At 44.0% G+C, this 57,671-nt stretch carries 47 protein-coding genes (1 of these 47 running past the window's edge); 26 read left to right on the top strand and 21 right to left on the bottom strand.

Going from position 1 to position 57,671, the window contains the following annotated elements; translation table 11 throughout:
• From R7O03_RS06785 to R7O03_RS06775, 3 genes are all read left to right on the top strand, one after another.
• Nucleotides 1-569: the 3' end of an NAD-dependent malic enzyme gene (locus R7O03_RS06785; RefSeq protein WP_005377977.1), read on the top strand. Its footprint begins 1,120 nt before the window's first position; 569 of the gene's 1,689 nt are visible here — the last part of the coding sequence; the start codon falls outside the window, past its left edge; it ends in the stop codon at nucleotides 567-569.
• A 154-nt stretch (nucleotides 570-723) separates the two neighbouring features.
• On the top strand, nucleotides 724-1,458 hold the full coding sequence (locus R7O03_RS06780) for a vancomycin high temperature exclusion protein (protein ID WP_005388862.1): 735 nt from the start codon (nucleotides 724-726) through the stop codon (nucleotides 1,456-1,458).
• Between the two features lie 219 nt (nucleotides 1,459-1,677).
• Nucleotides 1,678-3,048, top strand: a complete 1,371-nt coding sequence (locus R7O03_RS06775) for an SLC13 family permease (RefSeq protein ID WP_017634863.1) — start codon at nucleotides 1,678-1,680, stop codon at nucleotides 3,046-3,048.
• A 142-nt stretch (nucleotides 3,049-3,190) separates the two neighbouring features.
• Here the strand turns inward: R7O03_RS06775 and R7O03_RS06770 are convergent, their stop codons facing one another.
• On the bottom strand, nucleotides 3,191-4,528 hold the full coding sequence (locus R7O03_RS06770; protein ID WP_258497377.1) for a GGDEF domain-containing protein: 1,338 nt from the start codon (nucleotides 4,526-4,528) through the stop codon (nucleotides 3,191-3,193).
• A gap of 334 nt (nucleotides 4,529-4,862) precedes the next feature.
• Here R7O03_RS06770 and R7O03_RS06765 point away from each other — a divergent pair, with 334 nt between their 5' ends.
• Complete coding sequence (locus tag R7O03_RS06765; RefSeq protein WP_206949104.1) at nucleotides 4,863-5,687, top strand: DUF2797 domain-containing protein; 825 nt, start codon at nucleotides 4,863-4,865, stop codon at nucleotides 5,685-5,687.
• 90 nt (nucleotides 5,688-5,777) lie between these two features.
• Here R7O03_RS06765 and R7O03_RS06760 read toward each other — a convergent pair whose 3' ends face one another.
• Both R7O03_RS06760 and R7O03_RS06755 read right to left on the bottom strand, forming a co-directional pair.
• Complete coding sequence (locus R7O03_RS06760) at nucleotides 5,778-7,013, bottom strand: cysteine desulfurase-like protein (RefSeq protein WP_318131605.1); 1,236 nt, start codon at nucleotides 7,011-7,013, stop codon at nucleotides 5,778-5,780.
• The gene (locus R7O03_RS06755) at nucleotides 6,997-7,653 is read right to left on the bottom strand and encodes a 2OG-Fe dioxygenase family protein (protein WP_005377989.1); all 657 of its coding nucleotides are present in this window, start codon (nucleotides 7,651-7,653) and stop codon (nucleotides 6,997-6,999) included. The genes R7O03_RS06760 and R7O03_RS06755 overlap by 17 nt, the downstream gene beginning before the upstream one ends.
• A 358-nt stretch (nucleotides 7,654-8,011) precedes the next feature.
• On the opposite strand from R7O03_RS06755, the gene trxB reads away from it, so the two are divergent.
• The 3 genes from trxB (at nucleotide 8,012) to cydC (ending at nucleotide 12,576) form a co-directional block, all read left to right on the top strand.
• A complete protein-coding gene (gene trxB, locus R7O03_RS06750) occupies nucleotides 8,012-8,971 on the top strand; it encodes a thioredoxin-disulfide reductase (RefSeq protein WP_005377991.1) in 960 nt (319 codons plus the stop codon).
• A 103-nt stretch (nucleotides 8,972-9,074) separates the two neighbouring features.
• The gene (gene cydD / locus R7O03_RS06745; protein ID WP_238765147.1) at nucleotides 9,075-10,862 is read left to right on the top strand and encodes a heme ABC transporter permease/ATP-binding protein CydD; all 1,788 of its coding nucleotides are present in this window, start codon (nucleotides 9,075-9,077) and stop codon (nucleotides 10,860-10,862) included.
• A complete protein-coding gene (cydC, locus tag R7O03_RS06740; RefSeq protein WP_053303181.1) occupies nucleotides 10,855-12,576 on the top strand; it encodes a heme ABC transporter ATP-binding protein/permease CydC in 1,722 nt (573 codons plus the stop codon). Before cydD ends, cydC begins: the two co-directional genes overlap by 8 nt.
• A gap of 97 nt (nucleotides 12,577-12,673) precedes the next feature.
• Here the strand turns inward: cydC and R7O03_RS06735 are convergent, their stop codons facing one another.
• The 3 genes from R7O03_RS06735 to R7O03_RS06725 form a co-directional block, all read right to left on the bottom strand.
• Nucleotides 12,674-14,005 carry a D-serine ammonia-lyase gene (locus tag R7O03_RS06735; RefSeq protein ID WP_239931986.1) on the bottom strand — a complete coding sequence of 444 codons (1,332 nt, stop codon included), beginning with the start codon at nucleotides 14,003-14,005 and terminating at the stop codon, nucleotides 12,674-12,676.
• Nucleotides 14,006-14,088: 83 nt separating this feature from the next.
• On the bottom strand, nucleotides 14,089-15,183 hold the full coding sequence (gene serC, locus R7O03_RS06730; protein WP_005378000.1) for a 3-phosphoserine/phosphohydroxythreonine transaminase: 1,095 nt from the start codon (nucleotides 15,181-15,183) through the stop codon (nucleotides 14,089-14,091).
• A 137-nt stretch (nucleotides 15,184-15,320) separates the two neighbouring features.
• Nucleotides 15,321-16,589, bottom strand: coding sequence for a DUF945 family protein (locus tag R7O03_RS06725; RefSeq protein ID WP_239931985.1), 1,269 nt, complete (start codon nucleotides 16,587-16,589; stop codon nucleotides 15,321-15,323).
• A 186-nt stretch (nucleotides 16,590-16,775) separates the two neighbouring features.
• Here R7O03_RS06725 and R7O03_RS06720 point away from each other — a divergent pair, with 186 nt between their 5' ends.
• From R7O03_RS06720 to R7O03_RS06710, 3 genes are all read left to right on the top strand, one after another.
• Nucleotides 16,776-18,716 carry an ATP-binding protein gene (locus tag R7O03_RS06720; protein WP_239931984.1) on the top strand — a complete coding sequence of 647 codons (1,941 nt, stop codon included), beginning with the start codon at nucleotides 16,776-16,778 and terminating at the stop codon, nucleotides 18,714-18,716.
• On the top strand, nucleotides 18,713-19,210 hold the full coding sequence (locus R7O03_RS06715; protein WP_005378005.1) for a response regulator: 498 nt from the start codon (nucleotides 18,713-18,715) through the stop codon (nucleotides 19,208-19,210). Before R7O03_RS06720 ends, R7O03_RS06715 begins: the two co-directional genes overlap by 4 nt.
• Before the next feature lie 291 nt (nucleotides 19,211-19,501).
• The gene (locus R7O03_RS06710) at nucleotides 19,502-20,050 is read left to right on the top strand and encodes a hypothetical protein (protein WP_005378006.1); all 549 of its coding nucleotides are present in this window, start codon (nucleotides 19,502-19,504) and stop codon (nucleotides 20,048-20,050) included.
• A gap of 193 nt (nucleotides 20,051-20,243) precedes the next feature.
• Here R7O03_RS06710 and R7O03_RS06705 read toward each other — a convergent pair whose 3' ends face one another.
• Nucleotides 20,244-20,831 (bottom strand): TfoX/Sxy family DNA transformation protein, encoded by a 588-nt coding sequence (locus R7O03_RS06705; RefSeq protein WP_005378007.1) that lies wholly within the window; start codon nucleotides 20,829-20,831, stop codon nucleotides 20,244-20,246.
• A 369-nt stretch (nucleotides 20,832-21,200) separates the two neighbouring features.
• Here R7O03_RS06705 and R7O03_RS06700 point away from each other — a divergent pair, with 369 nt between their 5' ends.
• From R7O03_RS06700 to R7O03_RS06680, 5 genes are all read left to right on the top strand, one after another.
• Nucleotides 21,201-22,121, top strand: a complete 921-nt coding sequence (locus R7O03_RS06700; RefSeq protein ID WP_005378009.1) for an HDOD domain-containing protein — start codon at nucleotides 21,201-21,203, stop codon at nucleotides 22,119-22,121.
• Nucleotides 22,122-22,267: 146 nt separating this feature from the next.
• Nucleotides 22,268-23,173 carry a lysine exporter LysO family protein gene (locus R7O03_RS06695; protein WP_258657250.1) on the top strand — a complete coding sequence of 302 codons (906 nt, stop codon included), beginning with the start codon at nucleotides 22,268-22,270 and terminating at the stop codon, nucleotides 23,171-23,173.
• A gap of 208 nt (nucleotides 23,174-23,381) precedes the next feature.
• Nucleotides 23,382-23,894, top strand: a complete 513-nt coding sequence (locus R7O03_RS06690; protein WP_017634875.1) for a hypothetical protein — start codon at nucleotides 23,382-23,384, stop codon at nucleotides 23,892-23,894.
• A 211-nt stretch (nucleotides 23,895-24,105) separates the two neighbouring features.
• Nucleotides 24,106-25,752, top strand: coding sequence for a pyridoxal-dependent aspartate 1-decarboxylase PanP (gene panP / locus R7O03_RS06685; protein WP_318131604.1), 1,647 nt, complete (start codon nucleotides 24,106-24,108; stop codon nucleotides 25,750-25,752).
• Nucleotides 25,753-26,063: 311 nt separating this feature from the next.
• On the top strand, nucleotides 26,064-26,918 hold the full coding sequence (locus R7O03_RS06680) for a MurR/RpiR family transcriptional regulator (RefSeq protein ID WP_005378021.1): 855 nt from the start codon (nucleotides 26,064-26,066) through the stop codon (nucleotides 26,916-26,918).
• 76 nt (nucleotides 26,919-26,994) lie between these two features.
• Here R7O03_RS06680 and R7O03_RS06675 read toward each other — a convergent pair whose 3' ends face one another.
• On the bottom strand, nucleotides 26,995-28,239 hold the full coding sequence (locus tag R7O03_RS06675; protein ID WP_005388646.1) for an iron-containing alcohol dehydrogenase: 1,245 nt from the start codon (nucleotides 28,237-28,239) through the stop codon (nucleotides 26,995-26,997).
• Between the two features lie 377 nt (nucleotides 28,240-28,616).
• Between R7O03_RS06675 and R7O03_RS06670 the strand changes: the two genes are divergently transcribed.
• Both R7O03_RS06670 and R7O03_RS06665 read left to right on the top strand, forming a co-directional pair.
• Nucleotides 28,617-28,883 carry a GrxA family glutaredoxin gene (locus tag R7O03_RS06670; RefSeq protein ID WP_005378026.1) on the top strand — a complete coding sequence of 89 codons (267 nt, stop codon included), beginning with the start codon at nucleotides 28,617-28,619 and terminating at the stop codon, nucleotides 28,881-28,883.
• A gap of 175 nt (nucleotides 28,884-29,058) precedes the next feature.
• Nucleotides 29,059-30,741: an aspartate:alanine antiporter gene (locus R7O03_RS06665; RefSeq protein ID WP_005378028.1), complete on the top strand. Its 1,683-nt coding sequence runs from the start codon at nucleotides 29,059-29,061 to the stop codon at nucleotides 30,739-30,741.
• 78 nt (nucleotides 30,742-30,819) lie between these two features.
• Here R7O03_RS06665 and fabV read toward each other — a convergent pair whose 3' ends face one another.
• The 8 genes from fabV to R7O03_RS06625 form a co-directional block, all read right to left on the bottom strand.
• Nucleotides 30,820-32,022, bottom strand: a complete 1,203-nt coding sequence (gene fabV / locus R7O03_RS06660; protein ID WP_005388648.1) for an enoyl-ACP reductase FabV — start codon at nucleotides 32,020-32,022, stop codon at nucleotides 30,820-30,822.
• A gap of 174 nt (nucleotides 32,023-32,196) precedes the next feature.
• A complete protein-coding gene (locus R7O03_RS06655; protein ID WP_262606590.1) occupies nucleotides 32,197-34,479 on the bottom strand; it encodes an acyl-CoA dehydrogenase in 2,283 nt (760 codons plus the stop codon).
• 71 nt (nucleotides 34,480-34,550) lie between these two features.
• Nucleotides 34,551-35,186 (bottom strand): TetR/AcrR family transcriptional regulator, encoded by a 636-nt coding sequence (locus tag R7O03_RS06650; protein ID WP_005378033.1) that lies wholly within the window; start codon nucleotides 35,184-35,186, stop codon nucleotides 34,551-34,553.
• Nucleotides 35,187-35,903: 717 nt separating this feature from the next.
• Nucleotides 35,904-37,055 (bottom strand): Na+/H+ antiporter NhaA, encoded by a 1,152-nt coding sequence (nhaA, locus tag R7O03_RS06645; protein WP_005378034.1) that lies wholly within the window; start codon nucleotides 37,053-37,055, stop codon nucleotides 35,904-35,906.
• A 330-nt stretch (nucleotides 37,056-37,385) separates the two neighbouring features.
• Entirely contained in the window at nucleotides 37,386-38,510 is a 1,125-nt protein-coding gene (locus tag R7O03_RS06640) for a lipocalin-like domain-containing protein (protein ID WP_318118557.1), read from the bottom strand.
• Nucleotides 38,510-40,963: an ABC transporter permease gene (locus tag R7O03_RS06635; RefSeq protein ID WP_213970479.1), complete on the bottom strand. Its 2,454-nt coding sequence runs from the start codon at nucleotides 40,961-40,963 to the stop codon at nucleotides 38,510-38,512. The genes R7O03_RS06640 and R7O03_RS06635 overlap by 1 nt, the downstream gene beginning before the upstream one ends.
• The gene (locus R7O03_RS06630; protein ID WP_005378040.1) at nucleotides 40,944-41,615 is read right to left on the bottom strand and encodes an ABC transporter ATP-binding protein; all 672 of its coding nucleotides are present in this window, start codon (nucleotides 41,613-41,615) and stop codon (nucleotides 40,944-40,946) included. Before R7O03_RS06630 ends, R7O03_RS06635 begins: the two co-directional genes overlap by 20 nt.
• 187 nt (nucleotides 41,616-41,802) lie before the next feature.
• Complete coding sequence (locus tag R7O03_RS06625) at nucleotides 41,803-43,179, bottom strand: MATE family efflux transporter (protein ID WP_104979009.1); 1,377 nt, start codon at nucleotides 43,177-43,179, stop codon at nucleotides 41,803-41,805.
• 94 nt (nucleotides 43,180-43,273) lie between these two features.
• Between R7O03_RS06625 and R7O03_RS06620 the strand changes: the two genes are divergently transcribed.
• On the top strand, nucleotides 43,274-44,725 hold the full coding sequence (locus R7O03_RS06620; RefSeq protein ID WP_064353822.1) for a DUF2867 domain-containing protein: 1,452 nt from the start codon (nucleotides 43,274-43,276) through the stop codon (nucleotides 44,723-44,725).
• Nucleotides 44,726-44,755: 30 nt separating this feature from the next.
• Here R7O03_RS06620 and R7O03_RS06615 read toward each other — a convergent pair whose 3' ends face one another.
• From R7O03_RS06615 to rsuA, 3 genes are all read right to left on the bottom strand, one after another.
• The gene (locus R7O03_RS06615; RefSeq protein ID WP_005378053.1) at nucleotides 44,756-45,418 is read right to left on the bottom strand and encodes a DUF2913 family protein; all 663 of its coding nucleotides are present in this window, start codon (nucleotides 45,416-45,418) and stop codon (nucleotides 44,756-44,758) included.
• The gene (locus R7O03_RS06610; RefSeq protein WP_017820848.1) at nucleotides 45,418-46,620 is read right to left on the bottom strand and encodes a Bcr/CflA family multidrug efflux MFS transporter; all 1,203 of its coding nucleotides are present in this window, start codon (nucleotides 46,618-46,620) and stop codon (nucleotides 45,418-45,420) included. The genes R7O03_RS06615 and R7O03_RS06610 overlap by 1 nt, the downstream gene beginning before the upstream one ends.
• Nucleotides 46,621-47,056: 436 nt before the next feature.
• Nucleotides 47,057-47,758: a 16S rRNA pseudouridine(516) synthase RsuA gene (gene rsuA, locus R7O03_RS06605; protein WP_262668602.1), complete on the bottom strand. Its 702-nt coding sequence runs from the start codon at nucleotides 47,756-47,758 to the stop codon at nucleotides 47,057-47,059.
• 121 nt (nucleotides 47,759-47,879) lie between these two features.
• On the opposite strand from rsuA, the gene R7O03_RS06600 reads away from it, so the two are divergent.
• The 5 genes from R7O03_RS06600 to rplY all read left to right on the top strand — a co-directional run bounded on the left by R7O03_RS06600 (nucleotide 47,880) and on the right by rplY (nucleotide 52,790).
• Nucleotides 47,880-49,631, top strand: a complete 1,752-nt coding sequence (locus tag R7O03_RS06600) for a DEAD/DEAH box helicase (RefSeq protein ID WP_021707635.1) — start codon at nucleotides 47,880-47,882, stop codon at nucleotides 49,629-49,631.
• A 155-nt stretch (nucleotides 49,632-49,786) separates the two neighbouring features.
• Entirely contained in the window at nucleotides 49,787-50,152 is a 366-nt protein-coding gene (locus R7O03_RS06595; RefSeq protein WP_372036143.1) for a PepSY domain-containing protein, read from the top strand.
• A 76-nt stretch (nucleotides 50,153-50,228) separates the two neighbouring features.
• Nucleotides 50,229-50,888 (top strand): response regulator transcription factor, encoded by a 660-nt coding sequence (locus tag R7O03_RS06590; RefSeq protein ID WP_005378073.1) that lies wholly within the window; start codon nucleotides 50,229-50,231, stop codon nucleotides 50,886-50,888.
• Nucleotides 50,878-52,227, top strand: coding sequence for an ATP-binding protein (locus R7O03_RS06585; RefSeq protein WP_005378071.1), 1,350 nt, complete (start codon nucleotides 50,878-50,880; stop codon nucleotides 52,225-52,227). Before R7O03_RS06590 ends, R7O03_RS06585 begins: the two co-directional genes overlap by 11 nt.
• Before the next feature lie 284 nt (nucleotides 52,228-52,511).
• Entirely contained in the window at nucleotides 52,512-52,790 is a 279-nt protein-coding gene (rplY, locus tag R7O03_RS06580) for a 50S ribosomal protein L25 (RefSeq protein WP_005378066.1), read from the top strand.
• A gap of 147 nt (nucleotides 52,791-52,937) precedes the next feature.
• Here the strand turns inward: rplY and R7O03_RS06575 are convergent, their stop codons facing one another.
• Nucleotides 52,938-53,453: a GNAT family N-acetyltransferase gene (locus R7O03_RS06575; protein ID WP_318131603.1), complete on the bottom strand. Its 516-nt coding sequence runs from the start codon at nucleotides 53,451-53,453 to the stop codon at nucleotides 52,938-52,940.
• A 751-nt stretch (nucleotides 53,454-54,204) separates the two neighbouring features.
• On the opposite strand from R7O03_RS06575, the gene ushA reads away from it, so the two are divergent.
• Nucleotides 54,205-55,893 (top strand): bifunctional UDP-sugar hydrolase/5'-nucleotidase UshA, encoded by a 1,689-nt coding sequence (ushA, locus tag R7O03_RS06570; RefSeq protein WP_239931978.1) that lies wholly within the window; start codon nucleotides 54,205-54,207, stop codon nucleotides 55,891-55,893.
• Between the two features lie 415 nt (nucleotides 55,894-56,308).
• Nucleotides 56,309-56,530, top strand: coding sequence for a hypothetical protein (locus tag R7O03_RS06565; RefSeq protein ID WP_005386686.1), 222 nt, complete (start codon nucleotides 56,309-56,311; stop codon nucleotides 56,528-56,530).
• A gap of 134 nt (nucleotides 56,531-56,664) precedes the next feature.
• On the opposite strand, the gene R7O03_RS06560 is transcribed toward R7O03_RS06565, so the two are convergent.
• Complete coding sequence (locus R7O03_RS06560) at nucleotides 56,665-56,913, bottom strand: DUF1289 domain-containing protein (protein WP_005378062.1); 249 nt, start codon at nucleotides 56,911-56,913, stop codon at nucleotides 56,665-56,667.
• Between the two features lie 184 nt (nucleotides 56,914-57,097).
• On the opposite strand from R7O03_RS06560, the gene R7O03_RS06555 reads away from it, so the two are divergent.
• Complete coding sequence (locus R7O03_RS06555; RefSeq protein WP_042522007.1) at nucleotides 57,098-57,544, top strand: META domain-containing protein; 447 nt, start codon at nucleotides 57,098-57,100, stop codon at nucleotides 57,542-57,544.
• Nucleotides 57,545-57,671: the final 127 nt, after the last annotated feature.

Below are 57,671 nucleotides of genomic sequence, written 5' to 3'. Positions count from 1 at the left end.
TTATGCGTAACGCCAAGCCAACGGTACTAATTGGTGTTTCTGGTGCGCCTGGCCTATTTAGCCAAGAAGTCATCGAAGAAATGCATAAACACTGTAAGCGTCCGATTGTCTTCCCACTGTCGAACCCAACAAGCCGCGTGGAAGCGACACCGAACGACATCATTCGCTGGACAAATGGTGAAGCACTGGTTGCAACAGGTAGCCCATTTGAGCCAGTGGTTCATGAAGGTCGCACTTACCCTATTGCACAATGTAACAACAGCTACATCTTCCCAGGCATTGGCCTTGGTGTACTTGCTGTCAATGCAAAACGTGTCACTGACGAGATGCTAATGGAATCAAGCCGCGCGCTCGCAACATGTTCTCCTCTAGCAATCAACGGTCGTGGGGCTCTACTTCCACCACTAGAAGAGATCCACTTAGTATCGAAAAAAATCGCATTTGCCGTTGGTAAAAAGGCAATTGAACAAGGTGTCGCATTAGAAATTACTGATGAAGCATTGAACGTGGCAATTGAACAGTCGTTCTGGCAACCTGTTTACCGCCGTTACAAACGCACTGCGTTCTAAGCTTGAGACAATTCGTTTAATAATTAGCCCCTACCATGTAGGGGCTTTTATTTTTTTATCATCCTAACCAGATTTTGGCATAAATGGGCTTCTCTCTTTTTGTTTCTATCAGATATGATGAGAACTACATTTTTAGTTAAGGATATAAAACGTTTTGTTGTTTTCTCGCATAAGATCAAAGTGGAAGCTGAAATTTTCCTGGAAGCGATTTGCTTTGATTTTGTCGATCTCTGCACTTAGTCTGCTTGTTTCTGTTATTGCCATCGACCGGTGGGTGGTTTTACAAGCCAAAGAGAGCATTTTCACTGAATACGAGCAAATCCCTCAACATGAGGTTGCCGTAGTTCTTGGTACCAGTAAATACATCGGAAAGATCCTCAACACTTACTACACTCATCGCATTAATGCGGCGATTGAGCTTTACAACCAAGGCAAAGTAAAACAGTTTTTATTGAGTGGTGATAACGCCCACCGTTCATACAACGAACCGTGGACAATGAAACGCGACTTACTTAAAGCAGGCGTGCCTGAAGAAGTGATTCACCTTGATTATGCTGGCTTTCGTACCTTAGATTCGATTGTACGAGCAAAAAAAATTTTTGCTTCGGAGCGATTTCTGATTGTGACTCAACGCTTTCACTGCGAACGCGCACTGTTCATCGCTGATGCTTACAGCATTGATGCACAGTGTCTCGCGGTAGCAGGGCCGACGGCCAACAAGCAAAAAACATCGATGCGTGTTCGAGAACTGCTAGCCCGTGTGAAAGCGTTTTTAGACCTGTATATTATCAATACGCAGCCTAAGTTTCTTGGCCCTCAAGAACCTATCGTCGCAGTAAAAGAGCCAAATAAAGCAGCTAACGAGCCTCTTCAAGTCCCCGTCGAATAGAGGAATAACGTGGCTCACAAGCCTAGTAACATTTCTATAAAACAAATGGGTAGTTTTCTACCCATTTCCAATTCTCAACATCACACTTTCTAATTTGCTCTACGATTCAGGCAAAACTCTTTTTCGCATTCAAAGTAACATTTCATCAATAAATAACTACAAGTCAGTTACTTTGCCATAAAAAAACCGACAAAAGGCAATGCAAAAGGAGCACTACCCATGACCGCACTCGCTGTGACATTGAAGAATTGGTTCTTCACTCGCAACAGCATGATTTTGAACGCGAATATCCTATTGTTCATTATCTTGTTTAATACCTTACCCTTTGAACCACAAGTAGTAACCGGCCTGAGCATCTTAGTTTTTGTTGCTATTTTGTGGCTAACCGAAGCGATTCACGTCAGCATTACTGCGCTGCTCATACCACTACTTGCGGTATTTTTGGGTGTGTTCAACACTCAAGCCGCACTGAATAACTTTTCCAACTCCATCATTTTTCTATTTTTGGGTGGTTTTGCACTAGCTGCGGCTCTACATAAACAAAAGTTAGATCAAGCTATTGCAGATAAAGTACTATTGCTGGCAAGAGGAAAAATGTCTGTCGCTGTATTCATGCTATTTGGTGTGAGTGCTGGCCTGTCAATGTGGATTTCAAACACCGCCACCGCCGCGATGATGTTACCGCTTGTGCTGGGTGTGATGACAAAGCTAGACGCTAAGAAAAACCACAACACCTTTTTGTTTGTTCTACTCGGTATCGCTTACAGTGCTTCAATTGGTGGTATTGCAACACTGGTTGGTAGCCCACCAAACGCAATTGCAGCAGCTGAAGTTGGCCTTAGCTTCACTGAATGGATGAAGTTTGGTGTACCTATTTCCCTAGTATTAATGCCAATCGCTATCCTCGTATTGTACACGATGACTAAGCCTGACCTTAGCCACAAGTTTGACCTTGACCATCAACCAGTCGAATGGACAAACGGCAAAATGATTACGTTGGCGATTTTCTTACTGACCGTGACGTTGTGGATATTCAGTAAGCCTATTAACGCTATGCTGGGTGGCTTCGCGAAGTTCGATACTCTTGTAGCTATTGGCGCCATCCTTCTACTTGGTGCTTCTCGCGCCGTCGAGTGGAAAGATATTGAGAAAACAACCGACTGGGGTGTGTTAATCCTATTTGGTGGTGGTATCTGTCTGAGTAACGTCCTAAAAGCAACCGGAACAAGCGTATTTTTAGCTCATAGCTTGTCAGGCTTCCTTGAGCAAGCCGGTATTCTCTTAACGATTCTTGCAGTGGTTGCTTTTGTTGTCTTCTTAACTGAGTTTGCGAGTAACACCGCCAGTGCTGCGCTACTTGTCCCTGTATTTGCGACCATTGCAGAAGCCTTAGGCATGTCTCCGGTTATTCTCTCTGCACTGATTGCCGTCGCTGCATCTTGTGCATTTATGTTACCTGTTGCAACACCTCCAAACGCGATTGTGTTCGGTACGGGTCATATCAAGCAAAAAGAAATGATGCGAATTGGTTTCGTATTAAACATTGCCTGTATTGCTGCACTAACGCTTTTCGCTTGGTTGTTCTGGTAAAAATAGCAAGTTCGATTAGCACTACACTGCTGCTCACGGTAATCGTATCGATAACCCAAACTTCCCCCCTAAGTGGTGTTCAGCAGTTTCCCTCTTGGTGGCCAGTTGGCCACCTTTTTTCTTTCCTTTTAGTGAACGGCTATCAGGCTTGCTTCTTTTCGCAAGCAAGTAAACCATAATGAGCTTCCACTCGGTTGCGACCATTGCGCTTCGCCTGATACAGCACTTCGTCAGCTCTCGCCATGGTTTCTGAGACGCGTTCATTCTGCATTTGGGCAACGCCAATACTGCAAGTTAATGATTCACCGTGCACCCACAAATGATCCTCCACATTTTTGCGAATCATTTCTGCCTTCTCTAACGCTTGTTCAATATTGGTATCAGGGCAAAATACGACAAACTCTTCGCCGCCCCAACGAACGAGTCGATCGCCTGAGTAAATAGAAGTCGCTACCACCATGACAAATTCGCGCAATATGTCATCCCCCATTTGGTGCCCAAATTTGTCGTTCACCTTTTTAAACTTATCCAAGTCCAAATAGAGAATACTGAAGGTGTTATGCCCCCAGCGAACCTGACGAGATTGTTGTTCCAGCCAGTGTTGCACACCATATCGGTTCATCGCGCCCGTCAAAGCATCTCGATGCGCTAACTCTGCAAACTCGTAGTTTTGAGCTCGCAAAGTATCATTCACCTTTTCCAAATGACGGTGACGCTTTTGCGCTTTTTCATAAGCCACTCTATTTTTTCGTAACTCATGCAGTGAAAAAGCCAGTCCAAGCGCCATCCAAGAGAGTAATAATGCATACAGCAATGTTTCTTGCGCAAGGTAAGCGCCTTCAAACTCAATTTTATCAATCACAATTCTATGTTTACCAAGTGCCGCACCAGACCCAGTTGCAATATCAATACGTGTGATGTTTGAAAATTCAGGTGCAGAGTGTTCAATCGCGACTCCGTTATCTACTAACCACCAGGTCATCACCTGAAGATTTTTAATCGGAATTTCGACAATATCGCTCGAACCCGACGGAGAAAACTGCATGCCATTATATTTAATGGTGTACTCGTCGTCCGGCTTGGAATACTCAGAATTATAATTGCGAAGATACAAACGTAGGTCGTGGCTAGGGTTAGCCCCTATTCCTGCCTCTTCATATCGCACCTTCAATCGAATCGTATGGTAGTTGGAAAGGTCAATACCCTGTGTTGGCGTTGCTGAATCGGTATAAACCGAGATTCCGCAGTAAGGCCAAGCATACGAGCTCTGCTTTAGTTCACAGCTAAGAACTAGGCTTTGCCGATCGTATGTGATATCTGCCTCACTCACACCTCCTTCACTGGCATCTTTAGTTGCATAGATATTGAAATGCTCAGGTGTAATGGTCAGCTTTCGCGTATCGCCAAGCACACTATAAAGGGCAACCAAACTGATAGTGCAAATAGAAAGAGCAAAGATAAAGTTATGGATCCACTTCATGGGCAAGTGACCTGCTGAGATTATATGCAATACGTGAGGTTCAATAATTTCAAAATGAAATCAAGGTAATTTATCAAGAAATAAAATCACTTTCTCATTCAATTCTTAGTTTCGACACATAGTAACGGATTTTGAACCGTTATCACGTTTTAAAATTTCTAAAAAGTGCAGCTCAACTTCTATTTGCGAAGCATTTCACAGCCATAATTTTTAGAAAATAAAACACGATGCATAATAATTTAGTGCAAGACATTTACTTTAAAGCTCCTGTCAACCCTGCATCTCTTCTCCACTTCAGTATATACTGTGCAAAAACACAATAATGAGTAATGTCATGTCATTAATTGCAACTGGCACGCTAAACAAAATGCGTGCTTCTCTGGACGGTGCCGTCAACTACCGTCTTCCTGTCGGTGAGGAAGAAATCGACTTAACTCCGTTTCTGGGTAAAACGCTCACACTGACTCACACTGGCAATATTTTTTGTTGCTCATGTGGAAAGAAAACGAAAAAGAGTTATTCGCAAGGCCACTGTTTTGTATGCATGAAAAAGCTAGCAAGCTGCGACATGTGTATCATGAAGCCAGAGACCTGCCACTACGATCAAGGGACTTGTCGCGAACCACAATGGGGTGAAGAGAATTGCATGGTGGATCACTTTGTCTACCTGTCCAACACATCCAGCTTAAAAGTTGGTATTACTCGTCATACTCAAATCCCGACTCGTTGGATTGACCAAGGCGCGACTCAGGGCTTGCCAATTTTTAAAGTAAAAACTCGCCATATCTCCGGTTTAATTGAAGTTGAACTGGCGAAACATATCGCAGACAAGACCAATTGGCGCACACTGCTTAAAGGTGACGGTGAACCTATGGCATTGCAGGGCCGTTTTGCTGAGCTATTGCCTTTAGTCGAAGAGAAAATTGCCGAGATAAAACAGCAATTCGGCGAAGATGCCATTGAAGTATTAAACGAAAGCATTACCGACCTTAGCTACCCGGTACAACAGCACCCAACGAAGATCATTTCGCATAACTTCGATAAAAACCCGGTTGTTACTGGCACTTTGCAAGGCATTAAAGGTCAATACCTCATCTTTGATACTGGCGTTATTAATGTAAGAAAATTCACTTCCTATGAAGTTGAAGTTAGTGAGTAATCGCTTGTAAAACGCGTTGATTCAAATAAAAACGAAAAAAGCTCGAGTTTGACTCGAGCTTTTGTTTTTCTATCAGGAAGAAATCGTTAGTTATGCGTCAAGGATGCTTTCTAGCACATCGAATAACATATCGACTTCTTCTATTGTGTTGTAATGCATACAACCAATTCGCACTACACCACCCGATTCTTCTAAACCAAGTTGACGAACTAAGCCCAACGCATAAAAGTGACCATTCCATACACAAATGTTATGTTCACCCAGTGTTTTCGCGATGAACTCTGGAGAATATCGTTCAAACGTTAGCGCAAAAGTTGGCGTGCGGAGTTGGCTATCTTCCTTTGCGATACCGAATAGATTGACACCATCTAATGCATTCAAACGCTGTAAGAAACGCTCACTCAATCGCTGCTCATGTTGTTCATACAGTTGGTAGCTTTGCTCCAACCGTTGGCGAAGAGGTAAACCGACTTCACCAAATTGAGCCAGATACTCAACCGCAGAAACGACACCAGCAAGACCTTCAAAACTTTGCGTTCCTGTTTCAAATCGACCTGGACCTATATTAGTGGCAGGCTCGACTTTGTATGGGCGAATACTGTGGAGCCACTGATCGGCTATGTAAGCAATACCAACGTGCGGTCCGAAAAACTTGTAAGCTGAGCAAGCTAAAAAGTCACAACCTAACGCTTGAACATCAACCAAATGATGAGGCGCATAATGGACGGCATCCACATAAACTTGTGCCCCAACATTGTGCGCCATGCTGACTACATGCTGTACATCCACAATAGAGCCCGTCGTGTTCGATGCATAAGTCACAGCGACAAGGCGCGTTTTATCAGAAAGAAGGCGGCTTAAATGCTCCATATCCAGCGTACAATCTTCTTCGTTGATACGAACTTGATGAACCGTAACGCCTTTATCTTCTGCCGCTTGCTGCCAGCTGGATACATTTGAATAGTGATCCAAAGCGGAAACAATGATCTCATCTCCTGCTTGCCAATCTCGACTAATCGCGCGACTAAGCTGAAAGGTTAGTGAGGTCATATTGGCACCGAAGACAATATTGCCAGATGAAGGGGCATTAAGTAGAGCCTGAGCCGACTCACGCGCATTTTGCATTACGTCAACAGTCACTTGGCTAGAAAAATAATGCCCGCCTAAGTTAGCGTTGAAACGACCTAAATACCCTACCATGCTGTCTAGTACTGATTGAGGCACTTGTGAGCCGCCTGGACCATCAAAAAACGTCACGGGCTTGTCGTTGTGGTATTGAGCCAACGCCGGAAATTGCTCTCTGATCTGATTAAGATTGAAGTTCATTACGCTTATCCGTAGCCGTGAGTACAAATACATCCATATGGCCCGCTTCGTCATCAATAACAGAGCGGATTGGGCACGCGTTATGCCACAGCTTGCTATCAGCCAAGATTGCGACCTCTCCGGTTTCTAGCACTTTACGGAAAAATGGGGCTTGGTTATGGCTGCTGTACAGCATGATGTCGCCACCGATGATGTTATGGCGTCCCACACCAACCATTGCAATGTGATCAAAACCGTCTTGGTGCACACCTTCAGGTGCTACTTGGGTTTCTTCTTCCAGTGCCCTGATACGGATTTGGTGAATTTCTATTTCTTGACCGTTTGGCAGATGATTCGCATTGACAAACAATTCACACATTTCTCGAAAGCCATCGCTGGTAAGAATATCCTTCTCAATTGGCTCGAATTGTCTTACTACATCACCTTGAAATCGGTTGATATCAGAGGATTGAACAAAGCTATTTTTATTTAAGTCGATGACTTTGCCGTTATCAAAACCAACCACAGAATAACGTCGTAGTCGATACTGACCATCTGCATGTTCGGTACGAGGCAGTTCTTCAAACGATGGGGAAAGCTGCTCAATTGCTGCCATGCTGAGCTGTGTTAAATGTAGAGTATTCTCACGTGAATGTAACATCATTTGCTCCTTTAATGAGGCACATTAATTAACATTTAATTTACACGCTAGGTTACGCAAATATTCTGCAATTACCAGCTTTTAACGTTGATAGCTTCAACAAAACAACAAAAACAACATATCAAACCAAATGAAGCCAAAAAAATAGAGCCATGTTTCAGTTTTACGCTTTGACAATATTTGAAACTAGACTTCTCTACTACGAATAGAATTTTATGCTAGAAGTCAACGTTCTCTATCAATATTTAGTGGGTTCTAATCTATAACCAATTATTCGATCACAATCGTTGTTTATGCTTTTAAAGCACTAAGAATTTCCATACAATCGAGGGAAATGTTACGCCCTTTTGGAGCCATAATGAGCGACGTAAAACACTGTAAATTATTAATTCTTGGTTCTGGTCCTGCAGGATACACAGCTGCCGTCTACGCAGCGCGTGCAAACTTAAACCCTGTGCTTGTGACGGGAATGCAACAAGGTGGTCAGCTAACCACCACAACTGAAGTTGAAAACTGGCCAGGCGATGCTGAGGGACTGACAGGTCCAGCATTGATGGATCGCATGAAAGAACACGCCGAGCGTTTTGAAACTGAAATCGTATTTGATCACATCAATGAAGTAGAGCTATCACAACGCCCATTTCGTTTAAAAGGCGACTCAGGTGAGTACACTTGTGATGCCTTAATCATATCTACCGGCGCATCAGCAAAATACCTTGGCCTTGAGTCTGAAGAAGCATTTAAAGGTCGCGGCGTTTCTGCTTGTGCAACCTGTGACGGTTTCTTCTACCGTAATCAGAAAGTTGCAGTTGTGGGCGGTGGTAACACGGCTGTTGAAGAAGCGCTATACCTATCTAACATTGCGTCAGAAGTTCACCTGATCCACCGCCGCGATTCATTCCGCGCAGAGAAGATCCTTGTGAAACGTCTGATGGATAAAGTTGAAAGCGGTAATATCGTTCTTCATACCGATCGCACTCTCGATGAAGTACTGGGTGACGATATGGGCGTAACGGGCGTCCGCATTAAAGACGTGAACAGCGGTGCGACAGAAGATATCGATGTAATGGGTGCATTCATCGCAATTGGCCACCAGCCAAACACACAAATCTTTGAAGGCCAAGTAGACATGAAAGATGGCTACATCATCGTTCAATCAGGTCTTGAAGGCAACGCAACACAAACTAGTATCGAAGGTGTATTTGCAGCTGGCGACGTAATGGACCACAACTACCGTCAAGCGATCACCTCTGCAGGTACAGGTTGTATGGCTGCATTAGATGCTGAACGTTTCTTAGACTCACTTGGTGACAAATAACTTTTCACATTTGTGTCATATCCTTAAAGCCCAGCGGTATTCCCGCTGGGTTTTCTTTTGTATACTACCGCCTCATTAAAACAATTATCATTAAGCCTTCACGATGGATAAGAAAAAGCAAAGCAGCTTGAATAAGTGGCTGAAGCAACAAAGTAAGTTAGCCAAGCGCTGGCTTATGATTGCGATAGGCCTAGGCGTACTTTCAAGCGTGTTTTTATTGGCTCAAGCAGCCCTGCTCGCCTCCATTCTGCACCAGTTAATCATTGACCAAGTCGACAAAGCCGACCTCATTTGGCATTTTGTTGGGCTCGGTGGCACGGTTATCGGTCGAGCTGCTTGTACCTGGGGTCGAGAGCTTGCCGGTTACCGTTGCGGGGAGCAAATTCGAGTTTATATTCGCCAACTCATTTTAGATAAAGTTCATAAACTTGGGCCAGCTTACATCAAAGGCAAACCTGCTGGCAGTTGGGCAACGCTCATCTTAGAGCAAGTAGAAGATATGCAAGATTTCTTCTCACGCTACTTGCCTCAAATGTCATTATCGGTACTAGTGCCTTTCATCATTTTGGTTGTCGTATTCCCAGTAAACTGGGCAGCAGGCTTGATCTTCCTGGTCACTGCACCACTAGTGCCTATTTTCATGGCACTGGTTGGGATGAAAGCCGCAGAAGCAAACCGTAAAAACTTTAAAGCGATGCAGCGTTTGTCGGGTCACTTTTATGACCGCTTGCAAGCAATGACAACCATTCGCTTATTCGATAGAACAAAATCTGAAACTGAGACGCTAAAGGGTGCTTCAGAAGTCTTTCGTACTCGTACCATGGACGTTCTGAAAATCGCGTTTCTGTCTTCTGCGGTGTTAGAGTTTTTCACTTCCATTTCTATCGCAATTACCGCTGTCTACTTTGGCTTTAGTTATATCGGGGAGCTGGACTTCGGCTACTACGGCACAGGTGTTACGCTCTTTGCTGGTTTGTTCATTCTGATTCTTGCTCCAGAGTTTTATCAGCCATTACGTGATTTGGGCACGTTCTATCATGCGAAACAGCAAGCGGTTGGGGCAGCAGAAAGCATTGTCGAGTTTCTGGATTTGGAAGTCGATCAAATCAAAGATGGTACCCAAGCGTTAGATAAAAACAGCCCTATCCATATTGAAGCGGACCAGTTAACCATTTTTAGTCCGGAAGGTAAGCAGCTCGCAGGTCCCCTATCCTTCTCTCTTGAAGCCAACAAAAGTACGGCTTTAGTTGGACCAAGTGGCGCAGGTAAAACAAGCTTGGTAAACACCATCCTCGGTTTCATGCCTTATCAAGGTAGCTTGAAGATTAATGGTTGTGAATTGTCGCAACTGGATCTAGCCACATGGCGAGAGGCAGTAAGCTGGATTGGTCAAAACCCGATGCTATTACACGGTAGCATTCGAGATAACATCACACTAGGTAAGCACAATATTCAGGATGCAGACGTACATTCTGTGTTGAATGACTCTCACGCTGCTGAATTTGTTGAAATGCATGGGTTGGATTATCCGATATCTGATCGTTCTGGTGGTTTATCTGTCGGCCAAGCGCAGCGTTTAGCACTGGCTCGCGCCATGCTACAAAATGGTCGTTTTTGGTTGTTAGATGAACCAACCGCAAGCTTAGATGCTCGCAGTGAAAAACTCGTGATGGAAGGCATTAACAAGTATGCGCATGCCACAACGAATTTGATGATTACTCACCAACTTGCGCCTTTACAAAACGTATCGCAAATTCTTGTTATGCAGGACGGCCAGATTGTTCAACGTGGTGATTACGCCACACTGTCGACAGAATATGGCTTATTTAAAGACATGTTGGAAGCGAACCTCGCACAACGTGAAACAGACAAGGGGAACTTAGATGCGTGATTTACTCCCTTATCTAAAACTCTATAAGAAACACTGGTTTGGTCTTTCGCTAGGTATGCTACTGGCATTTCTGACCTTAGCGGCATCTATTGGCTTATTAACGCTATCAGGTTGGTTTATTTCAGCCGCAGCGGTGGCAGGCTTGACGGTTGCTCGTGAGACCTTCAACTACATGTTACCAGGTGCCGGGGTACGCGGCGCTGCAATGGCTCGAACCGCAGGTCGATGGGGAGAACGTGTCGTTAGCCACAATGCAACGTTCAAGCTGCTTACCGATCTACGTATCTTCTTCTTTAAGAAACTTGCACCACTGATTCCGGGTCGTGTTTCTACGATGCGTGATGCCGATCTGCTCAACCGCCTAGTAGCGGACGTAGATGCGATGGATCACGTTTACCTTCGACTTATCAGCCCTGTCGTGATTGGTGTTTTTGGCATATTGAGTTTAACGGCTGTCCTGGCGTTCTTTGATTGGCATCTCGCGCTGCTGCTTGGCTCGATTCTTACCGTCATGTTGTTTGTATGGCCAGTGTTGTTCTATAAACTTGGTAAAAGTAATGGCGAGAATCTCACTCATCATAAAGCGCAATTGCGAGTGGCGACACTGGACTGGCTTCAAGGCTACAGTGAACTGAGTATCTTTGGAGCAGAAGAACGTTATCGTAATCTCATTCTAGAGAAGCAGAAGCAGTTGCTGTCTAACCAATTTGTGAACGCGAATTTAACGGGCATGGCTTCAGGCCTGCTTATGCTGGTGAACGGCCTTACACTGGTTGTGATGCTTTGGTTTGCTGCAGACGGCGTAGGTGGTCGTGCTCCTGATCCTTGGATTGCGCTGTTTGCGTTTGCAACCATGGCGAGCTTTGAGATTCTGATGCCTATCGCGGGCGCATTCCAGTATCTCGGTCAAACGTTGACCTCTGCTCGTCGTTTAAATGAAGTAATTTTGGCTGAACCTGACGTTGTCTTCCCTGAGCAGTCGAAACATAAAGACACAACGTTAGACATTGAATTCGACAACATAGATTTTACTTACCCTGACGGTCAGCAAAAGGTGCTGAAAGACTTGTCACTCTCACTACCGTTGGGCACTAAAACTGCAATTGTAGGTCAAACAGGTTCAGGTAAATCAACACTGATTCAGCTTCTTTGTCGCTACTGGGATGTAAACCAAGGTGAAGTTCGAATCGGTGGTACAAAACTGCAAGATTGGAGCGAGTCGGACCTGCGAGCAGCAATGACAGTGGTCAGTCAACGCGTAGATGTACTAAACGGGACACTACGTGACAACTTACTCATGGCCGCTCCGGACGCAAGTGATGAGCAACTGTCTACTATTTTACAAAAAGTCGAGCTTGGCGGACTTCTTGAAGAGCCGGGTTTAGACGCTTGGTTAGGCGACGGCGGTCGTCAGTTATCTGGTGGTGAGAAACGCCGAATCGGTATTGCTCGAGCATTGCTACGTGATGCCCCAATCCTACTCTTAGATGAGCCGACTGAAGGCCTCGATAAGCGTACGGAACAAAAAGTGATGGCGCTTTTCAATGAACACTTTGCTAATAAGACAGTAGTATTCATTACACACCGACTGATAGAGTTAGAAAGTATGGATAGCATCTGTTTGATGGAACAAGGTGAGATCATCGAACAAGGCGACCATCCAACGCTACTCGCTCAAAAAGGTCGTTACTACCAGCTATTACAATCTCTATAATTCGATTTTCAGTGACGAGAAGGGCTCATCAAACGATGAGCCCTTTTGTTATTCCTGTATTATTAGTTACCTAATTAAGCACGTATACAGTGCTGATTTACCGACCAGATTTTTTGAGATAAGCCGCCATTTCATCTTCCGGAACCATGCCCCCACCTGTTGCCCAAACAAGATGTGTTGCGTTTTTGAGTTTTTCTTCGTCAAATTTCATTCGAGACTGATAAGCATGGTTATTCGAGACGTGCACTGCCCCAATCATACCGGCTAATGCAGAAGGCTCTAGATTAATACCTTCCAGTTCACTTAACTCACCCAAGTGGTGATACATACGAGCGTCATCAATGGTGTAAAAACCATCAAGTAGCCTTTCCATCGCTCTTCCGACAAATCCCGAGGCACGCCCGACTGCCAAACCATCAGCGGCGGTGATGTTATCGATACCCAGATCTTGCACCGAAATATCGTCATGCAAGCCTGTATGTACGCCCAACAGCATGCACGGTGAGTGCGTTGGCTCCGCGAAAATACAATGGACATGCTCGCCAAACGCTACCTTCAAGCCAAATGCCACGCCACCAGGCCCGCCGCCAACACCACAAGGAAGATAAACAAACAATGGATGATGCTCATCAATCACGATTCCCAAGTCATCAAACTGCTGCTTAAGACGCTCACCCGCAACAGAGTAACCTAGAAACAGCGTCCGTGAGTTTTCATCATCGATAAAGAAACAGTTGGGATCTTTTTCTGCCTCTTTACGACCTTGCGCGACAGCAATACCATAATCTTCTTGGTGCTCTACGACATTAACACCATGTGACCGGAGCTTATTTTTCTTCCATTCCCGCGCATCCGCAGACATGTGGACTGAAACTGAAAAACCCAGCTTCGCACTCATGATGCCGATGGACATACCAAGATTGCCGGTTGAGCCAACCGCAATACTGTACGGCTTAAAAAACTGCCGAAACTCATTGCTGAACAATTTGCTGTAATCATCGCTTTCACAGAGCAAGCCGGCTTCAAACGCCAACTTTTCTGCATGAGTGAGCACTTCATAAATACCACCTCTCGCTTTGATCGAACCAGAAATTGGCAAATGACTGTCTTTTTTGAGCATTAAACGGCCCAATATTGGCGTGTCGTATTGCTGCTCCAAACGCACTTTCATATTGGGAATATCCACCACTGCGGACTCAATAACGCCACGCGACGTTTCCGTTTCGGGAAACGCTTTCATCAAATAAGGCGCAAATCGTGTTAGCCGTTCACTCGCCGCTTGAATATCTTTTTCATCTAACCCGACATGAGGTAAGCCTTCCTCCAAGGAAGTGATATGGGGGTTGAACCAACAAACCTCTTCAAGATCAATAAGTGCAGCCAAGAGTGGGAACTGCTTAGTCAGCGCTTCAATATTTGCCTTGGTCATTTTACCTTCCTGGAATGATGTGAGTTGAGATAAACAAAAGCGCCGCAATAGCGACGCTTTGGAGAACAACTATCAGTTTGAGCTTACGCGTAGTTTTTCTCAAACTCTTGCATGAAGTCTACTAACGCTTGAACACCTTCTAGCGGCATTGCGTTATAAATGGATGCTCGCATACCACCAACTGCTCGGTGACCTTTTAGCGCTTTCAGCCCTTTAGAGTCTGCTAGCTCAAGGAAGGTTGCATCCAGTTCAGGCTTAGCAAGTTGAAATGGCACGTTCATCAAAGAACGGTTTGCTGAGTGCACGCCATTACGGTAGAAATCAGACTGATCGATGTAATCATACAGTAGCGCGGCTTTAGCGCGGTTCACTTGCTCAATTGCTTTTACTCCACCCTGTGCCTTCAGCCATTTGAAAACAAGACCAGACAAGTACCATGCAAATGTTGGTGGCGTGTTGAACATTGATTCTTTTTCTGCCAAAACAGTGTAATCCAAAATACTTGGTAGTACCTGCTTCGCCATACCTAATAAATCATCGCGCACGATAGCAATAGCAATGCCGGAAGGACCAATATTTTTCTGAGCGCCCGCGTAAATCACACCGTATTTAGACACATCGATTTCACGAGAAAGAATTGTCGAAGACATGTCAGCAACAATCGGTTTGTCGGTGATAGGAAGATCGTTAATCTCAATACCATCAATGGTCTCATTTGGACAGAAGTGAACGTAAGCCGCTTCTGGAGCAATTTTCCATTCACTTGCAGGTAGAACCGCGACTTTCCCGTTGATTTCTGTTTTTGCATCAAACACGTCTGGTTCGCAGTATTTTTTCGCTTCAGCTACCGCGCTTTCAGCCCAATAACCACCATCGATGTAAGTTGCCGTATCGGCATCACCAAGTAAGTTTAGAGGAACAGCAGCAAACTGAGCACGAGCACCACCTTGGCAGAACAGCACTTTATAGTTGTCCGGAATATTCAGAAGATCACGTAAATCCTGCTCGGCTTCTTCTGCAACTTTGATGAACTCTTTGCTTCGGTGGCTGATTTCCATGACCGAAGTACCAAGGCCTTGCCAATCGATTAGTTCCTGTTGTGCTTGCTGCATAACTGCTTTAGGCAGACCTGCTGGTCCTGCACTGAAGTTAAATACGTTGTCCGTATTTTGTTCCATGATGCTCATTGCTCCTGCTATGTAAATATTACGAAATTAATATCACGTTTTTGCAGTGATAAAAACAAGAAAAGAGGTCTTACGACCTCTTTTTAAAGACTAAGCGTTGAATTGGAACAAATTCGCAACAACACGAATTACTGTTGCTGCATCAAAGCAGGCATAAGTAGAGCCACCAATGGGAACTCATGCCCATTTTCGAACTTCAATTTGCCTTCACCAATTTCTGCTTTTAATTGATAACCGCCCTCTACTTTTTCGATCAACTCCATAATAAGGAGCTCATCAATCCCTTCTTGAATAAATGGGTAATGCGTTACTAATTCATCAGAGAAGTAAGTGCTAAGTTCACCAGTAGTGGCCGTCACCAACTTCATTGGATCTTGAGTAATATGCTTAGTACCTTCAGGGATGGATAGTTGCCACTCGTTGTGGAACTTGCCGTCACCGAACGCGAGTGAAAGCTCGTTCACGGATAAATCAAAACCTTTGCTAAACAGCGTATCCACATGCGGCAATAAATTCGCAATTTCCTGCTCATCTAACATAGGAGAGCCTTGATAGATAGACATAATTTGATCAAAAGACTGGCTATCCACATCTGCAATTGAGAAATCCAACTTAAAGTTATCGACATCCGTCCCATCAGTTAAACGTAGTTTCTTAGCATCTAGGTTTAATTGACTGTTCAGCTTATCACCAGACTCACTCATCGTAGTGTTACCACGGTAGCTCGCATTTTCAATCAAAAAGACAGGCGTCAAGTTCGCATCAACCACATCCAGCTTCTCTAGAGAGAAAGATTGCTCGCCTAACCAGTAGCCTTTTGCTTGCTTTCCTTTACCTTGCCCTGTCAATGCATTCAGATGAAGCTCTTCACCGTTTTCAAAATCCACTTGAACAGAAGGAACGGAAACTTGGTAATTGAGATCACCCAATACCGTCACATCACCTGTTACTTTTGCAGGGCTTGTAGAAACAGAAACACCTTGCGCTTCGTTACGATAATGCCAACTGTCTAGGTCGAGGATAAATGCTGTATTGCCATTTAATTGAGTCTGGCTATGCATCGTGAGAGGCAAAAAGTCATTGTCCACCAATTTTGAATCTGCTGTTAGGCTTGTTAGACCGTGGCTAACATCACTGGTTACGTCAAACGTCGTTGGCATACCATCACGCTCTAACTGCGTTTTAAGCTCAGGATCAACAACTGAATAACGAGTCAGCACGACTGAAGACAAATAGCCACGCTGATACTCGACCACTTCGCCTTTAATCATTTCATCATTCATATTGGTAATACCATCTTCAATGATGGACTGACCAATTTGTCCGACAGCCAATGGCCAACACAGTGCTAATGAGATAGCACCACCAATGGCGCCGATTTTTTTAAGATTTTGCATAACGTCACTTATTGGATATTTTCGGTCAGTCTACCCCAAACCACCTGCGGAGAAAACATTGAGACAAATCAGACTATTGATGCTTATTCTAGTCCATTAATCAGGAATCATACTTGGCTCCCACTCATCATGTCCTTTTATTGTTAAAGTTTGCGTGGCGAAGTTTTAACCGGAGCTAAAACATCTGTGAATCGTTATGCTGTGTTGTGTCTCGACAACAACCCAATCAGTGCTGAACAGTTTCGATTGGAGCTGTCTGCCTTCTCAAGTAAGTTTGATATTTTTTCTGTCGAATCGATAGAAGAGGCTCAAAGCGCTTTAGAGTATCTAGAAGAAAGAGAACAGACTGTTGCTTTAGTTATAGCGAGCCATCACGCTCATTTTAACGGCGTGGATTTTCTTATTGGTTTAGACCGGATGTCACATACCGAGCAAGCAAGAAAAATTCTTATTAGCTGCTCGTCTGATATAGAGGCAATTCTCACTGCCGTTAATGAGGGCAGGCTCGACCACTGCCTCACTAAACCTTTGCCAGATCACGTCTTATTTAACACAGTGCAAAAAGAGCTGACCCAATTTATCTTGCGAAATGGCAAAGAAGACCTGCTAAGTTACAGTCAGATATTGGATCATCACAGCTTGTTGCGAGCGCACATCAATAACCAGATGAGCCATTATCAAGCCGGATTCTTACACGACTACCACTCGATGTCTGATGCCGAGTTAGCCGAGCAAGTGATCTCCGCTCTCCAGCAATTTTTTAAAGATAATGACGAAACAAGAGCGTGCCGTACATACTCACCTGAACACTTGTTAACCGTGGAAGGCGAGCCAAATAGCTTTTTGTGGTTTATCACCGAAGGTGAAGTGGCTCTGTACAAGCGCGATGAGCAAGGCATGCAGCGAGAGGTTGTACGCCATAACAAAGGGAATATTGTCGGAGGCATGTCGTTTGTTACTGGGGAATGTTCTTTCTCGACAGCTCTGACACTAACCAAAACAGAAGTTATCAAACTCGATCGCAACGTATTCAATAAAGTGATGCAAAGCGACTCAAACTTACTGCCTCTTTTTACAAACTTGCTCTTACGCCACTTCAACCGCCGATTGCAAAGAAGCATCAACACCAAACTGCAACTTCAAAAAACGCTCGAATCTTTAGAATCAGCCCACCAGCAGCTCATTGAAAGAGAAAAAATGGCGATGCTTGGCCAATTGGTTGCGGGAGTGGCACACGAACTAAACAATCCAGTAGCCGCGATATTAAGGGGCGTAGAGAATTTAACGCATACGCTAGAACGATTACTTAACGATGCGCCCAGTTCCGATATACAAAGCAAAGGCATTGAATTACTGAGCAAAGCGCAAACCTCAAAACCCGCTTCAACCGCTGAGCTCAGATCACGCGTAAAAGCGCTTAGCCATACTCTTCCAGACCGAGCATTGGCCAAAAAAGTGGTGAGCCTTGGATTAGAGTCCGATCAAGAGCTACTTACCCAACTAACGAGAAAGCAGCAAGCGTCTTATCATGCTCTCAATACACTAGAGCAATACCACAAAGCAGGTTCTACACTTCGCTCAATTAATGTCTGTGCAGCACGAATTGCTGATATGGTAAAAAGCCTGAAAGGATATGCTCGGTCAGATGATGAAACCCTGCACTATGCTGATATTCATGAAGGTATTGAAGACACCTTGGTGATTTTCGAGAACAAATTAAAAATGCACCAAGTTTCAACCGACTATGCAAACTTGCCTTCCATCCTTTGTCAACCGATCGCACTCCAACAGGTGTGGACGAACTTGGTCTCTAACGCCATTGACGCATTTCCAGAAAAAGGGGTGTTAAACATACAAACACGCCTTGTAGAAAAAGAGCACACACATTATGCCGTTATCTCATTTGAAGATAATGGATGTGGCATTCCTGAGTCGCAAAGAGACGCCATTTTCGAGCTGAACTTCACCACAAAAAAAGAAGGTAACTTTGGCTTAGGCATCGGGCTGTCCATCTGCCAGCAAATCGTAACAGCACACAGAGGGTGGATTGACGTCGAATCAGAGATCGGCCAGTTCACACGAATGACCGTCTGGTTACCAGTCATCGAAAAAGGAGATGAAACATGACCAAGTATCTAATTTTATGTGTCGATGACGAACGAGAAGTCTTGGATAGCGTGCTCCAAGATCTTGCTCCCTTCGAGGAGAACTTTGTCGTCGAAGGAGCGGAATCGGTGACTGAAGCTCGGCAGGTGATTGAGGAGATGGCGGAAGAAGAAGTTCAGCTTGCGCTCATTTTATGTGACCACATTATGCCGGAACAAACTGGGATCAGCTTCTTAATCGAACTCAGTCAAAATGGTGACACAAAAGCAGCGCGCAAAGTTTTACTCACAGGACAAGCTGGTTTGGAAGACACCGTAGAAGCCGTAAATAACGCGAGTCTCGATTATTACATTGCCAAACCTTGGAAAGGCGAAGCATTGAGAAAAGCAATCGTGTCTCAGCTTACCGCGTTTGTGATTGAGAATGATGATAACCTGCTATCCTGGACTCAAATCCTTGATTCTGAGGCAATCCTCAACGCCATGGCAGAAAGAAGAGCAAGCTTTGGCGAGTAATAAAGTGTTTGGTTCTAACTTGAGCTCAACGATGCTCATTGCACCACCTAACCTCGCATAGTCGAATGAGGTTAGAAAAACATCGTTACTTGTCCGAGTGAAATTCTCGGACACTACGTATATGGCGTGGTTTTTGCTTAAACCAAGGAACTATTAAGTTAATTGACAAAACATCGACACATTTTTGTTGGTCGTCGACCTTCCTTTTTATTATGATGTCGGACAAATCAGATTACGGTTCAAGTGGTTGCTTGAATCCATGGAAATAATGAACAAGGTTTATCGTTAGTTATGCGTAAAACACTATTAGCCGCTGCCTTACTAGTGGCATCAAGCCATGCCCTAGCTGCAAACGATCGCAATGCGCCAGCAACTATGAGCAACTTTAGCTACGACTATTTCGAAGCACGTATTGGCGCAAGTCCTGTGACATTTGGTGCTGGATTCAGCAAATCAATTCACCCGAACGCGCATGTTATTGCTCGTATTGACTCTGAGTTTGAAAGTGATTTTGATTCAGCTGCAGGCTTTGGCTTCCATTCTCCGCTAAACAACTGGGCAGATCTTACTGGTGAAATGCTAATGCGCGTTGTGCAACCTTCGAATGAGAGCAGCACAGATGTTGGTATGGAGCTTAACTTAGGTGTTCGCCAATGGTTGGGCCCTCAATTAGAAGTAGGCGGCAAAGTCGGCTACGTTTCTATCGATAACGATGACGATTGGACTGGCTCTGCCTACGCTCGATTCCACTCAACAGAGCTTTTCTCTTTGGGTGCTGAAGCACGTATCAACGATTTTTACGGTGATCAGGTAATGTTCACTACGCGTTTTAAGTTTTAAGATTTGTGCTGTAGGAAAAGAGCAAATTAAAAAAATAAAAACCGAGGTCTCTGCCTCGGTTTTTTTGTCTAATTTAATGACTAACTCAATGAAGTGGTAAAAAACTTCAACGTCCTTTTTCCGCTTTTCACACTTGCCTTTACGACCCGCTAACTCCATCGAAACGAGTCAATCATTGTGCGATCAGCTTCGCTTAGTCACACAGTGCCAATAACTGTTTTTTACGCGGCTCTTGGATCAGTTTCCAATGTACGCCATCAGTTGCACCAGCAAATTTCCACAGTAGCTTTACATCAACATCATTACCGTAAGCCGTTTTAACTTTGTTGAAGACTTTTACAGGTCCAAGTTCTAAAAAGGTTTCTACGTCATCAACACCGGCTTTCTTGACCATACGTTCAAGGGTTAGTTGCATGTTGGGTAAGTCTCTTAAGCGTCTACTGGCAGAGGACTTTTGATATTTCCGTTCCTTAATTGAGTATTCAATTGATTTCTGTACCAGTTCATCAAGCCCTACATATCCGGATTCGAATAAATCGGTTACATCATAATAATTTACGGTTGCCGTCGTCTGTTTTTTGACGTGCTTATACTTCTCACAGCTCAGTTGAGTAAACACTTCATCTAGCCCATTACCACCACGTAAGTAGCAGCAATCATTGCTGACAAGCGCAAACATAGCATCATCGGTGAATAAACCAATACCACCGAACATAGAACGTTTTTGGTACTCACTGAAGGTGCGTACATATTTAAAAAAAGCTTGGTCTGTCATGTCCATTGACCTCTTTAATCTGAATAAATTACCCCGATTAGCGATGTCACCAGATAAACAGCAGCTTATAGCGAATTATAAATGTCGATTTGTTGGCGATATTTTTGTGAGTTGTGCTCACCAACTTGCTTAATCATACTTAACGTTGAAAAATAAGTTAGGACATAGGTCACATATAAAAAAGTATAAATTCTGCATACGTGATTAGTTTCACACTTATTATTCGTGTGGTGATATTTTTTTGACGCATAGCATGCCTAAAACGCGCCATCATTATGATCTCGCTGGCAATTACGGGCACATAATACGCATTTAATTGATAAAGAATACGCTGTAAGGGTACACTGTACGAAAGATCTCAAGTACAGCGTCACAATGGAACATTTATCATTTTTTTGGCTGCCAAATAATAAAGATAAGCTTATAAACGCACTGGAATCCGAGTTTGCTCAGCTGGTAGAACAGTCCATCGCCACGGGTAAGATTTCGTTACCTCCTATTCCTGATGTCGTGCTTAAAATTCAGCAGTTATGTGTCGAAGAACACACCACGATTGCCGATGTTGCTAACTGTTTATTGGAAGATCCCGGATTAGCAGCGGTCGTTTTACGAGTCGCTAACTCTGTGATTTTCAATCGCAGAAATATCACCTGCAACGACTTAACTACAGCGGTATCTCGTCTCGGAATACTTCGTGTACGTGATATTGTTACCGCACAAGCGATTGAGCAACTTAAACACTCAGTTAATCTCACTAAAGAATGCAATGCCATCTTGGTGAAGAGTGCCGCGATATCTCGTGAGCTCGGTGCAGTCATGGTGATGTTGGTTCAATCGTTTCGTAGCCACGAGCCAGGCACTTATGGCCATCTAGAGCAAGAAAAGGCGTTATTGGTCGGTCTATTAGCCGATATTGGGTTATTTTGCCTAATTAATGAGTACCACTTGTACTTAGATAGGGGCAATTACTTAGACCCAGATATTGCATTGCAAATCTTCCAAACACGTTGTTCTGCCACAAGTAAACTAGTGCTTGAGCGTTGGGGATTTGACAACGACTTCAGAGAAGTATCCTCAAACGAAAAATACGAGTTAACGCGACCAGAAGTGAGTTATCTTGACATCGCTAGAATTGCGCATCATTTATTGATGTTCCGCAATCACGATGAACGCATTGACGAACATGAAGTTGAATTCAACTTAACTGGTGCAGAAGTCTTGTATGAACTTAGTAACATGAGTGATACTGACTTCAATGATCAAATCCGTGCTGTACTCAATGCAAGCGGTTTGTAATTTATCGCTTTCTGATAATACCTTATCCGCGATAAAACGATTCGCTCAAGGCTGAGCTGTGTGTGGTGAAATGTCTCTAGTTTCAACCGATAGATAATTTAATTTATGCGTGTTGATGTTATCTCAAAAAGGAATCATTGAGCTTTATGTTCTCAGGGATGCTATTTATTTTCGCTCCGCTTGTGGTGGGGTATCTAATTCCTATATCTCGATCTTCGTTATTGGAGAAGATCAATCAGTCAACGTCCTACCTTATTTACGTCATTTTGTCGTTGATGGGTCTTAGTTTGGCGGCGCTCGATAATTTAAGCAGCAACTTACAAAGTATTCTCCTCTATGCGAGTACGTTTTTTTTGTGTCTAAGTGCCTGCAACCTGTTGGCTCTGCCTATTATTGATAAAATTATTCCACTCCAGGCCAATCAAAATCAAAAGAAGCTACCGTTATCTTCGATGGCTTTAGAGTCAGTTAAGCTTATCGTGGTCGTTGGCGGAGGGTTAGTGGTTGGCCTGCTGTTACCCATTGATTTGAGTTGGGTAGATACAGCAAGCGAATGGATACTCTTTCTACTTCTATTTTTTATTGGTATTCAGCTGCGCAATAGTGGACTTACTCTGCGTCAAATCCTATTAAATAAACAAGGAATGGCCATTGCGGCTGTTGTCATCGCAACATGTATGCTTGGTGGCGTTCTTGCAGCGGTGCTTTTGGATCTTCCTCTTTATCAAGCACTCGCAATGGCTTCAGGTTTTGGCTGGTATTCACTCGCAGGTATTTTAATGGGTGACGCTTTTGGTCCGGTATTTGGTGGCGCGTCGTTCTTGATTGAATTGATGAGAGAGCTAGTCGCACTGGTTGCCATTCCTCTCTTTATTCGTAGCTATCCGTGCACCGCAATTGGTTACGCCGGTGCAACAGCAATGGACTTCACCCTACCCGTTATTCAAACCACCGGTGGTGTGCGTTGTGTTCCTGTTGCTATCGTTAGCGGCTTTATTTTGAGTTTATTGGTACCAGTTATGATGCTTTTCTTTGTATCACTTGCTAGCTAGATCTCAGGTTTTCGCTTTAACATCCATTACAATACGGCAAAAATTTAAATACCCAGTTAACGTCAAAGTGGTCAATATTTTTTGGCAAGACCCCTCTTTCTTTTCGTCATTCAGCCCAACGATTTGTCACGACCAAATAGAAAGAAGGGAGAAACATCAACTGATGTGCATTGCGTTAATAAAGGGATAACAACCAGAAGGAAGAAGAATGAAACGCTTTGTCGTTGCAGCGCTCCTCGCTACAAGCTCAACTTTTACGCTTGCCGCAGATCAACAATGTCTTGCTAGCAAATACGATGGCTACGTCGATGCCTCACTACAGTGGTATCAAGATCTTGTTGATTTGACGGTTACCCAATATCCAGATCTGAAAGAAGTTAGTCAATGGTTCTTGGATGGACGTAAACATCACTTTGAATTAAACCGCGAAGCGGTTCACTACTTTCTAGAGAACGACCCTAGCCGCGTTGCGACGGAACAGCCAATCGAAGCATGGTTAAAACTAGAGCAACATGACGTTAAGCAGTTAGCGACCCGAAGCGATAAGTTAGGTGAAGTTGCAAAACAGACATTTAGCGACCGTCAATCAACTAACCACCCAAAAAACTACGAGCTTCGTTCAGCATTCGCTGATCTGCTTAGTCATCCCCAACAAATTGATACCGCACTTAATAAGTACAATCAGTCAATAGAAAAGATTGAAAAGCAGAAATGTGACTAAGATTGCTCGCATTAGTCGTTGATTAGCATTCGATAACATCAGAGTGTTTTAACGTACTCAATCTAGAATTTTTTAATGTGAATATCGTAACCTTCACCTAAAATTTTCATTTCTACAACTTGGGTTTCAACAATTAAAACGGGACTTTGCGCCCGTTTTAGTTTAGATTGTGCCGCTCGCATTACCAAAATAACTACAAAGATTCTTTGCTATGGTTAAGGAACAAAAAACCGCTGATGTTAGCTTTGAGAGCTTGCTAAAGATCTTCACTGTCCCAGAAGGTCCGGACTCAACGTTAACTAAAATTGACGAGAGCCTCTCGCGAAATCTAAATCAATTTCTTCGTGAACACATCGTGGCAGAAGAAAAGCCTTTACGCGAAATCGAAAAAGACTTTTCTTCTGCTCAGATTCCTGAGCAGCCAGAGTTCGTGTCAGATCATACAGAGCACTTACTCGACACTTTGGTGTCGCACTCAGTTCACACATCTTCACCAAGCTTCATTGGTCATATGACATCGGCACTGCCTTATTTCTTGATGCCACTGTCAAAGATCATGATCGCCTTAAACCAAAACCTGGTAAAAATAGAGACTTCCAAAGCCTTTACGCCACTTGAGCGTCAAGTTTTGGGTATGCTGCATCGCTTGATATATGGTCAGAATGATACGTTTTACAATCAGTGGATGCACAGTGCAAACCACTCATTAGGCGCATTTTGTTCCGGCGGCACCATTGCCAATATCACTGCGCTTTGGGTAGCACGTAACAAAGCGTTAAGAGCCAATGGCTCATTTAAAGGCGTTGAGAAGGAAGGCCTTTTTAAAGCCATGAAGCACTATGGCTATGATGGCTTAGCGGTGCTAGTGTCTGAGCGTGGTCACTACTCCCTTAAGAAAGCAGCCGATGTATTAGGGCTAGGCCAAGAGGGCTTGGTTGCGGTTAAAACCGATGCCAACAACCGTATTGTTGTCAACGACCTGAAAGCGAAAATTGTTGAGCTCGAAAAACAAAATATCAAGCCTATTGCTGTTATTGGTGTGGCTGGCACAACAGAGACAGGTAATGTTGATCCATTGCCTGAAATCGCTGAAGTCTGCCAAGCTCACAGCTGTCACTTCCATGTGGATGCCGCATGGGGTGGCGCAACACTTATGTCTAACCATCACCGTCACCTTCTTAAAGGTGTGGAAATGGCAGACTCAGTAACTATTGATGCGCACAAGCAGCTCTACATCCCGATGGGCGCTGGTATGGTTCTGTTCAAAGACCCTGACGCAATGAAATCCATAGAGCATCACGCTCAATATATATTGCGCAAAGGTTCAAAAGACCTAGGCAGCCATACACTAGAAGGCTCACGTTCGGGCATGGCGATGTTGGTCTACGCCGCAATGCACATCATAAGTCGCCCAGGTTACGAGCTTCTGATTGACCAAAGCATTGAAAAAGCTCGATACTTTGCGGATTTAATCAAACAGCAAGATGATTTCGAGTTAGTTTCTGAACCAGAGCTTTGTCTGCTCACATACCGTTATTTGCCGCCATTCATCCGTGAAGTATTAGCACAAGCAGAAGGCTCACAAAAAGAACAACTGAATGAGCTGATCAATGAGTTAACACAGTTTATTCAAAAGCGTCAGCGCGAAACGGGCAAATCGTTCGTTTCACGTACAAGACTGAACCCAGACCAATGGCAGCGCATGAATACGATAGTGTTTCGAGTGGTTTTGGCAAATCCACTGACCACAAAAGAAATTTTGAGCTCAGTGCTTGATGAACAACGCGAAATCGCCAAGCAAGCACCAAATTTGATGAAAAGAATTCAACAGCTGGTTGTTGATATTCAATCGTCTTAACGGCCAGATCGAGTTACATCAATTTGAAATTTTTTTTCGTTTTGATGTAACTCAAACATCATTATCGTACGACTAGCGCAACAAAACTTCGTTTACACATCCAATTCTGTAGTTTTTACAACATTTTGTTTGAGGCCTGTCAAATTCTCACTAAATAGTACCCGTTATTGGTTTAGACTGATTGAAGATCAGGTTTATACTGATTCTATGGCGCTGGTTGTTTTCGTTAACGCCCCACTCTACTCCGGAATCTTCGTGTTTCCTTTCGTTAGCAGAGCCAGCGAGTTGTTCTCTATACCCTCGTGAACACTATGAATACATTAGAAAAAATTCAAAAAAACCTGGAGAATTTCAGTAAGTCAGAGCGCAAAGTTGCGGAAGTAATTATGGCGTCTCCACAAACTGCAATTCATTCAAGCATTGCAACGCTGGCTAAAATGGCCGACGTTAGTGAGCCCACTGTAAACCGCTTCTGTCGTCGTCTGGACACCAAGGGCTTTCCAGATTTTAAGCTTCACTTGGCACAGAGCCTAGCCAACGGCACCCCTTACGTTAACCGTAATGTGGAAGAAGACGATGGCCCAGACGCGTACACCCATAAGATTTTCGAATCGACGATGGCGTGTTTAGATGTCGCTAAAAATAGCCTAGATCCAATGCAAGTGAACCGTGCGGTCGATTTGCTAACGCAAGCGAAGCGCATTTCATTCTTTGGCCTTGGTGCATCATCTTCTGTTGCCCGAGACGCACAAAACAAGTTTATTCGCTTTAATATTCCAATTACTTGTTTTGAAGATATTGTTATGCAGCGCATGAGTTGTATCAACTGCAGTGATAATGATGTTGTGGTTCTTATTTCTCATACCGGTCGAACAAAGAGTCAGGTAGAAATAGCGAACCTTGCTCGTGAAAATGGCGCAACGGTTATTGCGATTACAGCGAAGGATTCTCCTCTAGAAAAGGCAAGCTCGCTGGCCATCACGCTCGATATTCCAGAAGATACCGACGTTTACATGCCAATGGCAAGCCGAGTTGTACAAATGACAGTGATTGATGTGCTAGCAACTGGCTTCACTCTTCGCCGTGGTACAGGTTTCCGTGAGAACCTAAAACGCGTAAAAGATGCGTTGAAAGACAGTCGCTATGACAAACTAAGCCAGTACTAAGCACTAAAGCTTAGTCAATACTTTATCTAGGGGAACTCAAGGCTCCCCTTTTGTTTTAATGCTGCTAAGGGAGCAATCACCCTAAGTCGTTGACACTCGATAAGTCCGTTCTTGATTCCAGTACTTCAACAGAACTGACATGTTGTGCACTCTCAGCTGCGCACTCTCCGCTACAATCACAGACTTGCTGCAATATGTAAATCAAACGTTCCTGATTCAGGGGTAAAGGATTCCCTTTGATTGCCATTGATTTAAGCGCATCGTTCGCCACTTGCTCAAAAGAGGTTTGGCATACTCCAAATTGAGCCAGTAGCGGTAACGCTAGCTTATCTAGCACCATATTGACCCAAAGAATTCCATCGTGTTCGTTCGCGTTTACTCGCTCAGTGACTAATTGGGCCAGCTTGCGATAACGACTTATCACATCATTCCTACCCGCGAGTTTAGCGGCGTTAATGTTCTCCTGCATCACGTGCGGAGCTAAGCGAGCCGTAATAACGCTATGGGGGGCGTCTAACTTGCCTCCTAACGCCGATGCTAACCCATGAGCGGCACCTAATTTGGCATTAGTAATCGCCATACCACCAAGCAATGCAGCGAACGATAAATCAGAGCGCGCCTTATGATTATCTTGCTTACAAGCGGCAATCACTGAACGGCTTAAACGACGTAGCCCCTCTTCGCAGACCATATCAGTAAGAGGGTTTGGCTCACCACACACATACGCTTCCATTAAATGAGTGAACGCATCCATTGCGCCACGTCCAGATGTGTATTGGTCGGTCCCGTAAGTAAGTGTCGGGTCTACAATGGCAACGTCTGCGAGCATATCAGGACTTCGAAGACTCACTTTCACTTTATCTTGTCCAGATTTCAGCACAGCATTTCTGGTCACTTCTGAACCGGTGCTTGCTGTCGTAGGAATCGCAATAAAATGAAGAGGCTTTGCTTTTAAAGGGACGCTTCTTCCTACCACTTCTACGTAATCGTAAACATTGCCTTGATTGGGAATAATGGCAGCTAAGGCTTTGCCCATATCGATGACGCTGCCACCACCTATCGCAACCACCATATCAGGTTGGAATTTTCTACCGAGCACTGCGGTCTCTTCTACCATCGTGATGTATGGTTCACCAACGATAGCTACGTGCTGGTAACGCATATTTTGAGCTTTAAGATATTGGATAATGGGGGCGGCTCGTTGGGTATCCTGCCCAGTGACCAGCAAAACACTGTAGCCAAATTGGTTAATAACGGATAATGAAGATTGAAGTGCACCTTCACCAAATATAATCCTTGTTGCAGTCATAAACTGAAACATACACACCCTCCCAAAAGAATATACCCAAATAACCTCTCGCCCTCTGATTTAACACTTATGTTAGAGTTGAAGTTATTTGCGTATAGCCAAAATAGATTGCTATTTTTTTAAACAAAAAAAATTGACCAATTCCACCTTGCCATCATTAACCCTTTAGAATGTATGTTTTTTATGCGTCACTTCACATACTTCAGAGCCGTAAAATAAGAACACGCGTTTAGTTTTTATTCGATAGATTTCACCTATAGAACCAAGAGGTAATTGCCGCTTTATTTCCGTATCTGGATCGGGCATAGTTACTCCAACAAAAGAAAGCGCACTCAGCCGCTATGTTTTGTACGCTTTCAAAAAAGAATAGATTTAGGAGAAATAAGATTATGTTCGTTGTTATCTTTGGTCGCCCTGCATGTCCTTTCTGTGTTCGTGCAAAAGAGCACGCAGAAACGCTAAAAGCAAAACGTGATGACTTCAACTACCGTTACGTTGATATTCACGCTGAAGGTATTTCTAAAGCAGATCTTGAGAAAACAGTTGGTAAACCAGTTGAAACCGTTCCTCAGATCTTTATCGACCAAGAGCACATCGGTGGCTGCGACGAGTTCGAAGCATACGCGAAAGAGCACCTAGGTCTATTTGACGAGTAATAAAGACTGTTTTCAAAAAAGCCGCTTCATGCGGCTTTTTTATTATTTTTCAGCTGGTTATTACGTTAAGTCAACTAATGGTAAAACCTAAAAAAATTCACTTATCTTTTTGCTATATTTAGTTACAATTCACAGTTCTTAATCTTTTTTGGCACACACTCTACCGAGCCACACAGTGAACATAGACGTCGTATACCTTCTCGAGCAAAACCCTATCCTTCTAATCTTCGTCGTATTAGCCATTGGCCTTGCCATCGGAAAAATTCGATTTGGCAAATTACAATTAGGCAACTCTATTGGCGTTCTTATTACCTCTTTGGTAATGGGCCACCTTGGTTTCTCATTTAATGCAGAAGCTTTAACCATTGGCTTTATGCTGTTTATCTACTGCGTTGGCATTGAAGCTGGACCAAACTTTTTTGGTATATTCTTCAGAGATGGTAAGCATTATTTTATTTTAAGCATGACTGTTCTCGTGTCTGCGGTCAGCTTAACGTATGGCTTGAGTCACTATTTCGGCCTCGATTTTGGCTTATCCGCAGGTATGATGGCAGGCGCATTGACCGCAACGCCAGTACTGGTTGGTGCACAAGATGCTCTTAACTCTGGCCTTGCGACTATACCGCGGAATATGGAATTTTCTCTGGTATTAGAAAATCTATCCGTAGGCTACGCGATGGCTTATCTGGTCGGCTTAATTAGCATGATCATGTTTGCTAAATTGTTGCCAAAACTGCAAAAACAAAACCTTTCTGATTCCGCGCAGCAAATCGCACAAGAGCGTGGCCTTGGAAATTCAAGCCAGAGAAAAGTGTATTTACCCATTATTCGAGCTTACCGAGTGGGCCCAGAGCTAATTGACTGGACTGATGGTAAAAACTTGCGAGAACTGGGTATTTATCGTCAAACTGGCTGTTACATTGAACGAATCCGTCGCAATGGTATTCTCGCCCACCCAGATGGTGATGCTATCTTGCAAGAGGGAGATGAAATTGCACTGGTTGGCTTCCCTGACAGCCATGCTCGCTTAGACCCTAGCTTCCGTAATGGTAAAGAAGTATTCGACCGTAACTTGCTTGATTTGCGCATCGTTGAAGAAGAAATCGTCGTAAAAAGTGACGCTATCGCTGGTAAGCGTTTATCGGATTTGAATTTGTCTGAGTTTGGCTGTTTCTTAAACCGCGTAGTTCGCGCTCAGATTGAAATGCCTATGGACTTAGACATTGTGCTCGCTAAAGGGGACGTCCTTCAAGTGAGCGGCGAGAAAAGCCGAGTACATGGACTGGCGGAAAAAATCGGTTTCATCTCGATCCACAGTCAAATGGCCGATTTGCTCGCTTTTTGTAGCTTCTTTATTTTGGGTATTCTGTTTGGCCTCATCACAATGACATTCGGTCAGGTGTCTTTCAGTTTGGGTAATGCGGTGGGTCTTCTGTTATCCGGTATTACGCTTGGTTTTTTACGAGCAAATCACCCTACTTTCGGTTATGTCCCACAAGGGGCGCTGAATATGGTCAAAGATCTAGGGTTAATGTTCTTTATGGTCGGAATTGGTCTAAGTGCAGGTGGAAAGATGTTCGAGCACCTAACGCAAGTAGGACCAAAAGTCATTGGTTTGGCATTTATTGTCAGTGTTGTGCCTGTAGTTCTGGCTTACTTAGTTGGCGCACACGTACTCAAGATGAACCGTGCCCTGCTCTTCGGTGCCATTATTGGCGCCCGTACTTGCGCTCCGGCTATGGATGTCGTTAACGACTACGCTAAGTCCACCATCCCAGCCCTTGGTTATGCGGGTACCTATGCGATTGCGAATATTTTAATGACGCTAGCTGGTACGATTCTGATAATACTAAGTTAATACTCACTTTGACTATGAAATACAAAAAGGCGCTCAATGAGCGCCTTTTGTTTATTGGTTATCTAGTCTGTGATTCGATTAGATTTGAATGAAGTCTGCTTCAACTGCTGGATTCACATCCGCTTCGTAATCTACGCCTTCAACGCCGAAACCAAATAGTTTCAAGAACTCTTCTTTGTACTCAACGTAGTCAGTCAGCTCTTTTAGGTTCTCAGTCGTAATTTGAGGCCATAGCTCACGACAGTGCTGCTGAATGTCGTCACGAAGTTCCCAGTCATCCAGACGTAGGCGGTTCATCTCATCAACTTCTGCCGCGCTACCGTCTTCTTTGTATAGACGTTGGCTGAACATACGGTAGATTTGTTCCATACAACCTTCGTGTACACCTTCTTCGCGCATTTTCTTGAATACCATTGCGATGTACAGTGGCATAACAGGAATTGCAGAACTCGCCTGAGTTACAACAGATTTAAGTACCGCAACATTGGCACTACCACCTGTTGCTGCTAACTTGTCGTTTAGCGCTTTCGCTGCACGGTCTAGGTCCATTTTTGCTTTACCTAGTGCACCATCCCAATAAATTGGCCAAGTTAGCTCAGTACCAATGTAGCTATACGCGACGGTCTTACAACCTTCAGCAAGAACACCAGCATCAGACAACGCATTGATCCAAAGTTCCCAATCTTCACCGCCCATTACAGTGACAGTGTCTTTGATTTCTTCTTCTGTTGCAGGCTCAACGCTAGCTTCGATGATCACATCTTTGTTGGTATCAACAGCCGTTGATGTGTAAGTTTCACCGATAGGTTTAAGAGATGAACGAACTAATTCACCAGTTTCTGGCATTTTACGTACTGGAGATGCCAGTGAGTAAACCACCATATCGATTTGACCTAAGTCTTCTTTGATGAGCTCGATAGTTTTCTGTTTCGCTTCATTTGAGAAAGCGTCGCCGTTTAAGCTTTTTGCGTACAGACCTTCTTCACGCGCTAGCTTTTCAAAAGCAGCGGCATTGTAAAAACCTGCTGTACCTGGTTTCTTCTCAGTACCTTCTTTTTCGAAGAAAACACCGATAGTTGATGCACCGCCACCAAATGCCGCAGCGATACGAGAAGATAGACCGTAGCCACTTGATGCACCAACAACAAGAACACGCTTAGGTGCGTTTTTGATTGGACCTTGCGCTTTGGTGTACGCAATTTGTTCTTTTACGTTAGCTTCACAACCAACAGGGTGCGTTGTAGTACAGATAAATCCACGAATTCTAGGTTTGATGATCATATTCAACTTCCTTTAAAAAACCTTGTTAGGATAAAAGTTTCGTTGGGATTTCGCATCTAATTTCTGTAAAAATGCTCTTAAAAGGCAAGTGGTTGGAGCACTATCCCACCATCCACTCCCCAAGAATACAAAAAAGCACCTCATTGAGGTGCTTTTCTTAACATTAGTTGTCTATTATGCCGCCGGATTCAACTGCGACTTTTTTGGGCTATGAGTTCGCACTTCAGAAAAGTCATGACTAAAGTGGTCAACTTGAATCGCCTTGTAGCGCAATTTATCTGCAGCCATGATTTGATCAATTTCTTGCTCAGTTAACACGCCTGCTTCAAATGCTTGCTGCAAACGGTCATGCAGCAGACCTTTACGAGCCACTTTACCATCCTTCGCAGCCTTCATAAGTTTACGCTCCAAAGGTTTAATGTCGTACATTGCAAGGAATGCATTCTCCATTAAGCCTACGCTGTCATCCTCTGATTTTCCGATGTAGCACAGATGCGTGAGGCGATCACGTTGCGCGCCTGGTGTCATCATCGCTTCAGCCAAATTCACACACAGCTCATCACTTGGCTTATTGAAATGATTACCAAGCGGGAACAATAGCCCCTTAAGCACACCGCCAACGTATTTCACAGGGAAGTTGGTGTAAGCCTCATTTAATGACTTAGAAGCGTTATACAAACAGTGTTGAACAGCGTAATGAACGAAGTCTAGATCGCCTTGTTGACGGCCTTCATCTTCATACTTTTTCAAGGCAGCAGATGCCATGTATAGATAGCTTAATCCATCACCCAAACGTGCTGAGATCATTTCTTTACGCTTCAAGTCTCCACCTAAGGTTAACATCGCAAAGTCTGCACTTACTGCAAGTGCACGACTAAGACGAGTAATGTCTTTGTAGTATTGCTGCGTTGGGCCACTCATGTGCGCGTTAACAAATCGAGAACCAGTTAGTGCTGCACCAAATGCACCGAATGTATTACCGAGAGCGTGCTTGATGTGTTTAAAGAGTAGGTTGTCAAATTCTTTCGCACCTTGTTCAGAATCTGGATTCGCCGCGGCTTCCATTTCTTTTAGAACATATGGGTGGCATCGAGTCGCACCTTGACCAAAAATCATCAGGTTACGAGTCAGAATATTCGCGCCTTCAACAGTGATAGCAACTGGGATGCCAAGGTAATGTTTAGCAAGATAGTTCATTGGACCATCTTGAATCGCACGACCCGCATGGATATCAAACGAATCATTTAGAATGGTACGCGCGATTTCTGTCATGTGGTACTTGGCAATCGCGGTTACAATCCCAGGTTTTTCTTTCATATCGAGAGAAGTCGTCGTTAGCGTACGCGTCGCTTCTAGTAGGTAAGTAAGACCACCAATGCGCCCCATCGCTTCTGCGACACCTTCAAACTTACCGATCGACATACCAAACTGTTTACGCACGTAAGCATAAGCACCTGTTGTACGTGTAGTAAGGTGACCAATCGCTGTGCCAAGCGCTGGGAGAGAGATACCACGACCAGCAGAAAGACACTCAACCAGCATACGCCAACCTTTACCTGCGTAATCAGCGCCACCGATCAACCAGTCCATAGGGATGAAGACATCTTCACCACGAGTAGGGCCATTCATGAACGCAGACCCCAGAGGATCATGGCGCTCGCCTATCTCGACACCTACATGGTCAGCGGGAATCAACGCACATGTAATGCCAACCTCTTTCTTGTCACCAAGTAGCCCTTCAGGATCCTGCAGTTTAAATGCTAACCCGAGCACTGTCGCAACTGGCGCAAGCGTGATGTAGCGTTTATTCCAACTAACTCGCACGCCAAGCACTTCTTTGCCTTCATGGGTGCCGTAACAAACCACGCCTTGATCAGGTATGCCACCTGCATCAGAACCCGCTTCAGGGCCAGTTAGGGCGAAACAAGGGATGTCTGTACCATCAGCTAAACGAGGCAACCAGTAATCTTTTTGCTCTTGCGTACCATAGTGCGATAGCAGCTCACCAGGGCCAAGAGAGTTCGGTACCATTACCGATACCGCGGTACTGATACTTCGAGTCGCAATACGAGAAACAATGGTTGAGTTCGCCAAAGCGGAAAATTCACGACCACCATATGCTTTCGAGATGATCAAAGAGAAAAATCGCTCTTTACGTAGGTACTCCCATACTTCAGGCGGTAAATCCCTGTCTTCTTTGACAATCTTCTGGTCATCAAGCATTTCTAGCAGGGTCTCAAGCTCATTATCCATAAATGACTGCTCTTCTGCCGTCAGTGTAGGCGTTGGATAATGATGCAATGTTGTGAAGTTTGGCTTGCCTGAGAATAGTTCGGCATCCCACCATACACTACCCGCTTCCATCGCCTCTTTCTCGGTGCTAGACAGAGGTGGCAATACTTTTTTGAACACTTTAAAAGCCGGGTCACTAATCCATTTTCTTCGTAGAGAGCTCATAGTTCAGATCCTTTTGTTCACGTAACCGCTCGGGGTATAATCTTATTATTGGTTTAACTTTCTTATTTGTCTTATGCCAACTGCTTTGCTGACATTCCTGCTGACAAATATGGAATCAGTAAATCGACGACAGATTTCACATCGACTTCCTTTTCAAACTTACTTTCTGCCAGCTCCGAAAGAGCTTGGCTTGAAGCCATCGTAAATACACAGGTTCCTAACGTGAAGTGCAGTCGCCAAAACAACTGTTCTTCACATAGTTCCGGGTTCGCCTTCATTATCGAGAAAGTGAAAAGGTTCAGTACCTCTTCGTATCTGGTGGTAATGAACCAGCGTAGATGACCTTGAACGTCTGTATAACCGCGGCCAATTAACAACATAAATAGCGCAGTACCATTTGGGCGTACATCATTTAATGTACGTAAAGGTAATCGCAATGACTCAAAGACATCGTCCATGTTGTAGCTATCGCGCGTGTTTAACTCAATTAATGAAGTCTTAATGCTCGGCATTAGTGCTTCTAAATACCTATCTAAAACCGCTCTAACCAGCGTTTTTTTATCGCCAAAGTGATAGTTTACCGATGCTAAGTTAACGTTAGCTTTACCTGTTATCGTTCTTAGCGAAGTATCATTAAAGCCATGTTCAGCAAAGAGTCCTTCTGCGACATCGAGTATTTTTTCTTTTGTTGATGTTCTCGGGGCCATTTTAATCACTCGTATTAAACAACTGTTTGAAAATATACTCCCGAAACTTAAGATTAACAAATGATTAACATCACACTTTAACCAATTGGTCTGACCAGGCAGTAAAAGGTGTGATCTAATCTTTTGAAATTCAATCGAATACTCCAGTGAAGCTTGTCAGAAGAAAACGATCAAATTTCTCAGTCCATCGCAATTGAAACGCTAACAATAGCCATGGCGGCTCGGAGTGAGCGACGAGAGTATGAAATACATCTTCGGTTCTAGGGAAGATAAAATTAGAAACACAGAAGTTAGTAACTTCGCCAAGTTGGTAATCCATCTCGATTTTTCTATTACTTTCGGGTGTGTAAGAAGCTAGAAAGCATTAAGTAGAAATTTTTTGAAAAAAAATGGAACTGTTTGGAAAAGGCTCGGTCTGAATATACGTAACAGTTAGGGCATTTGAAGTTTCACTGGCCGTCAAACTTGTTTCCATCTAATTGTTACGTTGCTGCTTTTTTCTTATTAACTCCTATGTTTGTATCCGCCCAGTCAAATTTTCGGCTGGGCTTTTTTTCGCCTGTAGATTTACCAAGCGCCTCTTTCGATGATTTGCCCCAACTCCATAAGCTAGACCTTAGTTGGTCACAAAAGTAACCACCCTGAAGTGGTTGATGTGCCAATCTGCAGACATAAAAAAGCCTCCCGAATGGGAGGCTTTACTAAACAGTGTGTATCTTACGCTTGCGCTTTCTTAGGCAAAGAAAAGTGCAGTAACGCGTAGCCAAGTAACGCGGCTGTCGTCGAGCCCATTAAGATACCTAGTCGAGCATAGGTATCAAACTCAGGGCTTACATTTCCAAACGCTAAAGAGGAAATGAATATAGACATTGTAAAACCGATACCACACAACACAGAGACCGCAAAGATATGCTTGAAGTTAATGCCTTCCGGTAACTTAGCTACACCCATTTTCACAGCTGCCCAACTAAAGGTGAAGATACCTAGAGGCTTACCAACCAGTAGCCCCAAAGCAATACCTAATGGCAGCATTGAAGTTAGGCCTGACATCGATACGCCTTCTAGCGAAATCCCCGCATTTGCAAATGCGAATAGAGGTAAGATACCAAATGCCACGTATGGATGAAGTGCGTGCTCCATGTGCTTAAGTGGGGAATGTTCGCCCTGTTTACCCTTAAGAGGAATAGCAAAGCCGATCACTACGCCTGCAAGTGTTGCGTGAACACCAGATTTAAGTACCGCAAACCATAAGATCGCGCCGACTATCATGTATGGCGTCAGTTTCGTTACTTCCTTCGCATTCAACATGAACAGGACACCAGTCATGATGAAGCCAACAAGCAGCGCCATGCTAGAAAGATCACCTGTGTAAAACAGTGCAATAATAACAACCACGCCTAAATCGTCGATGATAGCGAGAGCTAACAAAAACACTTTAAGGCTTACTGGTACGCGCTTACCTAGTAGCGCCATGATACCTAGAGCAAATGCAATATCCGTCGCAGCTGGAATGGCCCAGCCAGAAACCGCCTCTGGGTCGTTAGCATTAAACGCAACGTAAATAAGAGCAGGGGCTAACATACCACCAACCGCTGCAATCGCAGGGAAAATTGCGGTTTCTTTTGATTTTAGCGCTCCTTCAAGTAGCTCTCGCTTCACTTCAAGGCCAATAAGTAAGAAGAAAACAGCCATTAGGCCGTCATTAATCCAGTGAGAAACTGACATACCGAATACATAAGTATGCAGTACAGATTGATAAGTTTCGCCCAGCGGTGAGTTAGCAATGGTCATCGCAATTGCCGCTGCAATTACGAGAAGAATACCACCTGCTGATTCCATTTTGAAAAAGTCACGAATGACATCGTTCATGGTTTCGTCCTTATATTTATTATCTTAATAAACGATTAACAAAGAGTGATAAGAGTGTATAGCTGTCGAAAACTTTAGAATAATCGCTTCTTCAGAGTATAAACTTCGGTTTTTTCGATGTTAAGTTTACTATACATCGTATTTTCCAACATGACACTCAATTTTGATCGGACATCGTATTTGTTTTTGTCGCACCAAATATTTATCAAGATGATGAGAAAATCAGCATAACACGGCTTGTACCATCATGATAACCCCGTACTTTTGAGAAAAAGCTAGGAAGCTTCGCGCACTAAAAAACCACCCGTAGGGGGGGGTTTTCTTCACAACTCAATAGCCTGTCAGCTGCATAAAGCCCCAAGCCTCATTGGAGCCGGAAGCTAAAGTAGGCCCTTCCCAGTAAGGTATTACAAAGGGTAGCCACATATCTGACTTGATAATGCGGGTAGTCAAATTAATTTGATGCTTCGGAATATTGATAATCCACTGCAAAGGTAACCTTCTTCCATTGGATAAACTGGTCACTTGCATTGGTTTAATACTGATATCATCGTCTGAGAGGTTGATGACTTTACCTGAGCGTGTCGACAACGTGCCAAACACGTGCGGTGTTTGCCCATGGTGACGATAACGGCTAACAGTTAATGCTCGACCATCATCTAAATTGAAAACAAACCAATCCCAGCCTTGTTGCCCCTCACCAATTAAGCCGCTGCCCCACTCTTTTTGCGCCCAAGCAGAACCCGTCACTGAGAATCGCTTACCATTTAAGCTTAAGCTGCCTTTTACTTTTAAAAATGGAGCACTGAAGCTGAAAGAAGCAACAGATTGCAACGCATGTTTAACTTGGAAGCCTTTGTCTCCATTCACCACAAAGGGGCCGCTTGTCATGGTATTGAGCTCAAGTCCAAACGTATCAGTATTCACATTCAAGTTGCCCGGGAAAGGCGTCGCACCGAGTGTTCGCCAAGTCCAATTATCAATCCATAACCTGAAAGGACGATTGATCATACCAGCTTGGCCTATCCCACCTCTAGCTACCCGTTGCTCTTTCCATACATGCGAGCCATGACTGACGACAACATGTGAAATGTACAATTGAGGGTTCTGCCAACCGCTGGTTTCTCGCTCGTCCGTCGCAACCCTGAAATAGCTCCATTGAACATTGTAGATCTTGCCTTGCTCATCTTTTAGTTTCGCAAAGTAGTGCCACCATTCATGCTGATACTCGGGATGAAAGCGAAAGTCTGAGGGTAAAGAGACATGCTCATTAGGTAGTACAGGCTCGAAAATCGTTTGATTTTCACGCGTTAAGATAGAATCAAGTTCGCTTTCTCGTGTTGCTGTCGCCTCTAACCAAAAAGTTGAGTAAAAAGCAGCCCCAGTCAGAAAAGCGAACGTAACAACAATGAGCGTTGAAACCAACAAGCGTTTTTTAGAGCCCATTTTTTTCATTACAACGCGTCCCTTAATGACTTCATCGGTGTACTTTTGATCATTCTAATAACTGGCAATGCGCCAGCAACCATGATGGCAAGCATCGCCCAAGCAATGGTTTGAGCATACTCCCATGGAATCGTTTGAAGCTCTAGAGACCAGCCAAATGATTGCTTAATGATAATATCAACGATCAAATGTGCGAGCGCCAAGCCGAGCGGCACTGCAATAATCGCAGAAATGGCTCCGAAGACGAATAGCTGCAAACCACCTAATACGACAAGTTCTTTTCCGGACACACCCATGCACCTTAATAAGGAAAAATGCCGCTGCCGTGAAAGCTCTCCTGCCAACGTCGCAAAGAATAAACCAAACACGGCAATAATCAGCGTGATATTGCCCAAGGTTCCTGCTATCGCAAAGGTATGATCAAACACTCTCATTGCTTGGCTATAAATATTACCGTTATCAAACACACGATCTTGCGGGAGACGGAATACATTCTCTAAGCGATTTTTCAGCCCTTCTCCATTGACGTTATCTTTTAATACTACGCCAAGACCAACATTACCCGTACCTGCAAATGCATACAGCCAATTCCGGTGCGACATCATCACCTGGTTATATGGGTTTCCATAATCGTAGTAAACGCCTACGACTTGCCAATCACCACCAAGCGGTTCTTGCAAGTTAATGAAATCGCCAGGGCGGATATCCAGCTTCAAGGCCATCGACTCACTGACCATTAAGCTCTTGGTAGCGTGCAGTTGATACCAGTAATTTGGGACACCTAACTTGACGGTAAGTGAGTCTAACTCACCTTCAGAAGAGCCAGTACTCACAACTTGCAGAGCACCATGCTCGGTCGGCATATCTTTTTCCCAGCGCCACCAAACCGAGTTCACCTCTGGCTGATTCTGGAGCCATGCGCTCATCCTAGCGGCTGAATTGTTAGTCGGATAGATGTACACATCAGCGGCTAATCGCTGATTTAGCCACTTATCGGTTGTATCTCGAAAGCTTCCGACCATTGTTTCTACACCAATGTTTGCCGCCAGCGCTAACATAAACGCCATCGTAGCCACACCTCGATAGCTCATGCTGGCTGCTGCATCAGCAAAAAACCAACGGACACGAACCCATCGCATGGTATAAGAAAAACTTTGGAACATATGCCACATAATAAATGGCATAAACAACGCCACACTAATCAACATCAGCGCAATAATTGCAAAGCCGGTTTCTTGTGTTTTCGGCGCCTGATATACCGCTATTGCAGCGACACAAAACGCACATGCCGCAAGCGCCTGCCAAGAGAACTCTCTTCCAGCAAATCGCATTAGCGACAGTCGAGAAGAAAGGCGGATTGGTTGTGACTTCAGCAAACGGATTAATGGCCACAGACACGATATCAACGCACCCATCGCTGCCATGATTAGGCTATATAAGCTAGATTGCCATGACCATCCTATGGTTAAACCTACGTTGGCATCATACAAATCACTCAGGCTCGAAGACACTGCTGGGATAAGTTCATTCGCTAAGATCAAGCCAAAAAAGTTACCACACGCCCACGCAATAAAGACGAGCAAAGACAACTCTAGCAATAAGGCTTGCGCTAACTGTGTTCCGTTAACACCAGTCTGTCTCAAAATACCGACCAAACGTTGTCGCTGGATGAAAGACAGAGACATCGCTTGATAAAAAATAAACAACCCGACCAAAAACGACAGCATTCCCATCGCGGTGAGATTCATATGGAATGCGTTAGTTAGCGACTCAAGCTCAGTACGCGTATTCCTAACAAGCGTCATTCCGTTTGGCAGCATGTTTTTCAGTGCTATTAGCTTTTCCTCTGGCATTTCGCCACAAGAAATCGCAGACAAACCTGAGCTCCGCTTGAGCATACGCAACAACGATATATCAGTAACCAGCCGAGTACCTGAAAGCATCTTGTCCTTATCTACTTGAATAGGCCCAAGACGGCTTCCATCATTCATCTCAATGAAATCCCCATCCTGCCAACTCATGTAAGCGGCCAAATCTTGACTAACAAGAATAGGATAAGGAGGCTTCATTAGTGATAAAACAGGCATCTCACCTAGCGATTTTCCTTGTTGTAGTGGGATCATCGCGACAGGATCTATCCCCACCAACATCAGGCTCATATCGGTCTTGGCATCTAGATGAAGCACGTCAAACGGTGCACATTGGTTGAACCCAGCTCGACGTAACTGAATATAGAAACCTTGAGGAATTTTATTGGCAGAGTGCTTCGTTCGGATTCGGTATGGCAAAGGATTGGAGAAAAGCTTTTCCCCAGTAGCATAACTTTGTTTTGCATGCTGGTTGATAGAAGTAACACCAACAAGGAGGGACACGCCTAAAGTTAATCCCAGCCAGACAAGAATAATTTGTAGAGGGTAACGACGGTAATGACCGAGTAGTGCCTTAACTACGGGCCATAACATGTAGCTGCCCTCCTTGAAGTCGAATCTTTCCTTCCATATGGGCGGCCACTTTTTCACTGTGCGTCACTAACAGCAAAGTACACTCCAATTGGCGAGCGAGACTCGTTAATAAGCGCATTACTGCTTCTGCGTTTCGCTCGTCTAGGCTACCAGTTGGCTCATCAGCAAGCAGGATTTTGGGTTCCATATAAAGGGCGCGAGCAATCGCCGCACGTTGTTGCTGACCACCAGACGCCTCTTCCGGATAACGTCCTAGCAATGGCATTAAGTCCAAAGCAGAAAGAATTTGACGCCACAACTCTTTATCTTCCGGCAGACCTTTTAACTGACGACAAAAACGAATATTGTCGGCAATATTAAGTGTAGGAAGCAGGTTGAATTGTTGGAAGATATTACCAATATTGTTGCGGCGATAAAGGGTTCTTAAATGCTCCGGTGCTTCATGCATAGCAAAATTTGGAAACTGCACTTCACCAGAGTCAGCAGTATCTAATCCGGCGATTAAATTCAGCAGAGTACTTTTACCCGAACCACTTTCTCCCATCAGAGCAACTTGGTCGCCTTGCTGCAATGTTAATTCTGCCCCTTGTAATACAGGGTGAAACTCTCCCCCGTCTACATAGCCTTTACATAGGTCTGACAGTTTTAACATTGATTATGCCGCTCGGATGGTGTTTAAAAATTGGGATCAGAATCTACACTAAAATCCTGTTAGTAGAAAGTATTTTGAATGCTTGATCACACTATGGAAGTACAAATGCAACTCGATTCACTTTCTGTTGCTAATTTTGTTGACGTTTTGAGCAGATTTTTGCAGCCAAAATAAACTCTGTTCCTCCTTACTGGCCAATCAGGTTTTTCATCCATTTTCGGCTAACCATTCTTGGCAAGCAAATCGCCCACTTCACAACTTCTTCCGTCAAAAAGAGTAAGTAAACCCATTGTGGGTCCCAATTGAGATAAATCGCTGCAAATGCTGCGAGTGGAATCCCGATCACCCACTGCGCCAAGATGTCTTGATACAAACAAAACTTAACATCACCGCCCGCGCGTAATACACCAACAATCGCCATCATCGGCACCGAGCGTAACACGACACCCAACGCTAGAATCACCATAAACTGTTCAGCTAGCTCGCGAGTGTCTGTTGTCAGTGCACTAAACGCATTAAGGATCCATTGATTTGACACTATCAACAAGATGGCGACCACAAATGCGATAAGCACATTCAAAATGACCGTAGCCCATGCTTGATAATAAACGGGTTCAAAATTACGAGCGCCGAGCTGGTTCCCGACTAGAACTGCAGCCGCATTCGATAAGCCAATCATCATCGCCAATGCGATCGACTCAACAGGTGTCATTACGGAAAGTGCCGCCAAACCTTGTACGCCTGCTTGCCCCATGATGGCGTGATAAGCAAACAGCCCACCAGCCCACGCCAAGAAGTTAAATGTGGTTGGCAAAGAGAGGCTCAAGAAACGCGTAATTTTATCTAAGACCAATCCTGCGCGTATATCATCCCAACCAAATGCGATTATGTGTTTTTTCAACCATAGATAACCAAACAGGCAACCTACTTCGATCGCGCCACTGATTACCGTTGCGATCGCTGCTCCCGTAATACCCAGAGCAGGAAAGCCTAATTGACCAAAAATTAAAACCCAGTTAAGAAACACATTAGATAAAATGCCTATACCACTAAAAAAAGTGCTTAAGCCTGGTTGGTGCATCGCCCTTAGGCCCACCGACATACTGGCCACACATGCAACAGCAAACATGCTAACCGACGAAATAATGAGATAGCTGGCCCCTAGCTCAATCACTTCTTGTGAATCGGTAGTCAAACTCATGATGGGCTGTGGAAAAACAACAAACAAAGCAACAGCAATCGCAGCAAACATCATTGCGATCATCCATGTTAAAGCGGTACTGCGACGCACCCCAACTTTATCGCCAGCCCCCCAATATTGAGCGGTTAACAATGCACCACCCGTTGTCACCCCAACTAACATAATGGTGGTGACGAAAGTCGCGCGCGCAGCAACTCCAACTGCGGCAATTTCTGCTTCACCAAGTTGACCAAGCATAAGAACATCGACGAGGCTTCGGCTTGAAAACATCATGCTTTGCAGTGTAATTGGTAACGCGATTGCAAATAAACGACGTAAGAATGCTTTATCTGCGTGTATTGAGAGTTGAGAAAGAAAAGTCACAAGCGCTCCAACGACAACTTATTGATAGAATGGGGAAAGTGTCTCATGATTATACTCTGTGGTGTTTATTCCACCAACGATAAAAGGACAGATAATGAAAAAGGTGTTGGTGCTAGGCGCCTCGGGTTACATTGGCTCTCAACTTCTTCCGTTACTTTTAGATAAAGGTTACGCCGTCACAGCAGCGGCGCGACATATTGATTATTTAGAGTCAAGAACTCAGCCTCACCCTAATTTAACGTTAAGGTATCTCGACTTGGCTGACGCAGAGACCACGAAGGCTGTAGTGAACGATTTTGATTTAGTATTTTTTCTCGTGCACGGGATGGCTCAAGGTGATGACTTTGTTGAGTACGAACTAAACCTTGCTTTGAACTTCAAATATGCGTTGGAACAAAGCTCCGTCGAGCATGTTATCTATTTGAGTGCCATTCAACCTCAAACCGGAAACTCTCGCCATTTAGCCGCTCGTAAAGCCACGGGAAAAATAATTCGACAGTCTGGTATTCCAGTAACTGAATTGCGTGCAGGCGTTATCATCGGCCCCGGCTCTGCCGCTTTCGAAATCATGCGTGACTTTGTCTACAACTTACCTATTTTGATCGCGCCTAAATGGGTCGACTCAAAAGCGAACCCTATCGCCTTGCCCAATCTCAACCACTATTTGTTGAAGTTAGCAGAAGCCCCCTATCCAGAAGAAAGTGAAATTTATGAAGTTGGAGGGCCAGATACACTTAGCTACCGCGAGCAGTTCAAGGTCATTTGCCGAATCACGAACAAGCCGTATCGGTTGTGGTCGACCCCGCTACTTACTCCGAAAATGGCATCGTACTGGCTAGGTTTAGTTACCTCAGTGCCAACTAGTATCGGTAAAGCATTACTTGCAGGCTTAGAGCACGACTACATTGCAGACTCCAAAGCGATTGAAGAACGATTTCCTCAAACGCTGATCAGCTACGAGCAAGCGGTAACTGATACCATTCAAGATGAAGGCACATTTGTACGCAGTAATGTCTGGGGGTTTGAACCCGCAGCGCTTCGTCGATGGCAACCAGGATATGGCTATTACCCAAAACAAGCTGGAGCGAGCATTAAAACTCAAGCCTCCGCTGCGGCATTATGGAAAGTGGCGCAAAAGATCGGGAGTCGCGAAAAAGGCTATTACTTTGCCAACATCTTGTGGCGTACACGTGAATGGCTCGATATCTTTTTTGGCGGTGGAAAACCGATTCGCGTTTCTCCTCCTGGACCAGAGCTCAAAGTCGGTGATTTTATTGACTCTTGGAAAGTGATTCGCTGCGATAACAATCAGTTTCTTTCACTGTTTTTTGGTATGAAAGGCCCAGGCCTTGGGCGTTTAGAAATTACCATCAAAGATCTCGGTGACGAACGAGAATTGGATATTACCGCCTGGTGGCATCCGCAAGGGTTTCTTGGGCTGCTTTATTGGTTTGCAATGATGCCAGCCCATCTTTTCATATTTAAAGGCATGGTCAAAGCCATCGCGAAAGAAGCAAACCGTTTAGAAAACAAAAAGCCCCAATAACAGGGGCTTCTAAACACTCAAAATGTCACTTTAGTCAGCTTTGAACGAGAGTGGAATTTCGGCTAACTGGTTGCCTTCGTTTGCTGGAAAAATAAGGTACTCGCCATGGTATTTCACCATCGATTTGTAGTCTGTTACCTTATGTACCATAAAGCCCGCTTGCGCTGCTTTCTCAACAAACTCAGCATGATTGCCACGTACAAACCAACTCATTGGCTTTACGAGCAACTCGCCATCAAAACAGCTTTCGCATTGGTCTGCACATAACGCTAAAGAGTTTTGACCTTCAGTGAAGATTTGTACTTTGCCGCACCCAATCAGTTGCTCAGACGTTGAGACTTCCCAGCCTGCTTGCTCCATCAAATCAAGAAAAGACTCAATATCTGAATCTTTGAACACTTTGGAGTCTTCACCTTCAGGGAAGAATTGCGCATAAAAAGCAGAAATACGTTTAAAGATAAACAACAAACCAGCATCGTTCCCCTTTGAGCGACCTGCTTTTTGCCAACGCGTTAAGTCATCGCCTACCGTACGTCCGAAACGTTGTGATTTTAGCGCCTTTGTTACCCAACGTACTAAATAATGGTTATTCGCAACAGGGGCATTGGCTAACTTACCTGAGCGATGCTCTTGATCTAACTCTTCAAGTGCTGAGTTAACCAAGTTTTGAATTTCTTTGGTGTAATTCGACATTACGCCTTTCTTCCTAAAGTCCAATAAAACAGTGCTGAAAGCACAGAACAAGCAAACATCACGATGATCATCGGCCAAGCAACATTCCCGGGCAGTGATGCCACCAGCGCACCAACCAATGAACCGATACCGAATCTTAATGTCCCCGCTAGAGACGACGCCGTACCCGCCATTGATGGGTAACCACTTAAAAGCAGCGCCATCGCGTTACTACCTATCGTCGACAATGTACCGATAAACAGCACAACAAAAGGCACAATGCCCCATAATCCGAAGTCCATTAACCAACTTACGAATAAACCAATCCCCGCCAAAAGTTGCACGAACAACCCAAAACGAAGCATGGCATGGGAACCCACTTTCTTCACCAAGCGACCATTAATACTGGTCATGATGATCATCGCCACAATGTTCAAACCAAATAGGTAACCAAAGTGGTCTGGTCGAACACCATATAAATCAATATAAACAAACGAACCCGCCGTCAAAAATGCAAACATTCCGGAAAATGAAAACGCACCTGAGAGCATCAAACCGATCGCTTCAGGATTGGAGCATAATCTGGCGTAGTTTCTCAGCGTCGTGCGGAAACGAAGAGGCTGACGATTTTCAGGCTGTAACGTTTCAGGGATTTTCCAAAGTACGAGAAAAATCACAACTACAGCGAAAATAGCTAATACCCAAAAAATGGAACGCCAACCAAACCAAATCGCGAGATGACCACCGATCATCGGTGCCACCAACGGCGCAATAGTAATGACCAGAGTAACGAAGGACATTGCGCGTGCAAAGTCTTCACGGTCAAACATGTCACGCACGACAGCTTGGATAATGACCGCCGCTGCCGCGCCAGCAAAACCTTGTGCCGTACGTACATAGGTCAGCGCATCAATGCCATTTGTTGTCGCACTCACAACAGCAGCCAAGCCGAAGAAAAGTACGCCTAAAATCAACACAGGTCTGCGACCAAAGCTATCAGCAAGCGGCCCGTGAATTAACTGGCCGATCGCAAAACCCGCGGTATAAGCCGTCAACGTAATCTGAACCGCGCCAGGCGCGACCCCCAAATCTTTCGCAATTGTCGGCATCGCAGGCAAATACATATCGATCGCCAAAGGCGTCAAAGCACCAATCGCTCCTAGTACCAGAAACAATAGAAAACTGATTTGGGATTGCGGAGCACTTTGAGCTTTTTCTGTCATTCTTTTACCTCTTGTTGGAGCCCTACCGTCAATACTTGCAGAACAAAGTGAAAATAACGGAAGTTCTCATATCGCTGAATGTAGAAGCCAAAAACCTGTTCTATCCAACGTTCGAGAATCATAAGGGCAAATATGTACCAAGGTGTGACCTTGACGAACTCGACATAGAAAAGCATGTGAAAGCGAAATGTGTTTATGGGAAACAAACACAATGCAGTAAAAATGATGGCGTTGACACCATCATTCCATTCACCGTAGCCGAAGGCTTTGCAATAAGAGTATGCATGCATCAGCTAAATGCAAAGGCATATCACTGAGATGAGTAAGCACACCGGAATTGTCTAGGCACTAATTTTGGTAGGAAAATTTATTTTGAGCCAATTCCTACCAAAAGACTAGTTCCTATTAGGAACTAAAGAATTTCCCATGCTGACAATTAATTCCAAATAGAATCAATTTCTTCTTGCGTGAGGTAGCGATAATCACCTGGTTCTAGTGCCTCATCAAGTTCGATAGAACCAATACGCTCACGATGTAAGTACTCAACTTTATTTCCTAACGCCGCGAACATACGTTTCACTTGGTGATACTTACCTTCCACGATAGTTAACAATACTTCATTCTCGGCCTCGTTCACGATTTCCAAACGAGCGGGCAATGTTGCTTCTGATTCATTGCGCAAAATGATGCCTTGTTCGAGCTTTTCCGCGTAATCTGGCTGAATAGCATCGACGAGCCAAACACGGTACGTTTTCTCACACTTATGCTTAGGTGAGGTAATACGGTGAGACCACTTACCATCATCCGTAATCAACACTAAACCAGTTGTGTCGACATCTAATCGGCCCGCAAAGTGAAGGTTTTCAATTTTAGGCTCATCAAGCAATGCGAATGCAGTTTGGTTGTAGCCATCTTCATGTGAACAAACAAAGTCAGCAGGCTTATACAACATAATGTAACGAGGACCAGGAGCACCAACAACACGGTCTTCCCACATCACTTCCGCACCTTCAGGTACTTTAAATGCACCACTTTTTTGAACCTCACCGTCAACGGTGATGTCTCCACTTTTGATGATCTTTGTTGCCTGTTTGCGTGTTGCACCCAGAGCGTCACACAAATATTTATCTAAACGCATGAATACCTCATTGAATTATACCCAAGTGATCTCTAAATCTTGGTTTAAAGGTCACTTGGGTATAAAAGTCAGGTATTATAGCGTTCCTCGTTCGAATAGTTGAGCAATTTCACATATTTTCATGTACACACTTCGTCCTTATCAAGCCGACTCGGTTAAAGCCGTTATTCATTACTTTCGTAAACACTCGACACCAGCAGTGATCGTGCTGCCAACCGGTGCAGGAAAAAGCTTGGTGATCGCAGAACTTGCTCGCCTTGCGAAAGGACGAGTGTTAGTCCTCGCCCACGTAAAAGAACTGGTCGAGCAAAACCACGCGAAGTATGAAGGTTATGGTTTAAAAGGTTCTATCTTCTCAGCAGGATTGGGACGAAAAGAAACTGACCAGCAAGTCGTGTTTGCTTCGGTTCAATCGGTCGTACGTAACTTAGATTCGTTCAAAAACCAGTTTTCTCTGCTCGTTATTGATGAGTGCCATCGTGTGCCAGATGACAAAAACAGCAGCTACCAAAAAGTTATTACTCACTTACGAGAACTGAACCCTGGCATTAAGGTGCTGGGACTAACTGCAACGCCCTATCGTTTAGGAATGGGCTGGATTTATCAGTATCACACCCGAGGTCAAGTGCGAACAGAAGAGCCTCGATTCTTCCGCGATTGTATTTTCGAACTGCCGATCCGTTACTTGCTCGACGAAAACTTCCTCACTCCAGCCCGCATGATGGATGCCCCCGTTTTGTCTTACGACTTCTCTCAGCTGAAGCCCGCTAACACCGGACGCTACAAAGAAGCAGAAATGGACATGGTGATCGATAAAGCCAAACGTGCGACTCCGCAAATTGTTGAGCAAATCATGCAATATGCGAAAGAGCGTCAAGGTGTCATGATCTTCGCTGCAACTGTTCGACACGCACAGGAGATACACAGTTTATTGCCAGAAGGCGAAACTGAAATCGTCATTGGTGATACACCTACGCCGGAGCGCGATGCGATCATCCAAGCGTTCAAGAATCGTCAAATAAAATACTTGGTCAATGTTTCGGTACTGACAACCGGTTTTGATGCGCCGCATGTCGATTTAATCGCGATTTTGCGACCAACAGAGTCAGTCAGTCTGTACCAACAGATAGTAGGACGAGGATTACGCTTATCAGACGGAAAATCAGAATGTTTAGTGCTTGATTACGCAGGCAACAGCTACGATTTATACCAACCTGAAGTCGGTGATCCCAAACCAGACTCTGACAGTGAAATTATCACGATTCCTTGCCCGGCTTGCGGATTCAATAACAACTTCTGGGGTAAGTTGGATAGTAACGGTTTCTTGGTTGAACACTTTGGCAGACGTTGCCAAGGTTACTTTGAAGATGAAGACACTGGCGAACGTGAACACTGTGGATACCGTTTCCGTGCCAAATACTGTGGTGAATGTGGTGCGGACAACGATATCGCTGCACGAATTTGTCATGAGTGTGACGCGACGCTCGTTGACCCAGATAAAAAGCTAAAAGAAGCCCTTAATCTCAAAGATGCATTGATCTTTGAATGCACAGAAATGGACCTATCTGTATTTAAGTCCAGTGATGGTAAATCTCAGCTAAAGGTGACGTATTCTGGTGAACCATACCAAGGCGAAGGCAATGCGTTAGTTCATGAGTTTTGGTCATTGAGTACCAAAAAACAAAAACAAACGTTTAAAGATCAGTTCGTACGCCCCCACTTAGCAGACAAGCATCGTCCTTTTGAAGAGGCTTCACCGACACGCGTTGTCGCTAATCAACATCGTTTCCGTTTGCCTCAGTTTGTTATTGCTAGAAAATCTGGTCGCTTTTGGAAGCTGCGAGATAAAATTTTTGAAGATGAGTTGAAATAACATCCACAACACATGGCAAAACTTAATTAGCTGATTCACTCTCTGTTCATCTATATCCGATATACTGCGGCTAACGCTCCAGAAAAGGTTTGACTATGTATAAAGCAACGACTTCTCTACATTCTGCGTTACTTTTCGGCCTTATTGCGACATTCATGTGTGCACCAAGTTTTGCCAAGCATGACAACGAGTACACATCACAAAATGGCCACGCCATCGTGCAAGATGTCGAAAAGCCAGGAACACGCATCGAATTCGATGAAGATCAAGATGAGGTCTACCGCGCGGTTCAACAAGGATATATACGACCATTTTCGGAACTTTACGCCGCAGTAGAAAACGACCTATACGGCCGCATCATCAAGGTCGAGCTTGAAGAAGATGATGATGCTTGGGTGTATGAATTGAAAATTCTGTACAACAATAGCGTCCTGAAAGTTGAGTACGACGCCGCCACGCTGGAAATGCTTGAGATCAAAGGTCGCAGCTTTAACAAAGCGTTAAAGCCGCAAAACAACTAAACTTGTCTAATGCGTAATCCAGACACGATGCGTAGCTTACTTCGATAAAAATCCAAACATAATAAGAATCATCAATATGAAAATACTTGTTGTTGAAGATGATCCTCGTTTAGGCGAGCAAATCATCGAAACATTAGAAAGTACCGGCTGGGTACCAGAATTGTCCCAAGATGGCATAGACGCTCTGTATCGCGCGACTTCGGAAGAATGGGACGCCATTGTTCTTGACCTCGGCTTGCCAAAACTGGATGGTCTTACCGTCCTAAAAGGCATCCGAGATGAAAACATTAATACTCCTGTCGTGATTCTAAGCGCTCGCGACACCCTAACGCAGCGAGTTGAAGGCTTAAACGCAGGTGCAGACGATTACCTAACTAAACCATTTGAAATGGTTGAGCTTATCGCTCGTATTCGTGCACAGCTACGAAGAGCCTCTGGTAATGCCTCTCCTGTGATGCAAATTGGCGACTTGAGCTTGGATACACGCACTTCTAAAGTCATGTGGCAAGGGCAAGCGGTAAGCTTGACGGCGCTAGAGTATAAAGTGGTCGCTTACTTTATGCATAACCCGGAAAAAGTGATTTCTCGAACCGAACTCGTCGAGCACATTTACAAACAAGACTTTGATCGTGACTCCAACACAATCGAAGTTTTTATCGGCCGAATTCGCAAAAAAATCGCACCAAAGATCATCAAAACTGTCCGAGGGTTGGGATACCAATTAAATGCCGAATAGAAACAGGCTACCGTTGAACGCAATAAAACGACTGAGTATCAAAAGTCGCCTCGTTTTAGCGGCGATCGTTTGGTTAACGGCAATGATCCTCGCCGCTGGTGTGACGATACCGACGCAGGTCTACAACTATATGGTTGATGACACTCGCTCACAGCTCAGCATTTTTATGGATGAAGTCGCCGCACAGTTAGAAGTCGATAACACCGGGCATCTTTCACTCGCAGCTCAGCTATCAGACCCTCGATTTAACCGACCTTACAGTGGTTTGTATTGGAGCGCCTCTACAGAGGCAAGCCTCGAACGTTCTCGTTCGTTGTGGGACAAAAAAATCGAATACAAAGGTTTGGATAAAGATGCGTATGGAGCAAGAGGCGAAAAACTAATTACGCTAGAAAAAGCGCTGTATCTTCCTGATTACGATGGTCCTATTCACATTATTATTGGTATTGACGAAGAGCCCATTAAAAATACCCTTCAGACGTTAATCGGCCAACTTTGGCTTATTTTGGGTTTATTATTCGCGGGCGTGCTTACCGTCATTTTACTGCAAATTGCTTGGTCATTGAGTCCGCTTACAAAGCTACAAAAAGAATTAGCCGAGCTGAAGTCTGGTAATAAAAAGAGTCTAGAAGAAACCTACCCAAAAGAGATTTCTCCTCTAATCTTCGACCTCAACGCTCTGCTGTTCCATTACCAAGAATTACTAGAGAGAGCTCGCAATCATGCAGGTAACCTATCTCATGCACTTAAAACGCCACTTTCTGTTCTAAAAAATGAAGTTCAGACGTTAGAACCTGAGGCACAATCCCGTCTCCGAGCTCCAATCAATCAAATACAAGACCATATCGATTACCATTTGGGTCGTGCCCGTATGGCCGGATCGATGAACATATTATCAGTGAAGTCGAACCCAGCAGATCGTGTGGATGCTATCTCAATGGCGTTTGATAAAGTGTATGCGAGCCGAAGCATTACCTTAATTAATGAACTTGATTCAGAGCTGAATGTAGCAGTAGAGCAGACCGATCTCGATGAAATGCTAGGTAACTTGCTAGAAAATGGCTATAAGTGGGCCAACAGCATGATTCGTGTGCACTCCTCTCAGGATAAGGAAAATATACACATCATTATTGAAGATGATGGGCCAGGCATCCCTAAAGAGAAACTGAGTCAAGTAATCAAGAGAGGAGTTAGATTGGATGAAACAACCCCTGGCTCAGGTCTTGGTCTAAACATAGTCAGTGAAATGGCACACAGTTACCGAGGTCAATTAACATTGGATACAAGCGCTTTAGGTGGATTAAAAGCATCTTTAGTCTTACATCTCAGCCGAACATAAAGCATATAACACATAAACTTTGTTCTTCGGACCATGATTAGTAAACCGATGAAAATGAAGTCGATGTGAACAAAATCCAAGCAAAGCGTTAAAAGGGATAGCCTTCCACCCCGCTAAATCATACCTTTTTGTTGATTTGGATACGATTTGGGTTGCCCATTTATAAGTGGAATGATAGTATCCGCGCTCGCTTGAACAGTTCCTGTTTCAAGCTTTACCACGAACAACAAGGTCGCATTGTTGATTGTGAACATTTGATTTTTACTAATTTGAGAGTAAATACTATGAAATTCGAAGCAGTAGTACGTACTGAACTAGGTAAAGGTGCGAGCCGCCGCCTACGTCACGCTGGCAAATTCCCTGCAGTTGTATACGGCGGTGAAGAAGCAGCAGTAGCTATCGTTCTTAACCACGACGACATCGTAAACCAAATGGACAAGCCTGAATTCTACGAAGGCATCGTTCTAGTTATCGATGGCAAAGAAGTTAAAGTTAAGCCACAAGACGTTCAACGTCACGCGTTCAAGCCAAAAGTTGAACACATGGACTTCATCCGTATCTAATTCCCTACCAAGGAATTAATCGGATTAAATCCAAACCTTTTGCATAAAAGATAATCGGACTTACCAACCGAGACATCTACAAAATTTCAAAACCCCGGAGTCTTACCACCTCCGGGGTTTTACTATATTTGGCATATAGCATTTGATTTATGAACGGGCAATATACTTCACTAAAGTGAGATCGGTCAGCGTCATACTCTCAATCACTTCCGACTCTTCATCTCCAGTACACACAAAACCACACTTCTTGTAAAAGTTAAGCCCCTGTTGATTAGTATCCAATGCTTTCAAACTGATCTGCATAACTGACGTAGAGAGCAAACGTGTCTCTAACTCATCTAACAGTGCACTTCCTGCTCCTTGCCCATAATGTAGCGGCGTAACGTAGCAACATGTCACTAATGCCGTTTTATCTTCGCTGGTGTGGTTAGGTAACTCGTAACTTAAAAAGCCAACAATTTCTCCTTGCCTCTCAACTACGATCAATTGGGCCAGTTGCTCCGTCATCACTCGCGCCCACATCCTTTCTCGACGCTCAATCGTAAACTGCTCTATGTAGCTCTTTGACATTAATCCTTTATACGCCACCTGCCAAGAATCAACGTGTATCTTGGCGATTTGGGCTGCTTCCTTTTTGAGTGCGTCCCTTACTGTGTATCTCATAAGCATCCTTTATTAGCGTTCACCACTTACAAATTCTTTTAACCCTACCCTTTAAACCAAAGCTCAAAGATAACAGCTACAGTCGCAACGCTTTACATTAATCCATTTCATTTTCATTAATTAAATGATAGTTCACATCATAATATTCGAAGAAGAACGATCCATTATTTACTTTTCATTTTGACTCATTAGGTTGAATCTATTTGTTTAAACACTCAAGTGTCAAATGCGGAATAAGCACGATAAGGTATCGGATGAGGATAAATAAACGATGCCTAAAGCATAAGGTTTCTAAACGATCGCAATTATAGTAAAGAGATAAATACAATTTTTGATAGAGTTAGGCAGAATAAAGCCATAATCAAATGAGTTTCAATTCTGTGCTGTTCATTATGCATACAAACCGAGCCCCTCATCATTAGAGCGAAAATTTATAACGATTTGTGTCATACCTATTAGGGAAAACATAAACTTGGCAAAATTATCACCAAAATCAGCGTAATACTTCGCAAAAATGCGCATTGATTCACATAAACAACACACATTCAATTAACTACCTCACAAAAAAAAGAGCTAGCTATATAAAATAAATACTAAATACCAATTCTGTTTATTTATAGACGTAGTTTGCAGGCTTATTAATTCATTTCTCCGATAGAAGTATAAATAAGAGATAGATCACTAAAGTTTCACATTAATTCCGTATATTTCACGCCGTAACAATAACAAAATCACAAAGAAAGGATCCCTTATGAAGTTTTCCAAATCTCTTTTGGTAGTGGCAGTGGGCGCTGCGCTAGCAGGATGCGGCTCAGACAGCGACAATTCTCCAGTAACCTGCGAGACTGCAGATTCTTGTACTAAGTTCACCGTTCTCCACACTAACGATAACCATGGTCGCTTTTGGCATAACAGCGACGGCGAATACGGCATGGCTGCGCGTCACACTTTAATCGAATCTATCCGCGCAGAAGTCGAAGCAAAAGGCGGTGAAACCATTCTGCTATCTGGCGGTGATATTAATACCGGTGTACCAGAATCAGACATGCAAGATGCGGTTCCAGACTTCGTAGGGATGAACCTACTTGGTTACGATGCAATGGCTGTCGGTAACCACGAATTTGATAACTCACTAGATATTCTCGATATGCAAGCCGAGCTAGCTGACTTCCCTATGCTGGCTGCGAATATCTATAAAAAAGATACAAACGAGCGTTACTTCGACCCTTACAAAGTATTTACTATCAACGGCCTTAAGATCGCTGTTATTGGTCTAACAACGCAAGACACTGCGAAGCTAGTCAATCCAGACAACGTATCAAACATCCACTTCGAAGACCCTCAAGTAGAAATCAAAAAGGTACTGAAGGAAATCGAAGAGAACGAAAAGGTAGACCTAGTATTTGCAACGACGCACATGGGTCACTACGAAGATGGCAAAAACGGTAGTGAAGCACCAGGTGACGTTAAACTCGCTCGCTCTCTTGAAGAAGGACAGCTAAACGCTATCATCGGTGGTCACTCACAAAACCCTGTATGTATGGAACCAGGTACCAATGAGTATGCTGATTTCAAACCTGGGGATGATTGTGCCCCAGACCAACAAAAAGGCACTTGGATTATGCAAGCGCATGAGTGGGGTAAATATGTGGGTCGTGCTGACTTCGAATACTACGACGGCAAGCTTCACTTAGCGAACTACGCACTGATTCCTGTAAACCTTCTAGACGAAAACGATGAAGTTATCGGTGAACGAATTCAACAAGATGCAACAGTAAAAGCGTTACTACTGCCATACCAACAACAAGGTCAAGAGTTATTAGATGAGAAGATTTCTAATACGACGGGTAAGTTAGAAGGTGATCGTAACGTAGTTCGCTCTCAACAAACTAACCTAGGTCACCTACTCGGCGAGGCATACCGTACTTACAAAACGGTAAATGCTGACTTTGGTGTGATGAACTCTGGCGGCGTGCGTGATTCAATCCAAGATGGTGATATCACTTACCGTGACGTACTAACGGTTCAGCCATTTGGTAACTTCGTGACTAAAGCAACTATGACAGGTAAAGAAGTTAAAGAATACCTAGACGTGGTTGCGACGAAATCTGCAGGGTCTGGTGCTTACGCTCAACTAGATAACATCACTTTAGATGTAAACTGTGATGCTGGCTCAGTAACCATTACCGATATTAACAATAAAGGCTTCGATCTAAACGAAACGTACACATTCTCTGTAATCAGCTTCAGTGCTGCTGGTGGCGATAACTATCCAATCATCGATGTTCAATCTACACAGCTAACCGATGCATACGTTTTGCGCGAGTTCTTCGTAAACAACCCACAAATCTCTGCGGATAACTACAACAATAACTTAGAGAACGTCAAGTACTTCAGTAATGGCCAACCAGTAAAAGGTTGTCCTGCAACTGGTAGCTAATACTCAACACCTTACCCCTGGCGCTAAGAGCTTTTACAAGCAATTTCGTCAGGGCTTTCCTTAAAACCGAAGCTTTGTGCTTCGGTTTTTTATTTTCGATAAATTACTGAAAACTCTCCACCTTCACAATATGTTCAAAAATTGTTCATTTGTGTTATTGACGCCCCTGTGTTGGGCTTCTATGTTTGATAAGGTCTTTTAAATATGCAGGTTCATCGGCTAAATTTCGCGAAACATTTTCAATCGCACAGTCAATGATTCTGAGAAAGATGTGAATGGCGTTACAAACACTGCTCTCAAACAATTTGTCTTTGGACTTCAAACGATGGTGATGTGCCTCCACGCGCACACTAATGAGCAGCGATCTGGACGTCAATGTGTTCAAACTGCTGCCATCGAGTTCTGGAGGTCAAAAATGAAACGAGCCAGCAATAGCTACAGACTCCAAATGATCAAAGAAGTAGTTACCCGTAGAGAGCGTGAAGCTTGTACGGATCCTATGGCGAGATACATTCATCAACTCATGGATGAACGCCCAACAAGTAAATTAGATGTTGAATTCAATCATCGATTTTCAGGAAATCACTTCGACGAACAAGCGGGAGGCTGGGTTAGCGACCGTTGGTCGATGAAATAACGCCAATTACCGCTTTATAGGGAAAATGGATAGGAGATTCCCGGTTCTTAAAGGACACCTTGCCGGACCGGGAATATGTAAAAGCCTAATCAGAACCGAAAGCGAAGGCGTAACCCACAGACTGAACAAGAGTTCTAGAATAAGTCTTGTTGAGGCGATGACTCATCTTGAAGCTGTTCTGGCTTCGTCTTCCCTGCCAACATCTTTCTTCTGTACCTTTGACGACACAACTTAATAACGTGCAACTGCTGAGCGGGGGTTAAGTTAAGCCAATTAAACCTTTCCTCTCTCTTTCTCATACACCCCTTGCAATACCCTTTTTCATCGGAGGTACATACTCCAACACAAGGGCTTGGGACAGTAAAAAACTCCAGTTGCTCCATACTAAAACCGCTCTTTCCATATTAGGGCGTATTGGCCTAGTTTAAATAATGAGAAGATTAGTCAGCAACAAAACTTGCTATATACTTCGTTATGTCAAAAACATACGAAACCATAACCTTATGCTGACAAAAACAGTGTTTTATTACTTATACTTACCGCGTTTATAAAAACGGAGTCTATAAAATGAAGCTTAGCCTAAAAACGTTAGTTACAGCAATCTCTCTCCCTGTTCTTATGACTGCTTGTGCTAGCAACGGTGATGATGTGAAAGAAATAACGGCTCAAGATTTGCAGCACCACAACTGGGAACTTGTTCAAGTTGATGGCAAAAATATCGTTCTAGACGAACACCAAAAAGCGGCTCGCCTAGAAATCGGTGAAAATCTAACCGCAAACGGCAACGCAGGTTGTAACAACTTCTTCGGTCAAGCCGAGCTGAAAAACAACCAACTACGCATCGAAAAAATGGGCATGACCATGAAGATGTGTATGGAAGATCAAATGAAGATCGAAAACGCAATGACACAAACACTATCTAACTGGAGCGATATCACGCTAACTACAGATGGTCTTGTTCTGAAAAGTGCCGATCACGAATTGACGTTTACACTACGTGACTGGGTAAACTAATCCCAACTAAGTAAACCAGATAGTATCTTAAAGCAGCCGAACGGCTGCTTTTTTTATTTTCAGCCCTAAACCACCTACTTCAGTAGGTGGTTATCATCCGTTTCGGCTTTGCCTGTAAAACTACTCA

Source organism: Vibrio sp. Vb2960 (genome assembly GCF_033337665.1).
In the GTDB taxonomy this organism is placed as follows: domain Bacteria; phylum Pseudomonadota; class Gammaproteobacteria; order Enterobacterales; family Vibrionaceae; genus Vibrio; species Vibrio alginolyticus.
The sequence above is the reverse complement of the archived record's forward strand: the minus strand, read 5'-3'. Positions and strand labels throughout refer to the sequence as shown.

Bases quoted from the DNA above. Each gene is read 5' to 3' on its own strand.
- R7O03_RS06655 (WP_262606590.1), bottom strand. From the start codon at position 34,479: ATGAGCTCTCTACGAAGAAAATGGATTAGTGACCCGGCTTTTAAAGTG.
- rsuA (WP_262668602.1), bottom strand. From the start codon at position 47,758: ATGCGTTTAGATAAATATTTGTGTGACGCTCTGGGTGCAACACGCAAA.
- R7O03_RS06725 (WP_239931985.1), bottom strand. From the start codon at position 16,589: ATGCAAAATCTTAAAAAAATCGGCGCCATTGGTGGTGCTATCTCATTA.
- R7O03_RS06695 (WP_258657250.1), top strand. From the start codon at position 22,268: ATGTTCTCAGGGATGCTATTTATTTTCGCTCCGCTTGTGGTGGGGTAT.
- cydC (WP_053303181.1), top strand. From the start codon at position 10,855: ATGCGTGATTTACTCCCTTATCTAAAACTCTATAAGAAACACTGGTTT.
- serC (WP_005378000.1), bottom strand. From the start codon at position 15,183: ATGGAACAAAATACGGACAACGTATTTAACTTCAGTGCAGGACCAGCA.
- R7O03_RS06755 (WP_005377989.1), bottom strand. From the start codon at position 7,653: ATGTTACATTCACGTGAGAATACTCTACATTTAACACAGCTCAGCATG.
- R7O03_RS06595 (WP_372036143.1), top strand. From the start codon at position 49,787: ATGTGTGCACCAAGTTTTGCCAAGCATGACAACGAGTACACATCACAA.
- R7O03_RS06760 (WP_318131605.1), bottom strand. From the start codon at position 7,013: ATGAACTTCAATCTTAATCAGATCAGAGAGCAATTTCCGGCGTTGGCT.
- R7O03_RS06650 (WP_005378033.1), bottom strand. From the start codon at position 35,186: ATGGCCCCGAGAACATCAACAAAAGAAAAAATACTCGATGTCGCAGAA.
- R7O03_RS06590 (WP_005378073.1), top strand. From the start codon at position 50,229: ATGAAAATACTTGTTGTTGAAGATGATCCTCGTTTAGGCGAGCAAATC.
- R7O03_RS06615 (WP_005378053.1), bottom strand. From the start codon at position 45,418: ATGTCGAATTACACCAAAGAAATTCAAAACTTGGTTAACTCAGCACTT.
- R7O03_RS06705 (WP_005378007.1), bottom strand. From the start codon at position 20,831: ATGGACATGACAGACCAAGCTTTTTTTAAATATGTACGCACCTTCAGT.
- fabV (WP_005388648.1), bottom strand. From the start codon at position 32,022: ATGATCATCAAACCTAGAATTCGTGGATTTATCTGTACTACAACGCAC.
- R7O03_RS06765 (WP_206949104.1), top strand. From the start codon at position 4,863: ATGTCATTAATTGCAACTGGCACGCTAAACAAAATGCGTGCTTCTCTG.
- R7O03_RS06710 (WP_005378006.1), top strand. From the start codon at position 19,502: ATGCGTAAAACACTATTAGCCGCTGCCTTACTAGTGGCATCAAGCCAT.
- R7O03_RS06560 (WP_005378062.1), bottom strand. From the start codon at position 56,913: ATGGAGCAACTGGAGTTTTTTACTGTCCCAAGCCCTTGTGTTGGAGTA.
- ushA (WP_239931978.1), top strand. From the start codon at position 54,205: ATGAAGTTTTCCAAATCTCTTTTGGTAGTGGCAGTGGGCGCTGCGCTA.
- R7O03_RS06675 (WP_005388646.1), bottom strand. From the start codon at position 28,239: ATGTTTCAGTTTATGACTGCAACAAGGATTATATTTGGTGAAGGTGCA.
- R7O03_RS06600 (WP_021707635.1), top strand. From the start codon at position 47,880: ATGTACACACTTCGTCCTTATCAAGCCGACTCGGTTAAAGCCGTTATT.
- R7O03_RS06700 (WP_005378009.1), top strand. From the start codon at position 21,201: ATGGAACATTTATCATTTTTTTGGCTGCCAAATAATAAAGATAAGCTT.
- panP (WP_318131604.1), top strand. From the start codon at position 24,106: ATGGTTAAGGAACAAAAAACCGCTGATGTTAGCTTTGAGAGCTTGCTA.
- R7O03_RS06610 (WP_017820848.1), bottom strand. From the start codon at position 46,620: ATGACAGAAAAAGCTCAAAGTGCTCCGCAATCCCAAATCAGTTTTCTA.
- R7O03_RS06585 (WP_005378071.1), top strand. From the start codon at position 50,878: ATGCCGAATAGAAACAGGCTACCGTTGAACGCAATAAAACGACTGAGT.
- R7O03_RS06775 (WP_017634863.1), top strand. From the start codon at position 1,678: ATGACCGCACTCGCTGTGACATTGAAGAATTGGTTCTTCACTCGCAAC.
- R7O03_RS06630 (WP_005378040.1), bottom strand. From the start codon at position 41,615: ATGTTAAAACTGTCAGACCTATGTAAAGGCTATGTAGACGGGGGAGAG.
- R7O03_RS06635 (WP_213970479.1), bottom strand. From the start codon at position 40,963: ATGTTATGGCCCGTAGTTAAGGCACTACTCGGTCATTACCGTCGTTAC.
- R7O03_RS06770 (WP_258497377.1), bottom strand. From the start codon at position 4,528: ATGAAGTGGATCCATAACTTTATCTTTGCTCTTTCTATTTGCACTATC.
- trxB (WP_005377991.1), top strand. From the start codon at position 8,012: ATGAGCGACGTAAAACACTGTAAATTATTAATTCTTGGTTCTGGTCCT.
- R7O03_RS06640 (WP_318118557.1), bottom strand. From the start codon at position 38,510: ATGAAAAAAATGGGCTCTAAAAAACGCTTGTTGGTTTCAACGCTCATT.
- R7O03_RS06575 (WP_318131603.1), bottom strand. From the start codon at position 53,453: ATGAGATACACAGTAAGGGACGCACTCAAAAAGGAAGCAGCCCAAATC.
- nhaA (WP_005378034.1), bottom strand. From the start codon at position 37,055: ATGAACGATGTCATTCGTGACTTTTTCAAAATGGAATCAGCAGGTGGT.
- rplY (WP_005378066.1), top strand. From the start codon at position 52,512: ATGAAATTCGAAGCAGTAGTACGTACTGAACTAGGTAAAGGTGCGAGC.
- R7O03_RS06620 (WP_064353822.1), top strand. From the start codon at position 43,274: ATGAAAAAGGTGTTGGTGCTAGGCGCCTCGGGTTACATTGGCTCTCAA.
- R7O03_RS06670 (WP_005378026.1), top strand. From the start codon at position 28,617: ATGTTCGTTGTTATCTTTGGTCGCCCTGCATGTCCTTTCTGTGTTCGT.
- R7O03_RS06715 (WP_005378005.1), top strand. From the start codon at position 18,713: ATGACCAAGTATCTAATTTTATGTGTCGATGACGAACGAGAAGTCTTG.
- R7O03_RS06555 (WP_042522007.1), top strand. From the start codon at position 57,098: ATGAAGCTTAGCCTAAAAACGTTAGTTACAGCAATCTCTCTCCCTGTT.
- R7O03_RS06690 (WP_017634875.1), top strand. From the start codon at position 23,382: ATGAAACGCTTTGTCGTTGCAGCGCTCCTCGCTACAAGCTCAACTTTT.
- R7O03_RS06680 (WP_005378021.1), top strand. From the start codon at position 26,064: ATGAATACATTAGAAAAAATTCAAAAAAACCTGGAGAATTTCAGTAAG.
- R7O03_RS06565 (WP_005386686.1), top strand. From the start codon at position 56,309: ATGAAACGAGCCAGCAATAGCTACAGACTCCAAATGATCAAAGAAGTA.
- cydD (WP_238765147.1), top strand. From the start codon at position 9,075: ATGGATAAGAAAAAGCAAAGCAGCTTGAATAAGTGGCTGAAGCAACAA.
- R7O03_RS06735 (WP_239931986.1), bottom strand. From the start codon at position 14,005: ATGACCAAGGCAAATATTGAAGCGCTGACTAAGCAGTTCCCACTCTTG.